This is a genomic window from Pseudomonas sp. MLB6B, from assembly GCF_054508135.1.
The window spans coordinates 3,924,018-3,981,688 of record NZ_CP199313.1; the positions used below are offsets into that span (position 1 = coordinate 3,924,018).

Annotated in this window: 39 protein-coding genes, 5 tRNA genes and 1 pseudogene (2 of these 45 cut by a window edge); 18 read left to right on the plus strand and 27 right to left on the minus strand. The window is 61.1% G+C overall.

Features of this window, described 5'->3' with window-relative positions; translation table 11 throughout:
* Window positions 1–2,059, plus strand: the 3' portion of a protein-coding gene (locus ACSMEV_RS17340; RefSeq protein ID WP_459206241.1) for a fimbria/pilus outer membrane usher protein. It extends 440 nt beyond the left edge of the window; the window shows 2,059 of its 2,499 coding nt (coding positions 441–2,499); its start codon lies off the left edge, out of view; it ends in the stop codon at window positions 2,057–2,059.
* A gap of 66 nt (window positions 2,060–2,125) precedes the next feature.
* A complete protein-coding gene (locus ACSMEV_RS17345) occupies window positions 2,126–3,226 on the plus strand; it encodes a fimbrial protein (RefSeq protein WP_459206242.1) in 1,101 nt (366 codons plus the stop codon).
* 72 nt (window positions 3,227–3,298) lie between these two features.
* Here the strand turns inward: ACSMEV_RS17345 and ACSMEV_RS17350 are convergent, their stop codons facing one another.
* The 8 genes from ACSMEV_RS17350 to ACSMEV_RS17385 form a co-directional block, all read right to left on the minus strand.
* Window positions 3,299–7,150: an RHS repeat domain-containing protein gene (locus ACSMEV_RS17350; protein WP_459206243.1), complete on the minus strand. Its 3,852-nt coding sequence runs from the start codon at window positions 7,148–7,150 to the stop codon at window positions 3,299–3,301.
* 34 nt (window positions 7,151–7,184) lie between these two features.
* Complete coding sequence (locus tag ACSMEV_RS17355) at window positions 7,185–7,661, minus strand: hypothetical protein (RefSeq protein ID WP_459206244.1); 477 nt, start codon at window positions 7,659–7,661, stop codon at window positions 7,185–7,187.
* Window positions 7,662–7,719: 58 nt separating this feature from the next.
* Entirely contained in the window at window positions 7,720–10,584 is a 2,865-nt protein-coding gene (locus ACSMEV_RS17360) for a hypothetical protein (RefSeq protein WP_459206245.1), read from the minus strand.
* A 2-nt stretch (window positions 10,585–10,586) separates the two neighbouring features.
* The gene (locus tag ACSMEV_RS17365) at window positions 10,587–12,857 is read right to left on the minus strand and encodes a hypothetical protein (protein ID WP_459206246.1); all 2,271 of its coding nucleotides are present in this window, start codon (window positions 12,855–12,857) and stop codon (window positions 10,587–10,589) included.
* Window positions 12,854–15,349 carry a hypothetical protein gene (locus tag ACSMEV_RS17370; protein ID WP_459206247.1) on the minus strand — a complete coding sequence of 832 codons (2,496 nt, stop codon included), beginning with the start codon at window positions 15,347–15,349 and terminating at the stop codon, window positions 12,854–12,856. The genes ACSMEV_RS17365 and ACSMEV_RS17370 overlap by 4 nt, the downstream gene beginning before the upstream one ends.
* Window positions 15,350–15,750: 401 nt before the next feature.
* Complete coding sequence (locus ACSMEV_RS17375) at window positions 15,751–15,876, minus strand: hypothetical protein (RefSeq protein ID WP_459206248.1); 126 nt, start codon at window positions 15,874–15,876, stop codon at window positions 15,751–15,753.
* Window positions 15,873–18,356 carry a hypothetical protein gene (locus tag ACSMEV_RS17380; RefSeq protein ID WP_459206249.1) on the minus strand — a complete coding sequence of 828 codons (2,484 nt, stop codon included), beginning with the start codon at window positions 18,354–18,356 and terminating at the stop codon, window positions 15,873–15,875. The genes ACSMEV_RS17375 and ACSMEV_RS17380 overlap by 4 nt, the downstream gene beginning before the upstream one ends.
* Window positions 18,357–18,433: 77 nt before the next feature.
* Window positions 18,434–20,296, minus strand: a complete 1,863-nt coding sequence (locus tag ACSMEV_RS17385; protein WP_459206250.1) for a hypothetical protein — start codon at window positions 20,294–20,296, stop codon at window positions 18,434–18,436.
* Between the two features lie 392 nt (window positions 20,297–20,688).
* Between ACSMEV_RS17385 and ACSMEV_RS17390 the strand changes: the two genes are divergently transcribed.
* The 4 genes from ACSMEV_RS17390 (at window position 20,689) to ACSMEV_RS17405 (ending at window position 31,734) form a co-directional block, all read left to right on the plus strand.
* The gene (locus ACSMEV_RS17390) at window positions 20,689–25,659 is read left to right on the plus strand and encodes an RHS repeat domain-containing protein (protein WP_459206251.1); all 4,971 of its coding nucleotides are present in this window, start codon (window positions 20,689–20,691) and stop codon (window positions 25,657–25,659) included.
* 188 nt (window positions 25,660–25,847) lie between these two features.
* Window positions 25,848–27,830, plus strand: coding sequence for a hypothetical protein (locus tag ACSMEV_RS17395; RefSeq protein WP_459206252.1), 1,983 nt, complete (start codon window positions 25,848–25,850; stop codon window positions 27,828–27,830).
* Between the two features lie 163 nt (window positions 27,831–27,993).
* Window positions 27,994–30,189 carry an autotransporter outer membrane beta-barrel domain-containing protein gene (locus tag ACSMEV_RS17400; RefSeq protein WP_459206253.1) on the plus strand — a complete coding sequence of 732 codons (2,196 nt, stop codon included), beginning with the start codon at window positions 27,994–27,996 and terminating at the stop codon, window positions 30,187–30,189.
* Between the two features lie 75 nt (window positions 30,190–30,264).
* Window positions 30,265–31,734 (plus strand): hypothetical protein, encoded by a 1,470-nt coding sequence (locus ACSMEV_RS17405; RefSeq protein ID WP_459206254.1) that lies wholly within the window; start codon window positions 30,265–30,267, stop codon window positions 31,732–31,734.
* A 177-nt stretch (window positions 31,735–31,911) separates the two neighbouring features.
* On the opposite strand, the gene ACSMEV_RS17410 is transcribed toward ACSMEV_RS17405, so the two are convergent.
* The 5 genes from ACSMEV_RS17410 to ACSMEV_RS17430 form a co-directional block, all read right to left on the minus strand.
* Window positions 31,912–31,987 (minus strand) — tRNA-Gly (locus ACSMEV_RS17410).
* Between the two features lie 83 nt (window positions 31,988–32,070).
* Window positions 32,071–32,146, minus strand: a tRNA-Gly gene (locus ACSMEV_RS17415).
* A gap of 2 nt (window positions 32,147–32,148) precedes the next feature.
* A tRNA-Glu gene (locus ACSMEV_RS17420) sits at window positions 32,149–32,224 on the minus strand.
* Between the two features lie 104 nt (window positions 32,225–32,328).
* Window positions 32,329–32,404: transfer RNA gene (locus ACSMEV_RS17425), tRNA-Gly, on the minus strand.
* A 2-nt stretch (window positions 32,405–32,406) separates the two neighbouring features.
* Window positions 32,407–32,482 (minus strand) — tRNA-Glu (locus ACSMEV_RS17430).
* 307 nt (window positions 32,483–32,789) lie between these two features.
* Between ACSMEV_RS17430 and ACSMEV_RS17435 the strand changes: the two genes are divergently transcribed.
* Window positions 32,790–33,557: a hypothetical protein gene (locus ACSMEV_RS17435; protein WP_296268790.1), complete on the plus strand. Its 768-nt coding sequence runs from the start codon at window positions 32,790–32,792 to the stop codon at window positions 33,555–33,557.
* 54 nt (window positions 33,558–33,611) lie between these two features.
* Here the strand turns inward: ACSMEV_RS17435 and ACSMEV_RS17440 are convergent, their stop codons facing one another.
* Window positions 33,612–34,094, minus strand: a complete 483-nt coding sequence (locus ACSMEV_RS17440) for a GAF domain-containing protein (RefSeq protein WP_459206255.1) — start codon at window positions 34,092–34,094, stop codon at window positions 33,612–33,614.
* Entirely contained in the window at window positions 34,095–34,982 is an 888-nt protein-coding gene (locus ACSMEV_RS17445) for an ATP-binding protein (RefSeq protein ID WP_459206256.1), read from the minus strand.
* A 136-nt stretch (window positions 34,983–35,118) separates the two neighbouring features.
* Between ACSMEV_RS17445 and ACSMEV_RS17450 the strand changes: the two genes are divergently transcribed.
* Window positions 35,119–37,419: a hybrid sensor histidine kinase/response regulator gene (locus ACSMEV_RS17450; protein ID WP_459206257.1), complete on the plus strand. Its 2,301-nt coding sequence runs from the start codon at window positions 35,119–35,121 to the stop codon at window positions 37,417–37,419.
* Here ACSMEV_RS17450 and ACSMEV_RS17455 read toward each other — a convergent pair.
* Together ACSMEV_RS17455 and msrB are read right to left on the minus strand one after the other, a co-directional pair.
* A complete protein-coding gene (locus ACSMEV_RS17455; RefSeq protein ID WP_459206258.1) occupies window positions 37,409–37,897 on the minus strand; it encodes a glutathione peroxidase in 489 nt (162 codons plus the stop codon). The two genes, ACSMEV_RS17450 and ACSMEV_RS17455, sit on opposite strands and share 11 nt — an antisense overlap.
* Before the next feature lie 12 nt (window positions 37,898–37,909).
* The gene (gene msrB / locus ACSMEV_RS17460; protein WP_459206259.1) at window positions 37,910–38,305 is read right to left on the minus strand and encodes a peptide-methionine (R)-S-oxide reductase MsrB; all 396 of its coding nucleotides are present in this window, start codon (window positions 38,303–38,305) and stop codon (window positions 37,910–37,912) included.
* A gap of 162 nt (window positions 38,306–38,467) precedes the next feature.
* Here msrB and ACSMEV_RS17465 point away from each other — a divergent pair, with 162 nt between their 5' ends.
* Entirely contained in the window at window positions 38,468–39,679 is a 1,212-nt protein-coding gene (locus tag ACSMEV_RS17465; protein ID WP_459206260.1) for a pyridoxal phosphate-dependent aminotransferase, read from the plus strand.
* 289 nt (window positions 39,680–39,968) lie between these two features.
* Window positions 39,969–40,856: a protease HtpX gene (gene htpX / locus ACSMEV_RS17470; RefSeq protein WP_296268797.1), complete on the plus strand. Its 888-nt coding sequence runs from the start codon at window positions 39,969–39,971 to the stop codon at window positions 40,854–40,856.
* Between the two features lie 61 nt (window positions 40,857–40,917).
* On the opposite strand, the gene ACSMEV_RS17475 is transcribed toward htpX, so the two are convergent.
* From ACSMEV_RS17475 to ACSMEV_RS17485, 3 genes and pseudogenes are all read right to left on the minus strand, one after another.
* Window positions 40,918–41,568, minus strand: a complete 651-nt coding sequence (locus tag ACSMEV_RS17475) for a thiopurine S-methyltransferase (protein ID WP_459206261.1) — start codon at window positions 41,566–41,568, stop codon at window positions 40,918–40,920.
* Window positions 41,569–41,707: 139 nt separating this feature from the next.
* Window positions 41,708–43,419, minus strand: a pseudogene (locus ACSMEV_RS17480) (DEAD/DEAH box helicase).
* 445 nt (window positions 43,420–43,864) lie between these two features.
* On the minus strand, window positions 43,865–44,620 hold the full coding sequence (locus ACSMEV_RS17485; RefSeq protein WP_459206262.1) for a spermidine synthase: 756 nt from the start codon (window positions 44,618–44,620) through the stop codon (window positions 43,865–43,867).
* Window positions 44,621–44,738: 118 nt separating this feature from the next.
* Here ACSMEV_RS17485 and ACSMEV_RS17490 point away from each other — a divergent pair, with 118 nt between their 5' ends.
* A complete protein-coding gene (locus ACSMEV_RS17490) occupies window positions 44,739–46,085 on the plus strand; it encodes a class II 3-deoxy-7-phosphoheptulonate synthase (RefSeq protein ID WP_459206263.1) in 1,347 nt (448 codons plus the stop codon).
* A 70-nt stretch (window positions 46,086–46,155) separates the two neighbouring features.
* Here the strand turns inward: ACSMEV_RS17490 and ACSMEV_RS17495 are convergent, their stop codons facing one another.
* Entirely contained in the window at window positions 46,156–46,905 is a 750-nt protein-coding gene (locus ACSMEV_RS17495) for a sulfite exporter TauE/SafE family protein (RefSeq protein ID WP_459206264.1), read from the minus strand.
* Between the two features lie 316 nt (window positions 46,906–47,221).
* Here ACSMEV_RS17495 and ACSMEV_RS17500 point away from each other — a divergent pair, with 316 nt between their 5' ends.
* A complete protein-coding gene (locus ACSMEV_RS17500) occupies window positions 47,222–47,677 on the plus strand; it encodes a MarR family winged helix-turn-helix transcriptional regulator (RefSeq protein WP_296268801.1) in 456 nt (151 codons plus the stop codon).
* A 56-nt stretch (window positions 47,678–47,733) separates the two neighbouring features.
* On the opposite strand, the gene efp is transcribed toward ACSMEV_RS17500, so the two are convergent.
* Window positions 47,734–48,303 carry an elongation factor P gene (gene efp, locus ACSMEV_RS17505; RefSeq protein WP_459206265.1) on the minus strand — a complete coding sequence of 190 codons (570 nt, stop codon included), beginning with the start codon at window positions 48,301–48,303 and terminating at the stop codon, window positions 47,734–47,736.
* Window positions 48,304–48,351: 48 nt separating this feature from the next.
* Window positions 48,352–49,485 carry an elongation factor P maturation arginine rhamnosyltransferase EarP gene (gene earP, locus ACSMEV_RS17510; RefSeq protein WP_459206266.1) on the minus strand — a complete coding sequence of 378 codons (1,134 nt, stop codon included), beginning with the start codon at window positions 49,483–49,485 and terminating at the stop codon, window positions 48,352–48,354.
* A 131-nt stretch (window positions 49,486–49,616) separates the two neighbouring features.
* Here earP and ACSMEV_RS17515 point away from each other — a divergent pair, with 131 nt between their 5' ends.
* The 3 genes from ACSMEV_RS17515 to ACSMEV_RS17525 all read left to right on the plus strand — a co-directional run bounded on the left by ACSMEV_RS17515 (window position 49,617) and on the right by ACSMEV_RS17525 (window position 51,720).
* Window positions 49,617–49,988, plus strand: a complete 372-nt coding sequence (locus ACSMEV_RS17515) for a hypothetical protein (RefSeq protein ID WP_459206267.1) — start codon at window positions 49,617–49,619, stop codon at window positions 49,986–49,988.
* A gap of 2 nt (window positions 49,989–49,990) precedes the next feature.
* Window positions 49,991–50,461: a GreA/GreB family elongation factor gene (locus ACSMEV_RS17520; RefSeq protein WP_459206268.1), complete on the plus strand. Its 471-nt coding sequence runs from the start codon at window positions 49,991–49,993 to the stop codon at window positions 50,459–50,461.
* Window positions 50,462–50,529: 68 nt separating this feature from the next.
* Window positions 50,530–51,720, plus strand: coding sequence for an MFS transporter (locus ACSMEV_RS17525; RefSeq protein ID WP_459206269.1), 1,191 nt, complete (start codon window positions 50,530–50,532; stop codon window positions 51,718–51,720).
* A gap of 59 nt (window positions 51,721–51,779) precedes the next feature.
* Here ACSMEV_RS17525 and ACSMEV_RS17530 read toward each other — a convergent pair whose 3' ends face one another.
* From ACSMEV_RS17530 to recQ, 3 genes are all read right to left on the minus strand, one after another.
* Window positions 51,780–52,061: an Rdx family protein gene (locus ACSMEV_RS17530; protein WP_459206270.1), complete on the minus strand. Its 282-nt coding sequence runs from the start codon at window positions 52,059–52,061 to the stop codon at window positions 51,780–51,782.
* Window positions 52,062–52,125: 64 nt separating this feature from the next.
* Window positions 52,126–52,563 carry a MarR family transcriptional regulator gene (locus ACSMEV_RS17535; RefSeq protein ID WP_296268808.1) on the minus strand — a complete coding sequence of 146 codons (438 nt, stop codon included), beginning with the start codon at window positions 52,561–52,563 and terminating at the stop codon, window positions 52,126–52,128.
* A gap of 95 nt (window positions 52,564–52,658) precedes the next feature.
* Window positions 52,659–54,794, minus strand: a complete 2,136-nt coding sequence (gene recQ, locus ACSMEV_RS17540) for a DNA helicase RecQ (protein WP_459206271.1) — start codon at window positions 54,792–54,794, stop codon at window positions 52,659–52,661.
* A 249-nt stretch (window positions 54,795–55,043) separates the two neighbouring features.
* Between recQ and ACSMEV_RS17545 the strand changes: the two genes are divergently transcribed.
* The 3 genes from ACSMEV_RS17545 (at window position 55,044) to ACSMEV_RS17555 (ending at window position 57,152) form a co-directional block, all read left to right on the plus strand.
* The gene (locus ACSMEV_RS17545) at window positions 55,044–55,631 is read left to right on the plus strand and encodes a UPF0149 family protein (RefSeq protein WP_313739439.1); all 588 of its coding nucleotides are present in this window, start codon (window positions 55,044–55,046) and stop codon (window positions 55,629–55,631) included.
* Between the two features lie 7 nt (window positions 55,632–55,638).
* On the plus strand, window positions 55,639–56,007 hold the full coding sequence (locus tag ACSMEV_RS17550) for a YbaN family protein (protein ID WP_459206272.1): 369 nt from the start codon (window positions 55,639–55,641) through the stop codon (window positions 56,005–56,007).
* Window positions 56,008–56,150: 143 nt separating this feature from the next.
* On the plus strand, window positions 56,151–57,152 hold the full coding sequence (locus tag ACSMEV_RS17555) for an NADP-dependent oxidoreductase (RefSeq protein ID WP_459206273.1): 1,002 nt from the start codon (window positions 56,151–56,153) through the stop codon (window positions 57,150–57,152).
* Between the two features lie 87 nt (window positions 57,153–57,239).
* Here ACSMEV_RS17555 and pyrF read toward each other — a convergent pair whose 3' ends face one another.
* On the minus strand, window positions 57,240–57,671 hold the 3' portion of the coding sequence (gene pyrF, locus ACSMEV_RS17560) for an orotidine-5'-phosphate decarboxylase (protein ID WP_459206274.1). It continues 270 nt past the right edge of the window; 432 of the gene's 702 nt are visible here — the last part of the coding sequence; its start codon lies off the right edge, out of view; the stop codon is at window positions 57,240–57,242.

Genomic DNA, 57,671 nt, shown 5'->3' on the forward strand with positions numbered 1-57,671 from the left:
GCAATTACGGCTGGCGATCTCCATCCCGCAGATTGCCCTACGCCGGGACAAGATTGGCCAGGTAGACCCTGCCACCTGGGATAATGGCATCAGTGCGGCATTCGTCAGTTATCAAGCTTCGATGCAAAGAAGCGACAGCCGCACGCGCGGACGCTACAGCAGTGAGGATCTGTACTTGAACAGTGGCGTCAACCTGGGCGGCTGGCGGCTGCGCAGCAACCAATCCTGGCGACGCGACCTGGATGGGCGACAAACCTGGACCCGTGCTTACACCTACGCCCAACACGATTTGCCAGGCACATGGGGCAATGTGACGCTGGGTGAAACCTTCACCAGCAGTGACGTGTTCTCCGGCATTCCCGTGGTCGGCGTCCGCTTGGCTTCCGACTTCGACATGCTCCCGGATGCGATGCGCAGTTATGCCCCCACCCTTCGCGGCGTAGCCCAGACGCGCGCCAAGCTCGAGGTCTGGCAGAACGGCTACCCCATCTACTCGACCTATGTCAGCCCAGGCCCCTACGCCATCGACGACCTGAATGTGGGCGCCTCCGGCGAACTGGAAGTGGTGCTCACCGAAGCCGACGGACAGGTGCGGCGCTTTACCCAGCCCTATACCAGTATCACTAACCTGCTACGTCCGGGCGTATGGCGCTACAGCACCACCCTGGGCCGCTACAACCCGGCCTTTGGCAGCCAGAACCCCCTGCTCTGGCAAACCACCATGGCCAAGGGCGTAGCCTGGAACGCCACTTTGTACGGTGGGCTGATGGCAAGCCAGGGCTATACCGCTGAGGCCGTCGGCATCGCCAAAGACCTGGGCGACCTCGGGGCGCTTTCATTCGATGTCACCCATGCCAGGAGCGATATTTCCCCAGTCGAGCAGGCCACCTTGCAAGGGTTGAGCTACAGCGCCCGCTACAGCAAGTCCTTCGGCAGTGGGATGCAACTGCGTTTCGCCGGATACCGTTACTCCACCCAGGGCTACCGCGATTTCGACGAGTGGATCAGCCAGCGCAGCAGCGATCGACGCTTTCTGGGCAGCCGCCGCAGTCGGCTCGAAGGCTCCATCAATCAACGTATCGGCGAGCGCAGCAACCTCAGCCTGACCTTCTCGCAACAGTATTACTGGCAGCGTAGCGATAGCCACCGCCAGTTCCAACTGAACTTCACCACCACGCACAAGGGCATCAGCTACAGCCTGCAAGGCTCGCAGTCGCTGACGGCAAACGCCGCCGGCAGTGATCGGCAGTTCGGCCTGAGCGTGTCAGTACCCTTGGAGTTCGGCCGCAACAGCACACTGAGTCTCGATCTCCAGCACTCCGCCCACGGCACCTCCCAGCGTGCCGCGTTGAGCAGCCAGGTCAAACAGGTGGGTTACAACGCGAGCGTCGCGGTCAACGAGCGGCAGCAGCAGAGTGCCGGCTTGTCCGTCGCCTACCAGGCGCCCCAGGCCTCGATAGGTGCCGGCATCACGGCTGCCGACGATCACCACAGCCTATCCCTCAACCTCAGTGGCGCAGCGCTGCTTCACGAAGATGGCGTGGAACTGGGTCCTTATCTGGGTGAAACCATCGGGCTGGTCCACGTGCCCGACGTTGCGGGCGTGGGCGTGCAAAACCACAGCGCGTCGCAGACCAATGCCAAGGGTTATGCCTTGATACCCCACTTGCGACCCTATCGAGCCAACCAAGTGGTACTCGATACCAACCAGCTGGGGCCCGAGATCGAAATCGACAACGGCAGCGCCACCGTGGTGCCGCGCCGCGGGGCGGTAGTCAAGCACCGGTTCAGCGCTCGTGAGACCAACCGGGTAGTTCTGACGCTGCTCGATGCACGGCACATGCCACTGCCGTTCGGCACTCCGCTGCACGACGCAGACAGCAATGTCATGGGGATCGTGGGCCAAGCAGGTCAGACGATGTTGTCACTGCACTCAGGCATGCAACGCCTCGAAGCCCGCTGGAGCGACGCACCCGCCGACCGTTGCCTGATCCAGGTGGATCCCGAATCTATCGCAAACGTCCAGGGCTACCGTCTACAGACACTGATCTGCGAGTAGCCCCACCTGCATTGCTCATTACCGTCAAGACCGGTCAGCATCTGCCGGTCCGATCAGGACATATCCATGAAATATCCGCAGTACTTGGCAATTTGCGTCGCGCTCGTCAGCGCCCAACAGGCCTATGCAAACGCCCCAAAGGGCTATGGCGAGATATGCGACTGGACCAAAGGCGTACCGCCATTGCATGTCGTGCGAACGCTCCCAGGCGTGCAACATGTGCCGGGTAGCGCCCGGCCAGGCGATGTGATCGGCACACCAGAACTACGCGAGTTCACTCAGTCGACTCCGTATTCCGAATTCCGCTGCTTCAACGACGGCACGGTGCTCTGGCGGTTCGACATGAACGCGACTGCCCCGATCTTTCCAGACCCCTTGCCCCCCGTCACGGGCGAGCCTTCCGACGGCCACATCCTGAAAACCAACATCGAAGGCGTCGGCGTACGCATCAGGCTGGAGGCCCCTTTCAATGGCTCGGCCAATGGTTACTTCATGCCGGACACTGGGCCGCACAACCCCTTCATTCCTTTTGGCTCGTCCATGCAGGCCAATAACGATATCGGAGGGTTCAGACTCGGAGGCTTCTGGAACCGTGTCACGCTGGTCAAGACCGGCGAGATCGCCCCAGGTCTGCATCACGTGGACAGCGAGCTGTTCACCGGACATTTCACAGCCAAAGCGCTAGGCCTGGTGGTGCGCTACCGCGTGCAGGCTACCGTCCTGCAAGCGCAGTGCAGCGTGGTAGGTGATCCGGTCAGCGCCGATCCTGTGGAGCTCGGCGATTGGGACAAAGCCGACTTCACGGCGGTAGGTACCACCACGTCCATCATCCCCTTCGCCATTACCTTGAGTAATTGCCAGACAGACCCGGGCGGGCTGACCCGAGCGACGATCGAGCTCGACGGCACCGACGGATCGACACCGGTGCCTGGACTCGATGGCGTGTTCGGCCTCACGAACGATTCGGAGGTCGAAGGTGTCGGCATCCAGGTCCTGAAGGAAGACAGCTCGCCATTACCGCTGCAACAGGAGGTAGACCTCAAGCCCTTGCAAGACGGTACGACCACCCTCAACTTTGGGGCCCGTTTCTATCAGACGGGTGCTCCCGAGACCGTCAAACCAGGGCTGGCGAAAGGCGCGCTCAACTTCACCATTCGCTATCGCTGAGCGTTGGCGAACGCCATAAAAAGCCCGGACACCTTGAGGTGTCCGGGCTTCTTTCTGTCACATGCAGCAGGATCAAGCGGTACTATCGGTCGAGCTCAGGATGTTCAGTGGGTCGTACCCATACACGCATTCGACCTGCGCGGCATCGGTCACTCGGGTCAAACGGTTCAACGCGTCGTACTCCAACGAACGCGCTGCGTCATCACGCGTGAGGTTGCCGTTAGCGTCGTATTCGAGCTTGATTTCCGCAGGATAGGGCGCGCCGCCTGTGTTGGTGATTCGGCTGAGTTGAACAGGGTCTTGGTTTTCGAAGTGGTAGACCGCATTGTTCGAACCACCGTCGAACTGAGTCAACACTTGCTTGATGTTGTCGAGCGCATCGAAACGAAACACCTGCCTACTGATTTGCTTGCCGTAGGGATCGACAGGGCATAGGTCTCCTGTGCACTCATAGGTGGTCAACCGACCACGGGTGTCATACTTGTACGTCTCGTCACGCAGGGTAGTCGTCTGATCCCTGAGCGTACGGTTGATGATCCGATCGAAATCGTCGTACGTCTGAGCCAATACCTGTTCGGAGCCATCAGAAAACGTAAAGGTTCGTGAAACTTCACGCTCCAGATCATCGTAGGCCAGGGTTGTGGTCAATGCGTTGATGACGTGGCCGCCCTCATCGCTTTCCGCAGTCGTATAACTGGCGGTATGGCCCAACGCGTCATAGGTGAACTCGGACTGCAGCGAGCCGAGCGAAGTCCTTATCAGCCGCCCGTGCACGTCATAGTCATAGTCTTGGGTTTGTCCCATGACGTCGACATAGCTTTCCTGGCGTCCACGCAAGCTGTAAGCGTATGCCATCTCGAACTCGCCGCGCGTTTCGACCTTGACCTCGCCGGTGCTGAAATAGGTCCGGGAAAAGGCCTGGCCATCCACTTCGCTGCAATGCTCGAGACGCGCATTCTGCTTGTCGAACCTGTAGCTCGCCTCCTTGCCACCCAACGTACGTCTAACCGGCTGGTCGCTCAAATGAGGAACGTATTCGTACTCGACGGCACCCATTGGCGTGACGACGGTGCTGGGCTGCATCTGCCCTGGCAGATAGTCGTACGTCTGTGAGCGCCCGCCAGTGATCGACTCCACCATCCGATCAATACCATCGAAAGCCTGCTCGCCGAGCAACACATCGTTGACCTTGATGCTGACCGGCAGGTCCGCATCGCTGTGCGGCGCGTAGCTGCGGACGACGACTTCGTTCTCTCTCAATTGATGCGTGAGCAGGCGGTCGAACGCATCATAGGTAAAGGCCTCCGACTGCTTGCTGGCTGCCACCAGGCCAGTGATCTCCTTGGCCTTGCGGCCGAACCCGTCATATTCGAACACCTTCTCGCTCATGGGCAGGGTCTCCTGCTCATCGCCCGGCGCCTGCTTGGCCAGTCGGCGTATCCGAGTAGGGCTCTCGAACAGGTTGAACTGCGTCTCGGTCACAGCAGTTTTCTGGCCGTTTTCAATCTCCGCGCCTTGTTCATCCAGCAATTGCTGACGCCACTCGCGCACGATCGGTCCAGTCTGCCCATCACCGATGGGATCCTGTTCACTGAACTCCGCCACCCCATCGGGCGTGATGACGCACAACTGCGCACCCCATGCGTCATAGCGCATCTGGTTGGTGAGCGACAGTTCAGCACCTTTGAACCAGTCGATTTCGGTTTCGCTGATGAGATTGCCCCAGGCGTCGTGATTGGCCCGATAAATGGGTTTCAAGCCCCCTGAAGACCATTCCTGCGCTGCGTCATCACGCGCCTCGCTCACCGTACGATGCATGCCGTCGAAATAGGCGACGGTCTGGACGCCCTTGACATCGAACTGCGTCTGGGTCGCCTGATCGTCCTCGTTGGCGCACAGCTGGTATTCATAGCGTCGCTCGGCCTCTTCCGGCTTGCCGGGGCTGACGACTTCGTGGGTGACCCGACCCAGGCTGTCGTAGAGGTTGAGAATTTCGACGTCGTTGTCGTCGTGGCTCAGCAGCGCCTGACCCGTCGCGCGTGACAGTTGGGTCCTCAACGTTTTCGTTGCACCATCGTAGCCGCGCAGCGCCTGATCCATCTGCAAGACCGACGCCCCCTTCAGCGCGAGCATATGGCTGCGATCGCGTTGGCCCTCGACCGATGCCGTCTCATGCCAATCGACCTGCCCGAACGAATAGGTGAATTCGGTACGGGTATCGAACGTCTGTGCCTGCGCGTTGGGCCCGGGGAAAGCCGTTACCTGGGTGTGGATGCGTCCATGTACCATCGGTGCCGAAGGTTGAACGGTTTCGTCTTGCGCTTCCCAATAGGACGTGGTGACCGATTTCAAATCCCCGCCACTGGCCAAAGTGTCGGTATGCGATGCCAACCAGTGATCTTGCGCCATCGATGCGCCGGAAGCGTCCAGCACCGGTAGACGTAAGTAGGTGTAACGATTGGTCCGCGCAGCGACGGTTCCTACATGCCCACTCGCAGGCATCTCGGTTTTTTCCTTGAGGTAACGCACGAACCCCTCGGCATCGCCTGGGAAGCCCGCTTCGCTCTGGCTATACCACGTATAAGTCTGTTCGATGCCATTGGCCGCCGTTTGGCGAGTCAGATTGCCGTAATCGTCGTAGGCGCTGCTGGTGACTTCTTTGCGCAGGTGCGTAGGGTTGCTCTTGAGCGACCACTGGGTCTCGACACTGTGGGGAAGCTGACAGTATTTAGGCTGCTCGGCGAACGTGCGGTCGGGAAGCAGGTTGTAGCCGGTGGACACCTCGTGCAGATGGTCGCCCACAACCGTTTTGCCATCGTCGCTGAGCAGGCTGCCGTGGTAGGTCGCTTCGCGAGTGACCAGGTGGAACTTGTTGAACGTGCGCTCGATGCTACGCACCGGTTTGCCGTCGACCCACAGGGTTTCGATAGTGCCGTAGTCATAGTCGATGACCTGGCGGAACAAGTTGTCCAGACCGTCGTCCTGCCACGGCAGCACTGCATTGCCGCCGAGGAAGTTGTGCTGGTCTTTCGAGTAGGTGTAGCGCGTGTCGATCGAAGGCTGGTCATGGCCGGGGTGGATGAGGTGCCGGGTCACCCGCGGCAACGGCTCGAGGCCGGAGCCAATGGGGAACAAGTGCCCACCATCTTCGTAGAATATTTCCTCGAAGCCGCCAGTCGGCGTACGCACCTGACTGATGCAGTCCAAATTGCGCTGTCGGCTGTACTTGAATCGCCAGCTGGCCTTGTTGTCAGTAGGCAACTCAATCGACCCGACCTTACGGTCGGCGTCTACCAGCCTCATGGCATATGAGGCACTGCCCGTGTCGGTCTGGAAGGTCAGTGTGACCAATGCGCTTTCCCGGGCAATCTGCAAAAGCGTCTCGCCCCGCATGTCGGTGACCTTGCTCAGGTAGGCGAAGCCATTGTCGAAGTTGGCGTATTCGAGCTTGATCCATTGGCCTTGCTCGTTGAACACCTGTATCGGCAGAGCCAGACGTTTTCCACTGCTGCCCTGGGACTCGAGAATCTCGACCCGGCCCGAGCGGTGCACCAGGCGCCAGCGGCTGTCGGACTCTTCATAGAGATGGAAACTGTCGATTTTCTTTTCCTGCATCGTCAGTTGCTGCGTCGTGCCGAGACGGCCAGTCACTTTATAGGTCTCGCCACTGTCCAGGGAAACGATGCGGCGATCCGGATCGAATTGCGACAATTGCAGGTTCCAGCCTTTACCGTATCCGGTGTCCTGGAGATTGAGCGGGCTGTAGCGCAGCGCCAGCTCGAAATCGGGACCGAGCAGGTCGTTGCCCCGCAGCGCGGGCAACGTCACGGACTGGGTGCAAAGCCCGGTGCGGGAGTCCGGGCCATTGTTGACGTAGCTGGCAAAATTGAAGGCATTGGAATGGACAGATGTTGACACAGTCATAATGTAACCCCTTTCGCTAATGACGCCCGATTAATCAAGGCTGAATTCGCACGCATGACAGTTTCCCGCCGACCCCACCTTGTCTGTAATACCCCTGCTCAAAGAGAACGCCTGCGGTAACGATATCGCCCGCGCTCGAAGACTGTAAGTCAGAAACTCTTTTCCAATCAGTCGTCGTGGGATTGATATAGGAACGCAGTACGAACTGCCAATCGCCTGGATTGTTAGCGCTTCGGCAAGTATTCTCCGCATCCAGCGTAATCAACGTGGCAGAAGGAACATTGTCGAACCGATAAAAATACACTTCGTCATTCTTACAGGCTGTATCGCCCATGAAAGTTTCGCCTTTAGTGATCGGCAGGGAGCAACTTTTCCCTCCCGGCTCATCCATGCTGTTTTTTCCAATGAAAAAGATTTTTCCTGTGTTCTGAGCTTCTGCTGGCGCACCGTAAGATGCTCCACACGCCAACAGCAAGGCACAGCCAACACTTGCAACGGATAATGTATTCATAACCGTAACTCCTCGACATGCGATGTTATACGTCGCCCTACTCGGTGACTGAGGGTCTTCAAACGGGCGTGAAAAGCACTTGTTCCAGATAGTTTCTATGCCCGACCTGCTCAGGTGGCCGGAAGTGCACTTGGCGATAGTGCGGATTGCCCTGCAGATCGCGCAGTACTACTGCGAGGCGGTGCGACAGCCTGTCGCGAGGGCCGCCGTTGTCCGGTGCTCGCCAACTGAAGTCGCGCAGCCGGTGGTTGGTGATGACCAGGGTGCCCGCTTCAAACCGGGCCAAATCAACTGGGGTGTCCCGTTCAGAGCGACTTGCCAGCAACGTCCGCAGGTCTTCGTCGAATTGGACGTTCGGCTCGAACGTTTCCAGCGGGTCCCTGAATATATAGCCCGTAAAGCTGAACATGATCTCCTGGGGATTTTCGCTCTCCCAACGAATCATCGATGTTTTCGCGAGGCCATTGGCGGCTTGCAGCGGCAAGAACTGGCACGTTTCGAAACGACCGCCGACAAGTTTCAATTGCCAATAGTCGATGGTCACCAGGTGAAAATTAAAGTCGTCATCAGGCGGATTCCCTGGGCTACCGGTGCCACCAGCGACCCGCACACGCTCCCAGCTGTACTGGAAGGCACTCGGATCCGGCACCTCTTTGGGAACGACTTCTACACGACTGTGCTCGCCTTCACTGGCATTGGAAGACCAGACCCCGCCCCTATCAGCATAGAAACTGCTGTACAACTTGGTAGCGACCCCCGCTCGATCCGCACAGTGCAAGTAGATATCCTGCCGCGTGATGGCCTCTTCATTATCATCGACTGTCGCGTCTGACACGGCGCGCTGGCCATAGGAAAGTTGGAAGCGGTTAGGCACTTGACGCGTCGCCCAGCGATTGAGGTCGTCCCTCTCGATACCCTCATTGGGGCTGCTACCGTTCAACGCGACGAGGCGTTGCTTGGAAATTTCGAAGTTCAGTCCGATGCTGGCACGCTCATCGTGACTCAGCCGATAGAACTTGCCATCTGCCGCTTTTTCAGTCTCGATGACCACTTGCAAGCGTAACGACTGAAACCCATTGTTGAGCAATTGCCCTTTTGTATCGTTGGCCTCCCCTGCCGGCACTCTGACGGTGTAGGAGGAAATGTTCGTCCAGGTGGGATCGGATGATGGCTCGCGCTCACCGACTTCGAGCAAGCTATAACCGGCCGCCAGCACGACACCGTTGTGTATCAGCTCGCACGTCACCACACTGGTGCCTTGTTGATCATCCGTAGCCGCCGTGTAGACGCCGTTTTCATCGAGCATGCCCGGGCCGATCAACTGCCAACGCCGCCTTGCACCGGGCAGCAGGTCCGGAACACGTTCCGAGATGACGACGCTTTGCCCGGGCTCGAGGTCCAGGGCGCGGATGGGCTCCAACGCAACCGACTGCAACCCATTGAGCATCACCAAAGCCGCATGACGTTGCTCGACGCCTTTGCCCAGTACCTGTTGGACGCTCAAAAGCCGCTTGCTTGCGAGGGTTTGCGGGTTGAACGTGACGCGCGCGCCCCGATCTTGATCGAGCTCACCGCGCGGGGTGCCCGGCAGTGTCCAGTCGATGGCTTCGCCCCCCTGTAAGGCCGCGGCAAGGTCTACCGAGGTCTGCGGCGAGAATACCGCCACCCGCGGCGCAATCTGTGCGCGCTCGAATTTTACCAGCAGCTGCGCGGTGGTTTTCTGATCGCCGTGTTCGGCTGTGACGATGATGGTCAAGCTTGGATAGCCGACGTCTTGCGCGGCGGGGCTGCGGTAGAGCCCGTTCGCGTCGATCAGCCCATCGCCCGCTTCGCTGTGGCTTTGCCGACTGACGGCGTGCCAGCTTGAAGCCTTTACCTCTTTACCGGTCTGGTCGCGCAACGTGAACTGCTGTCGCTCGCCGGCTTCGATCACCACGAAAGGCGGATCGATGCTGAGCAGACTGGGCAGCGGTTCGACGCTGCCGAAAATCGCCAGGTCGTGCGGCGTATGCCGTGCACGCTCGACGAAGATATGCGAGGCCGGGAACAACAGTGACGTGAGCACATCGATACGATCGTCCGTCACGTGTGCAAGCATGGCCTTGTCGACCACCAAAGCGGCCGTATAGCGTTCGCCGCCCTCGGCGTCGCGATCGTCCGGAACCAGATAAGGGAAGCTGGAAGTGGGCAGTTGTCCACGCGCAGTGTTGCCTTGCAACTGGATGAAGGTCAGCACTGCACCGTCTCCATAATTGTCCGCGCCCCTGATTCGTGCACCGGGCGCCGCCTGAGTACGGATGACGAAATCTGTCGGGGTCAGAGGCGAATACCCGGCAAAATCGAGCATGCCCAGTTCGAAGCGACCCTGGTGGTGTGGCAATCGGCTGAAATGCTCCTGCATGGCCTGCGCCAGCAAGGCGTTGACAGTGTCGTTATGGACCTCCAGATTGCAGCGAAACGCAGTGGCCTGGGCAAGATCCAGGGTCACCCTGCCCTGCCGATCGACCTCACCCACGACCAGACTCAGATCGATGTCCACGACCAATTGGTAGCCCATGGCCTCATCGATGGTGAAGCGCGTCAACAGGTTCTCCGCCACGGGTGATTCACGCAGGTAATTGCCGGCAACGATCGGAAATGTCAGCTCGGCTTTGGAATCGCTGAGCGATGCTGTCGTGAATGACAGAGAAGGCGCGCCGAACTCCAGCTTTCTGAGTACGCTGCGGGTACGGATGAAGTCCTTGTGGTCGACATCGGCATTGAGCAACGGCACAAAGCGCAAGGCGCTCAGGCGTTGCAGGTACTGGTCGCGCAGGAGACTGTTGAGACGTGAGCGGCCAAATGCGGCGACGGCCCCCCACCCAAGGGTGATGTTGCCGCCGGCCATGTGCGCCAGGACGTTCTCGAGTGAATTACCGGACATGTTCAAGCCCTCCCGGATACATTGGATGGACGCGCCGAGTTCGCCACCAATTGGCGGCTCAACGCGGGGAATCGATCGGTGTTCAACGGCATGATCTGGTGGCCTTCGAGAAGACCGAAATCTTCGCTCTCGACCGTCGCCATGACCAGAATCCCGGGTGCCTGCGGCCCGCTGGCTGGCTGGTACAGCCCTGTGCTTTCGTCCATGTGGCCAGTGCCAACGGCCAAACGCCATGTCGCTTTGCGGGGTCTGCCGTTGAATAGGGCAACGAACTGCAACGAACCGTCGCTTTGAGGCTCTTCCGAGAGCGCCACCACCAGCGCCGGAGGCCGCTGTATCACCAAAACATGGACGCTCTGCGGCTCGCCGCCCGCCGCGCTGCTGACCAGAATTTCATCGTGCACATAGGTCCTGTCTGCGGCAGGTGGTTGTGCCTGGTAACGACACTTCTGGCCTTGCGCTTGTGGATCGAGCAGGCCGCTCTCGCCCGGTATTTCATTGGCGTGTGTCCACCGAAGGGCCCCGCCCTCCATCGCGGCTGCGGTCAATACCCACTCTCCATTGGCTTGCACCGTGGTGATGAAGGGGTTTGCCGTCAGCGGGTACTGGCGTACGGTCACCAGGGCTGCACTCATGGCACCCAGGCCATCGCTGACCTGAACCAGCACTTGGCCCGAACGACCTTGCAGCGTGTGTTGTGGCGGCGCACGGTAACCCCCTTGCTGATCGATGGTGCCAGGGTTGGTCGGGCCACCCGGCAGGCTCTGCAACGACCAGCTCAACGGCCTTTCGGGTGGATTTTCGACGACGAAGGTGTGACGCGCGCCTGGCAGGAGCATCACCTCAGCGCTGGCCAACCCAAATGAGCCGCCGGCACGCAACGGACCGAAGGCGGCAAGCGCTGCCGGGATTTCGAACGCCGTAGGCCGCAGCGTTCCGCTACCCAGCAACTGCATGCTCTCCAACCACTGCTCTGGGGCGCGGGGATTGAGCTGTTTGGACATTGTCGAGAGAATCGCCTGCTTAACCGCATAGGCAGCGAAGTCTTCCGCCTGCGCCTTGAGTTCCCCATCAGCGTCATCAGGCAGGCCCTGCGTGGCGGTGGCTTCCTGCGCCTGCGGCCAGGGCGAGAAGAACTGCCCTTCGAGCATGCTGTAGTCCGTATCGGGAGCAGCCAGCAGGTGAAAACGATGGCGCAGGTCCAACGTGAAGCTGGCCGTGTACTCGAGCGGAACATGAGCCCCGTTGGGCAGACAACTGAACCTGAACGTACACGTGCCCTGCCAGCGCTGGCCGGATTGATCCTGGGCGAAGTTCGCCACCAGTCCGCCCACCGCATTCAGCTCGAACGCCTGCCCCTCGAAGAGGTAATCGCGGCTTTGGTAACGGGTGGAGGGAATCTGCAGCGTTCCACGGGTAGCACGCAAGCCAGTGAGCACGCCATCTGCGTCTCTCACTTCCTCGAACGCCATATCGTCCAGAAGTCCGGTAAAACCTTCGCTGAAACTGTTTCGGTGCAGCAAGCCCATGTTCAACAGGTGTGCAGCGTCTTCCGTTGCTTGCTGCTCCAGTAGATAGGGAAACTCATCGTCAGGGCTTGGCAACTTGCCAACTCGGCCCAAACGCGAGGATGCGAACAGCAGCAAGGCCGGGCCTTGCGAGCCGGTCTGCCCGCGCAAGCGCACAGGCCCAATGCGCAAGGCAGGAGAATCGGACGAGCTTTCTGCCAACACGACGTCACGTTTTTCCTGATCCTGCAGAGCGAGTTGCGTTTGCAGCCAATGACCTGCTGCTGCTTGGACGGACGAATCGTCATTCACGGCGAGACGAAAGCTCTGGCCTTTGGCTATGTCCATGGACAATCTGCCGTCAGCGTTTTCGGGCATCCATTGCTGAGTGGCGGCCAGGCCGTCGAGCTCGTCATGGACCGCAAGGCTCAGCACCTTGTAAGGTTGTTCGGCTCTCACCAACGTGCCACCGTACAACCGTACCTGAGCTTCGAACTCTTCGGTTTCATGTGTGGCGCGGCCGATATCCATGCTCAGCGCGGACAACCTGTAGCCAGCCAAGTGGTAGGCCAGGTCGGTTTGTTCGACTTCGATGACGCCTGAAATCCCATTGATATCTTGACCGACGCTCAGCCGGCGAATGAAGGCGTTGTGCAATAGCCGGTTGGCTTGCGCCATTGAAAAGGCCGTAATGCTGTCCCAACCCAAAAGGTCCGGGTTGCGTTGTATCCATTGGGTGAGCGCTGAATGCGTCATCTCTTTCATGGTCGATTTTCCTCGTTGACATTCGCAAGCTCGTAGACCCCGGTACCACGCACCGCCGCCTCCAGCTCGCTGATGGGTAACGGCTGCAATACGTAGCCTTCGAACACCCCGTCGTCTTCACTGCGGTAAGTGGCGGTCAAGAGTGCGAACGTCTGGTCGCCGCTCGGGCCCGAGGTGTAGACGCCGTTGGGCTTGCCATTGGTGTTGCCGAACGTTCCTGGGCCATGGCGCACCGTCCACTCGACTTTCGCCGGATCCCGTGGTCTGCCGTTGATGAACGCGACAAGTTGCACACTGCCGGTGGCCGGATCGACTTCACGCGTCACCAACATCGGCGACTTGGTCGCAGATTCGACGATCACCACCGCAGTGCTCAGCACGCCACTGGCGGTGTCTCGGACCTCGACCTCGTCAGCGATGAACGCCAGTCCAGCGTCATAAGGATCGTCGGGGTCCGAGGGGGGCATCGTCTGAGGAGCGGTGTATTGGGCAGTCAACTCCTGGCCTGCCACCGCTCCGCCCAAGGAGGCGTCCTTGATCGTCCATGTCAGTCGGTTGGCTTCGCCGAGGTAGCCTGCTTCCAAACTCAACGCGGCGCCCGCTTGCATCACGTAGGCCACCGGATTGACTTGCAGGGCATTGCGCAGGACGGTGACCAGTGCCGAGCTGCTGTAATCGTTGCTCTGGCTAGTGGCAGTCACCCGCAGCCTAACGAAAGGGCCTGCGAACGAGTCGGCGGTTGGCGCTGTGTACAGGCCCGTTTGCGGATCGATAGTGCCGATCTGCTCGCTCAATACGCTTGCCAGGATGGGTTCGACCGACCATTTCAGGTCGTCGGTGGCTGGGGTGACGGTAAATTGCCGGGTCGTGCCAGCGACCAGATTGTGTTCTAGAGGGCTGACCACGAAAGAAGTCGTTCGAGGATTCACTCGGCCGAAGACGCCGACGTCGTGCGGGGAGAGGAGCTTGTCTACAAGAATCGTGTTGCCGAAATTAAGGTTGAGCGTATCGGACACCAGCTCACGAATAGAGGGGCCGTATGACAACTCCATAACCAAAAACTGGCTTGCAAGGTAATCTGCACCCAACCCCCGCTGTTCGAAGTGACGTTCCGCAGCAGTGATACCAGCCATAGCCAGAAGGTTTGCGCGTGTCTGAAAGGCGGCGCAATTATTCCCACTGCCACGATTCTTAGCCGTTCTGTCGTCAGACACATAGCTTGGCTGCACAGCGTGATCGTAGCTAGCATCCACGAGTTTTACACTGGCGCTATCCACGTTTCCCAAGCGAAGCGCGGCATGTAGGGTGAAGTCAAGAGAAGCACTAGAGCGGACATGCGCAATCGAATAGTTACAACTAGACCACGTGGATTGATCTGTGACGTCAGCGGGTGTCAAAGAATTGAATTCCAGTCTGGACAGTATAGGCATAGGCCATTTAATCCTAAGCTGCCCCGCAGCATCCAACTTAAGTTCCTGACGACCGTCTGCCAACACTCCGTGTTGAGCTCTTTCAACATCGATAGTCTGTATGCCCGACCCCGGCTCGCCGGCTATCCCGTGCCGCGAACGTTGCGCCAACGTCCAACCTTCGAGTATCCGTATGCCAAGGAGCTGGCCCGTTGTGTCTCGGGTGTATTCGAAACTAAAATCGGCCATTCTCTTTTTGAATCCTTCCAACATCAGAGAAAGTACTACCCGACCATAGCTCACCAGCACGGTAGCTGAGCGACCACCGTCATTAGGTATCAAATATCTAAAATCAGAGTCTGATGTGGGTAAAGTGCCTTCACGATCACCCTCCCACCGCACGAAGCCGAGCACCGCGCCCTCGGGATCGTCCGCCGTACGTCGCCGTGCTTGGGTACGCATGACGAACGACTGGGGTTTGAGCAGTTCGTTGTCACCCCGCTCGATACGCCCGATGGGAAACACCCGTTTTTCGTCATTGAGGGCAGCGAACTTCTGCTGGAAATAAGCACCTACCAGACTCTGCTCGATCCGATCCTCCGACACAGTCATGCGGAAGTCGTCGCTGTATTTCAAGTCCAGACGCAGTTCACCGTTTTCGCCCACTACGCCCGGCACTTGGTCCAGCCGCAGATTCAGGCTGAGCTCCGGTCCCTGCAAGGGGCTGGTTTCGCGGATTTCGCGGGTATACCACTGCCCGCCCACACTTTTCAGCCCGAGCTGGGTGCCGCCCACGACACGCATACGCAAACGCGCCTTGGAATCGTTGAGGTCGACGTTTTCGAACGACAGCCGTGGTCGGTCGAGGGTGAAGTCTTTCAAGGCGAAGCGACGCTCGTCCCCGTTGGGGATGGTGCCGCTGATAGGCTCAAGATAAGAAGACGTCTTGAACCTGCGAATGTATTCTTGCGTGAGCAAAGTGTTTAGTTGGGTACGGTCGAACGCACAGATCATCCCCCAACCGAGCGTGCGCGGTTGTTCTTTCATCCATTCGATCAGTTGATTCAGCGAATAGTCCGCCATAACGGCACCTCAGAAATACAGTTTCAATGAAAAGGGCGCGCAGCCTGCAGCGCCAACATAAACAGGTGTGCATAGAGACTTTAATTTCAGCAAAAACACCTGCAGGCATGATCGACTTGAGGCCGTCACCCGCATAAAACTCGGCGAGGTATATGCTTCGTTCGATCAGGCGCATGTTTTAGAACGCTATGAGAACCGTCTGCGCCGTCGGACGCACTTCTTATCGACGCCCCCGACGATCATGCCCCCGAAAAGATAAGTGAGCACACCCACCGCTCGACAACAGTTGTACGCGCGATGGCGTCCTTTCGAAACTGGTAGTTTTATCAGGTCACAAGAGTTCAGTGACTTGGTAGCGTCGTCCAAGAACCGTAGCGCCTGCAGGCAATACGAGGAACACTTCACACGGTGTGGTGCCAGAGCCATCTGGCCTGCGGCTGTGGCAAAAACGTGATGCTGTCCCCATTCAGAAGGTCCGGGTTGCGTTGTATCCATTGGGTGAGCGCTGAATGCGTCAGCTCTTTCATGGTCGAGTCTCCTCATTGACATTCGCAAGCGCATAGACCCCGGTACCACGCACCGCCGCCTCCAGCTCGCTGATGGGTAACGGCTGCAATACGTAGCCTTCGAACACCCCGTCGTCTTCACTGCGGTAAGTGGCAGTCAAGAGGGCAAACGTCTGGTCGCCGCTCGGGCCCGAGGTGTAGACGCCGTTGGGCTGGCCACTGGTGGTGCCGAACGTTCCTGGGCCATGGCGCACCGCCCACTCGACTTTCGCCGGATCACGTGGTCTGCCGTTGATGAACGCGACAAGTTGCACACTGCCGGTGGCCGGATCGACTTCACGCGTTACCAACATCGGCGTCTTGGTCGCGGATTCGACGATCACCACCGCGGTGCTCAGCACTCCACTGGCGGCATCTCGGACCTCGACCTCGTCGGCAATGAACGCCAGCCCAACGTCATAAGGGTCGTCGGGGTCGGACGGGGGCATCGTCTGAGGTGCGGTGTACTGGGCAGTCAACCCCTGGCCTACCACCGCTCCACCCAAGGAGGTGTCCTTGATCGCCCACGTCAGTTGGCTGGTTTCGCCCAGGTACCCTGCTTCCAAGTTGAGCGTTGCTTTGGCTTGCATCACGTAGGCCACTGGATTGACTTGCAAGGCATTGCGCAGCACGGTGACCAGTGCCGAGCTACTGAAACCGTTGCCCTGGCTGATGGCAGTCACCCGCAGCCTGACGAAAGGGCCTGCGAACGAGTCGGCGGTTGGCGCTGTGTACAAGCCCGTTTGCGGATCGATGGTGCCGATCTGCTCGCTCAATACGCCCGCCAGGATGGGTTCGACCGACCATCTCAGGTCGCCGGTCGCCGGGGTGACGGCGAATTGCCGGGTCGTGCCAGCGGCCAAGTTGTGTTCCAGAGGGCTGACCACGAACGAAGTAGTTAGAGGATTCACTCGACCGAAGACGCCGACGTCGTACGGGGCGCGTAACTCGTCTGCGATAAGGGCATTACCAAAATTGAGTTTAAGTGTGTCGAGCATGAGATTGCGAATAGACGTGTCGAGTGACAAGTGGGAATCCAGCAGCATCTGCACAACGTTGACGATGCCTTCGGTCGGATGCCACAAGGCTTCTTCCATACGACGCACGGCATCAGCAACCATGAGTCTAAATTGATTATAATATGATGCACAGTCCCCCCCTGAGTTAGAGGGCCCGAGGGTAGCGTCGTCAAACCAAATGTGTGGCGCCTGCACGTCTTTCAGCTCGACATCTTTGTACGTGGATTGCAAACCGTTTGCATCCGTTAAGCGAAACTTGGCATTCATCGAATAGCTCAAACTCGACTGCGTTCTGATATGTGATATACCGTAGTTACAATTTTTCCATACCTCCCTCTCCTTAAGTCCCGAAAACGACAAGTCGTGCACACGCAGATCCATGCGCGTATGGACCGGGAAAACAATACTGAGCTCCCGCGAAGGGGATAATTTAAGTTCCATCTTATTTGTCATAAGCACTGGCTCCAGAGAAGCCAGGAATTCAACTATATCCGAGCCGAAGAACACTGGAAGTATGCTATCTGGCAGGACCACATCTCCTTCTTGTGCGCGCACGGCCTCGATCCTGCCGGCTTCGTCTCGAATGATCTTGAATGAACTGTTTGCCGCTTTGGCTGCGAATGCCTTCATTACATGGCTCAGTAGCACTCGACTGGATTCCATCATCACCGTGGCTGAGCGATCACCGTCATTGGGGATCAAATATCTAAAATCAGAGTCCGGTGTGGGTAAGGTGCCTTCACGATCACCCTCCCACCGCACGAAGCCGAGCACCGCGCCCACGGGATCGTCCGCCGTACGTCGCCGTGCTTGGGTACGCATGACGAACGACTGGGGTTTGAGCAGTTCGTTGTCACCCCGCTCGATACGCCCGATGGGAAACACCCGTGTTTCGTCATTGAGGGCAGCGAACTTCTGCTGGAAATAAGCACCGACCAGATTCTGCTCGATCCGATCCTCCGACACGGTCATGCGGAAGTCGTCGCTGTATTTCAAGTCCAGACGCAGTTCACCGTTTTCGCCCACTACGCCCGGCACTTGGTCCAGCCGCAGATTCAGGCTGAGCTCCGGTCCCTGCAAGGGGCTGGTTTCGCGGATTTCGCGGGTATACCACTGCCCGCCCACACTTTTCAGCCCGAGCTGGGTGCCGCCCACGACACGCATACGCAAACGCGCCTTGGAATCGTTGAGGTCGACGTTTTCGAACGACAGCCGTGGCCGGTCGAGGGTGAAGTCTTTCAAGGCGAAGCGGCGATCTTCCCCATTGGGAATGGTGCCGCTGATAGGATCGAGATAAGAGGACGTCTTGAACCTGCGAATATACTCTTGCGTGAGCAAGGTGTTGAGTTGGGTACGGTCGAATGCACAGATCATTCCCCAACCCAGCGTGCGCGGTTGTTCTTTCATCCAGTCAAGAAGTTGGCTCAGCGAATAGTCCGCCATCAGAGTACTCCAGTGATACGTATCAGTTAAAATGGTGCGCGGAATGCAAAGCGCCTAACTAGATGTACGTAGAAACTTCATTTCAGCAAAAAAATATCCGCAGGCACGATCGACTTGAAGCTGTCACCCGCATCGAAGCTCACCGACGCATACACTTCGAACGTCGTGTTTTCCTGCAGCTTTTCCAAATAGGCCTTTGACAATGCCATCACCAATCGACCTTCGTAATACTCGTCTTCGGAAATGGCGACATTGTCGCGAATGACTTCAGGCGGCAGCGATGCATGCTCGGGTTTGGATTTGCCGACTACCCAAACTCGGACGATCTGACCCTGATCGAAGAGTTGCCAGCTGTCGCTGCTCAACGTGAAGAGCACCTCGTCCTCGACGGCCTGCAACGACAGCCTTCCGTTCGGTGCGCCGGGGCACTGCACGGGCTGGAAGGCCGACGAATCCCAATCCCTTATCATCAGCCCGTAGATGGGCGATCGTTGCGCCGCAGCGTCCGCACGCTCCACCGTGTAGTACACCTTCACACGCCTACCGAGGTTCGCCGGCACAGCCGAAGCAGGAATGACGTAGCGCAGGTTGTCGCCTATGACGGGAGTGCTCGTGCTGTACTTGCCCAGCTCCCCGTAGCCGTCCCAATGCATGGTCACCTTGCCCCAATCGGTGCCTGGCACTTCTGGCAACCGCACGTTGGCGCCGTTGACAAGGCGGATCGGAAAGATGAATCCGTATTGCTCGATGTCGGGATCCGGTTGCTCTGGCGGCTCAGGGTCTTGCGGAGTGGCGTCCCCGATGATCGGCAGCTTGAGGATCAGGGGTTTGCGCAAGGTCAATTCCAAGGCGGCCGAGTCGGCAGCCTCCCCCGGTCTGGTCCACTGGTAAGCGAGGCTGATCGTCTGGCCTAGATTGGCATGCAACCACTGCGCAGGAATCGAGAAGCGCAGCCGGCGACTGTCCATCAAAGTGCGATCCACCCGCACGCTGGCGCGTAGAGTGGACTCGCCCATTGCGTGCAGTAGCACCTCGTCAGCGTATCGCATGCCGTAATCGGGAATCTCGACCACCAACCCATCCGGGTGATTGCTTGGATCGAGATACCCGTCAGCATCACCCTGCACCTGAGGTGGGGGCAGGCTTGGAAGTTGGGGTGGCGAGCCGGTCAGTATGGTCAGGCGCTGAACAGGGGACTGGCTCACCGGGTCGGAAGAACCGCTGCCCGCATAGACCACCTTATAGCTGATTTCGCACCAATCACCGGCCAACTCAAGTGTGGGACGGTCAATAGACCACACCACAGGGCGATCCAGATCCTCCTCCTTCAACACTTTGGAAACAGTGTCTTCGTAAAATTCGTCTCTCCAGGTCAGTTTAACGGTATCCCCTACCGCCATTGCCGGAAACGCACCGGCTGCCACCGAAAGGTCGCCAGTGATCCGTGCCAAGTCGATGACCAACCCGTCACTGCTCTGCACATGCGGCGCGGGTACTTGCTCGACGGGTGACACTGGTTTGTTGACATAAAACAGAAGGCGTGGCGACTGCACCTGGGCATATCGCTCAACCGCACCATCGCGAGTAATGATGGTTTTCGCGTAGGAGTAGAATACAGTCCCGCCGTCAAGCCTCATCATCACTTCATTGGTGAAATCGACCATGAAGCTGCCATCGGGCTCCAGTTCTTGAACTTGCAAAGGCGTACGTTCACGGTCCTCCACCTCGCCCTGGGCGCCGCAGCCGAAAAACTGAGGCCAAAGTTCGTCGCCAATTCCCAGGCCATCGAACTTGATATACGTATAGAGGGGCTGCCCTTGTAATTTTTCCAGATCGAGCGAGTCGCCGTCCAATGCTGGAACAATGGGCAGCGGCAACACCCTATTGGTGTGCTTTGTCCTCGTTTTGTCTTTACAAGACGCCCGCTGTGAATCCTTCATCGGACCGACTCCTATACACCGCGTCACTATTGGTTATTGCGGACCCGTTGCCTCGAAACTGTGTGATGCCGTTGCGCCAGTTCGCGCAGCGAGGCGTGGTTCAAGGCGAACTTCACTGCACACGGGACCCGTCATCATTCAGCGATGGCTTAAATATACGTTTTGGCAAGCTGTTAAAAACGCCTACGCCGTCATGCCCATTTCACACCGACGCTCTAATCGGGACCGGTTTTTGAAACGAAGACGGTATGAACACTCGCCGCTCGACAACAGTTGTACGCGCGATTGTTTCCCTTCGAAACTGGTAGTTTTATCAGGTGGCAATAGTTCAGTGACTTGATAGCGTTGCCTCAGAACCGCAGCTCGCCTGCAGGCAATACGAGGAATACTTCATGACGGTTACATCTGAGATAAGCTCGAACGCGCTGAATTTTCTGAGCCACCTGCAAAATGGCCCGGACTCCCGTACTGGGCTTTATACCCTGTCCGTTGCGTTGCCCGCGCTGAGGGGTAACGACCTGCTCGGTCCCGATTTCGAGCTGGCGCTGCGCTACAGCCCGCTCAATCTCCAGGACAGCGGCTACGGTAAAGGCTGGAACCTGCAACTGTCGCAATTCGACCCGGACCCCCAGCGCCGAATCGTTTCCCTGGCCAGCGGCGAGACCTACAAGGTGACTGGGCGCTTCGGCGCGACCCAGCAACTGACGATGCAAGAAAAGAAAATCGACAGCTTCCATCTTTATGAAGAATCCGACAGCCGCTGGCGCCTGGTGCACCGCTCGGGCCGGGTCGAGATTCTCGAGTCCCAGGGCAGTAGCAGTAATCGTCGGGCGCTGCCGGTACAAGTGTTCAACGAACAAGGCCAATGGATCAAGCTCGAATACGCCAACTTCAACAATGGATTGGCCTACCTGAGCAAGGTCACCGACATGCGGGGCGAGACGCTTTTGCAGATTGCCCGGGAAAGCGCATTGGTCACACTGACCTTCCAGACCGACACGGGCAGTGCTTCCTACACCATGGCGTTGGTGGATGCAGACCGTAAGGTCGGACGTATCGAACTGCCCACCGAAAACAAAGCCAGCTGGCGGTTCAAGTACAGCAGATTGCGCAACATGGACTGCATCAGCCAAGTGCACACTCCCACTGGCGGGTTCGAGGAAGTGTTCTATCAGGACGAGGGGCATCTGTTCCCCATCGGCTCCGGCCTCGATCCCCTGCCGCGGGTGACTCAGCACCTCATCCACCCCGGCCATGGCCAGCCTTCGATCGACACGCGCTACACCTACTCGAAAGACCAGCACAACTTCCTCGGCGGCAACGCAGCGTTGCAGTGGCAGGACGATGGTTTGGACAACCTGTTCCGCAAGGTCATGGACTACGACTACGGCACTACCGAAACCCTGTGGGTCGACGGCAAACCGGTACGTAGCATCGAGCGCACGTTCAACAAGTTCCACCTGGTCACTCGCGAAGCGACCTACCACGGCAGCTTGCTCAGCGACGATGGCAAAACGGTCATTGGTAACAACATCCTCGAGAAGATCACGACCTACAACTTACGCGCCGGGCTGTTCAGCGAACAGCCGAAGAACTGTCAGTTGCCCCATGCCGTCCAAACGCGCTGGCGCTTGAAGAACGACGCGACGCGGGTGCGCTCGGACCGGGTTGCCAGTACCTACGACGACCATGGCAACCTGCTGACTTACCAAGCGGCCAATGGCGTGGTGGAAACCTCCACTTGGTATACAGCTGCGCAGGATGGCTATCCCGGTGAACCGGAAGGTTTCGTCAAGCACCTGAAGCAGAAGATCGTCACCCCCGCAGCCGGTCATTCGGGCAACGCACCCACGTTGACCACCACCTATCGATACGAGCGCCTTGGCGTGCTTGCCGACAGCGTTGCCGGCAGCGGCCAACAACATTGGACGGCCTTGCAAAGTGAAACGCTCGCCGACGAGCACGAGCTGTATACGGTTCACTACAGCTATAACGCCCAAGAGCAGGAGACCCCGACGTCGGACGCACCGATGGTGCATGGCCGCTTGCGCGTTCGCACTTCGGCCTACCCATGTGGCAAGGCTCTGCAGAGAGATGCAAACGCTACCCTGGATACGCGTATCGAGTATGCGTATGCCTTCGAAACCATCGATTGGGACATGTTGCGGGGCTTGGTTGCGCAGGATGGTCGCAGCGGAAAAGCCGCTCCCCAATGGTTCGAGCAGGCGCGTGTGTTGCGCACTCAGCAGACCACCACGGGCTACGACGCTACACAGAAGACCACGGCCCAGGGCTTCTCCTTGTCGACCGGCGAGATGCTGTTGGATCTGGATGAAGACAACGTGGCTCGGTTCACTCGATACGACGACCTGAGGCGCGTCATTCGCCAAGTCGTGGCACCTGGCAGCGCTAGCGAAGCCATGCGCAGCGAGGACTATCACCTGTGCGCCACAGAGCAGGAGCAGGCGCAACAGCGTTCGACGGACAGCATGGGGGTGGTGACCGCGCGGCACTTCGACGGGCTGGGTAGGACGCTGCAGCAAACCCGGGACCACCTCGACCCGGCACAACCCAAACGGCACTTGCCCATCCTCACCAACCAGTACGACGCTTGGGGCCGGGAGCTTGCGATCAGTCAGCACGACTGGCTGGATGGACAGCCCTTCCCAGGTCCGGAACAACTTCAGACGACCGAATACCGCTACGACACCTGGGGGGAGCGCAGCGTCACCTTGCGTGCCGACGGCGTGCAAGAGCACGTGAGCTTCGACCCGACGCAAACGGATGAACACAACAACGTGTTCAAGACCCGCTGGCTTCAAGCCTCCAAGCAGACGCTCAAAAGCGAAAAGGTCAGAACCACCATCAATGTCTTCGAAAAGCCGCTGCGGATCGAGCGACTGGACCTTGCAGACGCACCGGTCGCCGAACAGAAACTGGCCTACGATGGCCTGGGCCGTTGCATCGGCAAGACCGACGAACGCGGCTTCACGACCGGGTTCGAATACGATGCCTTCGCACGGATGACGGCCAATCTGCTGCCCGATGAGACGCGTGTCGAGCGACGTTACGCCGCGCATTCGGATGCCGAGCTGCCAGTCAGTATCGTGGTGATCAGCAACATGGAGTCACAACCACTTTACGAGGTCGGGACACAGATGTTCGATGGCCTGGATCGGCTGGTCTCGCGCAGTGTCGGCAAACGGTTCGAACGGTTTCTGCATGAGCCTGGGCAATCCGCCCCCGTATCCATGACGACCGCCGCGCAGGAAACCATCGACTACACCTACAAACTTGAGCTGTCTCCTTTCCCGACCTCCAGCAGCGCCGTCGACGAGCAGGCCGTGTTCGACTATCACCCGATCACCTCGCTTCTGATGAAAGCCGGCAACGACCAGGGGCAGCGCGAATACGAGTATGACCTGAACAATCACTTGACCCATGAGCACTGGGTAACGCCTGGCCACGACAAGCTGACCACTTCGTACTCCAACTCGCTGCAAGGTCGGCTCGCGACCCGGACGGATGCGGGCGCAGTCGCAACGACACATAGTTACGACGAGCGCGGCCGTGCGAAGAGCATCGCACAAGGCAACGTGGACGCAGCGTTCGAATACGACTCTCTGGGTCGTTTGTACAAAACCGTCTGCCGTGACCAGGCCCATGACAACACGCTGACCACTGACCTCGAATACGACGAACACGGACGCGAGTGCCGCCGCACACAACGACTCGATGGGCAACTGCCCAGGGTGCTTCTGCAAACGTGGGGCAAGGATGGTCTGCTGGAGGCGCGCGAGCTGCAGGAGGGTCAAAGCGTTCTCCACCGAGAACAGTTCTTTTACGATGCCAAAGGCCGTCTGAACACCGTCGACTACAGCGGTCTGCTCTTGCCCCAAGACGATGAAGGACGTCCGGTGACCAAGCAAGTGTTTCGCTTCGATGCCCTCGATAATATCTCCACGGGCTTGACCACGTTCGCCGACGGCACCAGTGCAAGGATCCAATATACCTATGATCAGGACGATCGTTGCCAATTGGCGGGGCTGACGCTTTACCAAGCGGGTCAGACGTCCCTGGCGCTGACCTTTTCGTATGACGCCAACGGTAACCTGAAGATCGACGAGCAAGGCCGCGAACTGCGTTACGACAGCCAGAATCGCCTGATGGAAGTCGGGCAGAGTGGGCGTTACCGCTACGACGGGCTGGGCAGGCTAATGGCCAGCGTCACCGATGGTAATGAGGAGGCCCTGCTGTGGTTCGAAGGCGATCGACTCAGCTTGGCGATGCGCGGCGCCACCGCCACCCGATACTGCCGGCATGACGACCTACCGCTGGCCGTGCAAAGCGACGACCCTGCTGCCACTCTGTTGCTACAGACCAGCGCCAGTCACAGTGTCATGGCCGAGTGCAAGGCCGGCTCGGTGCGCACTGCCACCTACCTGGCCCATGGACAAAGCCATGCCGCTTCACAACTGGAAAGCGCGCTAGGCTTCAATGGCGAGGCGCTGGACTCAGGCAGTGGCTGGTATCTGCTGGGCAATGGCTACCGCGCCTACAACCCGGCATTGATGCGCTTCAACAGTCCGGACTCGGAAAGCCCATTCGATACCGGGGGCTTGAACCCTTACGCCTATTGCCTGGGCAATCCGGTCACCTTGCGCGACCCCACCGGCCATAGCGCCACAGGCGCGACGGGCAGACCGAGGCGCCCGGACGAAGACGATCCGAACTGGCTGGGGCGCAGCGGCGGCGGCGGCGATTCGACGAAATGGATCTGGCTGGCCGTAGCGGTCGTCGCCACGATCGCTGCGGTGTTTACCGCAGGCGCCTCGTTGGCGGCGGTGGGCGCGTTCGGCGCGGGCGCGGCAGCGGCGGTGGCCAGCGCCGGTAGCGCAGTGGCAGCCGGTGCCCAAGTCGGGACCTTTACCGGAATCCTCGCCAAATTCGCCGGCACCACCGTGGTTTCGGCCATCCTGAGTACAGCCACTGCCGCGCTGGCAGTGGCCGGCACAGGGGCGCAGGCAGTAGCGACCGTCAACAACGACGAGACGGCAGGAAATTGGGCCGGGTATCTGGGGCTTGCCAGTATCGGCCTGGGGGCGGCGACGGGCATCAGGTCTGTGGGCAAGGCTGTGATGACGAAGTTCTTCGAGCGTGGCGCTCGCAGTTCTGTGGCGGCAAGTGTCGGTCAGGCAGGGCTGCCTGAAACTGTGCAGTCGACCGTTGCTGCGCCAGGCGAGCAAGGCAAAACCTTGATTAAACTAGGCCGATTCTTCCGCAGAAAAAGATTTGACCAACAGGTTGTGACAAACGAAGGTTTGGTTGTGAATCGCTTCCATACTGCTCGTCCGAGCATTTGATAGAACGCCCCTAACAAAACCCGCTTTCGAAAGCGGGTTTTGTCCTGTCCCCTCATGCCCACCTAGCATTTTTACCAGTTTCAGCCACCGCCCCCTAACGCTAGCATCCTCTCAAGTTCTGGGAAGCATTGGCCTTCCCGCCTTGCTCTTGCATCGGACACATCCCTTACCCAGTCGGAGCGCGCCAGATGAGCAAAACCTTCTCCCGCGAACGTGCCGCAGCCGTTCGCGTCGACTATCAAAAAAAACGCGTTCAAACGCAGGCCACGCAGCTGACCGTCCTGCCTGACCCCGGCGTACCCGGTGTCATCGACCCCAGCGATGGCACCTTGAACAAAGACGTACTGGGCGCAGACTTGGAAGTCGTCATCGCCGGCTGGCCCAATCTGCCGGAGCCTGGCTACGATGAATACGACACCTTGCAGTTGGAGCTGGCGAACGTCGATGGCGCGGGGGCCGTAGGGCCGTTCAGGCCCGTTGGCACAACTCACCAGTACGATGCGACGAGCGACTTTCCAGCGACCATCACGGTACCCACGGACGAATTGGTGCGAGACGGTACGTTGCAGTTGCGTTACTCCATCCTGTTCCATAATTTCAATAGCGACATCTCCAACCCCATCCCTCTGATCTGCGACAGCACCCCACCCTGGGGCGAGGTCGAACCGCAACCGGTCTCTTTGCCCAGCGGCCCGGTCACCGATGCCTATTTCGTTGCCAATCCCAACGGCATTCCACTGACGCTTCCCGAGTATCCAGGGCGGGCCGCAAGCGACAGCTATGCACTCTATTACTCCGCGACCGTACCTGTGGCACCCTATCCGGATCCCGTAGCAACCGGCAAAGTGCCCAACGACCGCACCGTGCTGATCCCCAAAGCGGAAGTCGAAGCGCGCGGTGACGGCCACTTCTATATCGTTTACCTGTTGCTCGACAAAGCCACCAACCGCAGCCGCATTTCAGAGGTGGCCGAAGTCTTCGTCAATCTCGGTGCCCTGCCAAGCGGGCTCAAAGAACCCGTCGTGCCTTTGGCCGCCGACGGCCTGATCGATCTGGAGGATGCGCAAGCCAGCGTCAATGTCGAGATCCCGGCGTTCGCCAGTCATCGTCAGACCGATGATGTCGAAGTCACGTGGGGCACGGCACCGCCTTTCACCGAGCAAATCGGTTCGCGGCCGTTTCCGCTGGTCATCGGGGTACCCTCCGAGCATCTGCGCCAGGCTTACGGTGCGGCTGATGATGAAGTAGTGACAACTGTCAGCTACCGGGTGTTGCGCCATGGCGTTCCCTATGGGCCTGAAAGCATCGACGTCAACGTCGATTTTTCGGTCGTTGGCCCACCCCGCCCCGATCCTGATCCGACTTGGCCCGACCCGATCAACGCTGCCTTGGTGGCGCCCATCGTCAAAGGCAAGACCTCGGATATCGACAACGAACTCAAGCGGGTCGATGCCGGTCAAGCTGCAGACCTTCTGTTCACCCTCTATACGCCAGCCAAGGATGGTGAGGTTGTGAACTTCTACTGGGCCGGCACCTTGGTCAAGGAAGCCACCTATATAGTCGACACCACGGACACTTCACCCATCAAGGTGGAAATTCCTTGGTCGTACATCCTCGCGGCGGGCAACCAAGCCCAACTGCCGGTGCACTACACCATTCGCAAAGCCGAAGACGCAGGCAACGAACAGCGCTCCGTCACCGCGCTGGTGGCTGCGGATGCCGTTACCGAGGTGCCTGAGGCGGCCCAGTTCGAGCGTATGCAGGGCCGTTGGTTGAACTGCTCATCGTTGTGGGAAGACCCGAGCAATCCTACGGGCGATCCGGCGTTTCGGGTTGCCGTCAAACCGCTGACCAAGTACTTGCCTCAAGGTGGCAAAGTGACGATGGTCTGGACGGCGCTGGCCAAACGCGATGGCGACACCGAAATACCGGCTGCGAAAAAGACCGAAGAGATCACCATCACCCAGGCCCAGGCGGAAAACGGCTTCACTTGGGATATCAAGCCTTACCAAACTCACATTCTGCCCATCTACAACTACAACAATCTGGGGCCGGACGGTCGGGGCCGCGTGCATTACGCGCTTGAGTACAAAGGAGAAACGATCAGATCGGAAGACGTCGAGGCGTGGGTAGGCCTTGGTGTGGGGGGGTCCACCTGCCCGGTTCCTTGAAATGGGCCGCCGCGAACTCTGCCGAATCAGATGAAACGCGCCAGTCACCGGAATTTTCCTACACCGGATTACCTGTAATCTCACTAGGCTTCCGCGCTGACTGGCAAGGCCTTCACCCGTAAAAGAGGCCGAGCGATTTTTTCGGATCTTCAAAGGTAACGCTATGGACGCCTCAAATCCCTCACCGCTGCACCGCGCTCTGCGTGTGGTTTCCCTGGCACCCGTACTGATGCTCGGCCAAACAGCCGTGGCGCAAACTGTCATCAGCGACCAAACCATCGACGGCACGACGGCAACCGACAACTACTTCATCACCAACTCCGCCACCCTGACCGCCAACGGCGCCACTACCCGCGACATCACGGTGAATACGGGTTCGGCGTTGGTACTGCAGGGCAGCCAGACCAATGCTACAGGCAATGCAGCTGGCGTGCGCCTCAACAGCGGCGAGGCTACGATCACGGGCAGTGCAGTGACCGCTGTGCAGCGCGCCTTGATCATCGGCGTTGACCTGAGCAGCCCGAACCTCAGTCCTTCACGCGTTGCGGCCAGCAACAGCACCATCACCGGCGGCATCGCCGGCGCATCGATCAACAGCAGCCAACTCGACCTCGCATCCAGCCAGTTGATTGGCAGCAACGCCAACGGTGTGGGTGCGGACCTGTTAGATGGTGTGATCAACGCCACTGCCGGCAGTCGCATCGTCGGAGGGCTCAATGGCGTGCGCTTTCGTGGAGGCAGTGGCTTGTCGACCCAGACCGGCAGTCTGTCACTCGACGCCAGCCATGTCGAAAGCCTCACCGGTTCGGCCATCGCGGTGGGCACGTCGGGTACGGCGGCTACCTCTGCCGACATTGACGTACGCAACGGCTCGACCCTCAAAGGCGGAAACGGAACCTTGATCGAGGTGGGCGCGGTGGGCACCGCCACCATCACGGTGAGCGACAGTCACCTGCTGGGCGACATCATAGTGGCGGACGGCGGCAATGCGACGCTCACTTTGGAAAACCAAGCCACCCTCAAGGGCCGCCTGGAAAACCTCGACCGGCTTGCCTTGAACAGTGGCAGCCAGTGGACCCTCGTGGACAATGCCCAAGTCAACGACCTGGCGATGGCAGGCGGCTCAGTAGCGTTCGGAGAGCCTGGCGAGTTCCGCACCCTGCAGGTAGGCAACCTGTCGGGCAACGGCACCTTCGTGATGAACACCGACTTCGCCGACGGCCAGAGCGACTTGCTGGACGTGACCGGTAGCGCCACTGGCGACCACCAGATCCGGGTGGCCAGTACGGGCAAAGACACCGTGGACGATACCCAACTGCAACTGGTACGCACCACCGGAGGCGATGCCAGCTTCTCGCTGGAGGGCGGGCCGGTGGACCTCGGCGCTTTCGCCTATGGTCTCGTGCAACAAGGCAACGACTGGTATCTGGACGCCAAGATGCGCACGCTGAGCACCGGTTCGCAAACTGCCCTGGCGCTCTTCAATACCGCACCGACCGTATGGTATGGCGAACTCACCACGTTGCGCAGCCGCATGGGTGAGGTGCGTCGCAACGGCGGTGCCGCCGGTGGCTGGATGCGCAGCTATGGCAATCAGTTCAATGCCACCACCTCGAACTTCGGCTATCAGCAACAGCAACAAGGCGTGTCGTTCGGCGCCGATGGCCGTTTGCCCGTCGGTGACGGCAACTGGTTGGCGGGCGTTACCGCAGGCTACAGCAACTCCGATCTGAACCTGCAAGGCGGGAGTTCGGGCCAGGTGGACAGCTACCATGTCGGTGCATATGCCACCTGGCTCGACCCCGACGACGGCTACTACCTCGATGGCGTGGTCAAGCTCAACCGCTATCGCAACCGAGCCGACGTGCACCTCAGTGACGGCACCCGAACCAAAGGCGACTACAGCAACAATGGCGCGGGGGTTTCACTGGAACTTGGCCGCCATCTGAAGCTTGGCGACGGCTACTTCGTCGAACCTTACGCGCAACTGGCGGGCATGGCGATCGAAGGTCAGTCCTATCGTCTGGACAACGGACTCAGTGCCAGTGGCGATGTCACCCGCTCTCTGCAAGGCAAGCTGGGCACGACGGCCGGGCGAACATTCGATTGGGGTCAAGGCCGCATGGTGCAGCCCTACGTGCGGGTTGCTGCCGCGCATGAATTCGTCGACAACAACCGTGTGCGGATCAACGAGCATCGCTTCGACAATGACCTAGCAGGCTCGCGCGGCGAGCTGGGTGCAGGTGTCGCGGTGGCCTGGGCCCAGCAGTGGCAAGCGCATGCGGAATTCGATTACGCCAATGGCGAACGTTTGGAGCAACCCTGGGGTGCGAGTTTTGGGGTCCGCTACAACTGGTAGGTGAGCCAGACCTGCTGCCCCAAGCGGTGTCGCAGGACACCGACCCCTGTGTCCGCTCTACAGGAGATGGAAACAATGTCGCTAATGACGTTCTTACGCTCATTTTTGTCCCGCCACCGCAAGCACACAACGACCGTCCGCCTGCCCCCACCCCGGATCAAGGCGCTGCTGCCTGACATCGAGGGTGGGGCAACCAATTTGCTGCCTTACAGTGCCACCCTCGTGCCGCTACAAGTCGATTTCGAGCTATGGCCTGAGTCGCAACCGGCGCCGGAGGACCCTGAAACCTTGACGCTGTTCTGGGACGATGACCAGATCGACAGCAAAAGCTGGACTGCGCCAATCGCCGAGACGGACCTGTTCATGTTGGTACCCGAGTCTTGCTTGTCGGTCGAAGGAACCCATACCCTGCGCTACAGCGTGACGTTCTACAACGGCAACTCGGCCGACTCCAGCGTTCTGTCCCTGAGTATCGACCGAACCCCACCGCAACTGCCGGAAGACAGCGGGTTGAGGTTTGCGGGCGAGATCACGACAGGCGGCGTGACGGATGCGTACCTTCAAGCGCACGGTGACCAGTTGCAAGCCGAGGTTCCGGCCTACTCCGGTATCGAACCGGGCGACGTTCTAACGTGGTATTGGAGCACCACAGTCGGCGGCCCGGAGCGCGTCGACATTTGGACGCTGGAGCTTGCCGATATACAACATCCGCTCACGCTCACATTTCCAGGCAATTTCATTCGTGCATCGGGCGACGGAATACGCTACGCCCGTTACACCGTTCAAGACCGCACAGGTACGGCAGTGCAACGCGCACTGCCCACCCCATTGTTGGTCAATGCCACACCCATAGCACCGAGCTTCCCTGCCCCCTACCTCAAGGAAACGGGCAGCTCGGGCAGCAGCAGCACGCTTGATCCAAGTAGAGCCCTGAACGGTGGAACGCTGGTGATAAAGCCTGAGGCCACCCTCGAACCTGACGACACGGTAACCGTGTTCTGGGCCGAGCCAGGCGAATACGGTGCCTATAGCACGTCCGTGCCGGTCTCGTCGGGCGCCAGGGAGTACGCGATCCCCACATTCAACATCTCTGCCAGGCTGGCCAGCCAACTTAAGATGTTCTATGAGGTGACACGCCGCGGCACCACCTACGGATCAAGCCCCCACGCCCTTACGGTAGAGGTACCTAAAAACCTACCCAACCCCCAGTGCGATAAAATCGCGGGTAGCTATTTGAGTCTTGGCAACATAGGCACAGGCAGGGCCACCTTCACGCTGACTTCGTGGCAACACAGGAATACCCATCAGTTCGTCAGGCTTTACGTTGAGGGTAAACGCAAGGATGGGAGGAAAGATCCGGTGATGGTCGCCGAAGCAGCGCCTGTGCCCTCGTCCACCGGAACGATGACGGTAGGGACACTCACCCGCCAAGACCTGGAGGTATTCGTCGTGCCATCGGATGTGGAGATTCGAGCGTTCTTGAGCGTAGACAATCAAAACAGCTGGATCGAGTTTCCCCACTCGAATGCGACGTTGGTCAATTGATCGAGCAACCCTCTTTCCCAGCACCGCAACGACGGTGACACCGACGCCGCTCGACGATCACGCAGTCGAACCCATCGGATGCGTAGGGGTTCAGATTACCGTTATGTTGTGGTCTGTTTCGCGGCGCCGTTTTTGACACGCAAAAAAAAACCACTCCGTGAGGAGTGGTTTTCTATTTGGAGCGGGAAACGAGACTCGAACTCGCGACCCCGACCTTGGCAAGGTCGTGCTCTACCAACTGAGCTATTCCCGCATTTTAAGCTTTTACCACCGTTGGCGTGAAGCGCCTGCCGACCTTCACTACCACTGCACCGCATAGACGCCACAGTATTGAACTGGAGCGGGAAACGAGACTCGAACTCGCGACCCCGACCTTGGCAAGGTCGTGCTCTACCAACTGAGCTATTCCCGCAATGGCGTCCCCTAGGGGACTCGAACCCCTGTTACCGCCGTGAAAGGGCGGTGTCCTAGGCCACTAGACGAAGGGGACACAACACTTTGCAACCAACACTTCTCAGTGCACCAATGCATGAACCTTGCGATTCAGCCTGGATTTTCTTTTCCTGCCCCGCCGTTAAGCGCTGCCGGAGAAACTGGAGCGGGAAACGAGACTCGAACTCGCGACCCCGACCTTGGCAAGGTCGTGCTCTACCAACTGAGCTATTCCCGCATTGGCGTCCCCTAGGGGACTCGAACCCCTGTTACCGCCGTGAAAGGGCGGTGTCCTAGGCCACTAGACGAAGGGGACACGCTACATCTTCACTACCTACAGCGTCGAGCGGTGTGCTTTACGCTGCAAGTGGCGCGCATTCTATGGACGCGGCCGGGTGTCGTCAATACCTTTGTAGAAATTTATTTAAATCAATGACTTCGCGCCGTCCAAGCTCGACCTCACGCTGCCCGAACGCGACGGTCGTTGCTTTTCCGACGTCGGCTCGGCAAGCTCAGGGCCTGGTGCCATCATCCGACGGCGCTTCCCGTGGCATCGCACTGTTCGCCTGCCGGCAGAGCCACTAGACTCCGCGGGTAGACCTTCCTATATAGAGGCAACGACGGTGACACCACTTCTGATCACCCTGCTCATCGTAGCCGGGATCACGCTGTTGATCGTGATCGGCTACCTAAACAACGTGGTGGAGAACAACAAGGTCGAACGGGCGCGTAACAAAATGGAGCTCACCGAGCGGCTCAAACGCTGCGAGACGCTCAACGAGACCTTTCCCAGCCAACTGCTGAGCCCCGCCTTGAAGCTGCTCATGACCCGCCTGGAGCTGAACGTCAACCAGCGCCTGCTGGCGGTCGAGCGCAAAAGCCCGCGGCTGCAGGCGCGCATCGCCGAGCTCGAGGCGCTGATCGGCAAAGGCGAAGCGATCCCGGTGAACAACCCGCCCGCCCCGATTCTGACCGAAGCCAAGGCCAAGGACGTGCGTTTTTTGCTGGAGATCCTGCACAACCAAGTGGTGCGCGCCACCGCCGAAGGCTTTTTGCAGAACGCCGAAGGCAAGCAGTGGGTGAAAGAGGTGCACCATATTCTGGTGCTGCTGCACATCGAGTTCTTCAACAACCTGGGCCAGCGCGCGCTGCAAAAGCAGCAACCGGGCCAGGCGCGCTTGGCTTTCGAGCGCGGCGTGCAATATTTGAGCAAGCAAGCCGAACCCAAACTGTATGAAGAACAGCGCCTCTATCTGGAAAAACTTCTGGCCCGCGCCGATGCCCAGGTGCTCGACCAGATGGAGCCTACCGACGACAGCGAGAACCAGCTGACCGAAGGGCTCAAGACCGACGACGAAGAGACCTGGAAGAAAAAGGCGATGTACGACTGACACCCCCTCTGGCTTGGCCCGGCCTGCCTGCGCACCCGGGCCGCACGCTTGGCCTCAGCAGTCGCTCAAGGAAAGAAATACCGCAGCCAGCCGCTCCAGCCCGAGCTGATCCGCCTCGGTGAAACGCGCAAGCTTCGGGCTGTCCAGGTCCAGCACGCCGACCAACCTGCCGTCCTTGACCAACGGAATCACCAACTCACTGTTGGACGCGCTGTCGCACGCGATATGCCCAGGGAAGGCATGCACGTCCTCGACCCGCTGTGTCTGCCGGGTCGCTGCCGCCGCCCCGCATACGCCACGACCGAATGGAATCCGCACACAAGCTACTTGGCCTTGGAACGGACCGAGCACCAGCTCTTCATTGCGATTGAGATAGAAGCCTGCCCAATTAAGGTCTTCGATCTGGTGGTAGAGAAACGCGGAAAACTGCGCGGCGTTGGCGATAAAGTCGCGCTCGTCGGCAAACAACGCCTGCACTTGTGCGGCTAGCAGGTCGTAGCCGTCCAGGCCCTTGCCCGACGCATTGAGATCGATCATTCAGTGTTGCTCCAACAATTGCAGTCCGACCCAGTAGCGGGCGAACTGATAGGCACAGCGGCCATTGCGGTTGCCGCGGCCGGTGGCCCAACGCACGGCGAGGATGTCCAGGGCCTCGTCGCGCTGCCATTGAAGGCCGGCCGAAACAGCCAATTGGCCGATCCAGTGCTCGACCACGGCGAGGTAATGCTCCTGGGTGAAGGGGTAGAACGACAGCCACAGGCCGAAACGGTCGGACAAGGCGATCTTGTCTTCGACCGCCTCGCTGGGGTGCAGCTCGCCGTCCACACGCTGCCAGTTTTCGTTGTCGCTGGCTTTTTCCGGCACCAGGTGGCGGCGGTTCGAGGTGGCGTACAGCAGCACGTTGTCCGGCGCCTGTTCCAGCGAGCCATCGAGCACGCTCTTGAGCACCCGGTAGTCGCCCTCCCCGGCTTCGAACGACAAGTCGTCGCAGAACAGGATGAAACGCTGCGGCAACGCCTGCAGCTGCTCGACGATGCGCGGCAGGTCGCCCAAGTGGTCGCGCTCGACTTCGATCAGGCGCAGGCCAGCGTCGGCATGCTCGGCCAACAGGGCGCGCACCAACGAGGACTTGCCCGTGCCGCGCGAGCCCCAGAGCAAGGCATGGTTGGCGGGCAAGCCGCTGATGAACTGCTGGGTGTTGCGCCCCAGCTGCTCGCGCTGTTTATCCACACCGATCAGGTCGGACAGTCGCATGTCCAGGCTGACCTGCAATGGCAGTAGATAGCCGCTGCGGCCGTCGCGCTGCCAGCGCGCGGCAAGGGTGGCGTTCCAGTCGATGTGCGGGCGCAAGGCAGGCAACAGTGGGTCGAGGCGCGTCAGTACCGATTCGGCGCGGTCGAGAAAAGCGTTCATGCGGGCGTCCATGACGACTCCTGAAAGGCAATGGGGCGGCGTGGGCGCAGGTCGGGCCTGATGCGCCCTGACGCGCAGGGGATCACAGTCGCTACGACGCTTGGGCTATGCTAGCGCTGCGTCACACGCAGATACCGGCCCGGGGCATATGGATATCAAGTTCACCAATCGCCTGTCATACAAGCAGGCTCGCCTCACCGTGCTGGTGGGCTTCGCGCTGGGAGCCCTGCTCAGCGTCGTGCAGATCGGCATCGATTATGCCAGCGAAGACGCCGCCATCAACCGCGAACTGCACACCGTACTACAAATCAGCCACGACACGGCCTCGCGCATCGCCTACAACATCGACGCCGATCTCGGCGAAGAGCTCACCGGCGGGCTGCTGCGCTCGCCCGCGATCATCCGCGCTCGGCTGATCGACAACAACGACACGGTGCTGGCCGACAGCCAACGTCCGCGTGAGGAACGCCGCTGGCGCGGGCTGTCGGACTTTCTGTTCGGCGAACAACGCCAGTTCCAGGACCGCCTGTTTCTCGCCCACATGCCGGACGAATACCTGGGCACGCTTTATCTGGACATCGACACCTACGCGTTCAGTAGCCGCTTCCTCGAACGCGCGGGCCTGACCCTGCTCACCGGCTTCACTCGTAGCTTGCTGTTGACGGCGCTGCTGCTGGCCTTGTTCTACCTGATGCTGACCAAGCCCCTGGTGACGGTGATCGGCGCGCTGAGCAGCGGACGGCAGACGCGCCTGAACTGCCCCAGTGGGCACGAACGCGACGAGATCGGCGTGCTGGTCAAGGTCGCCAACCAGCAGTTCGTCAGCATGGCCACCGAAATCGAGCAGCGGCGCACAGCGGAAAACCGCCTGACGCAATACCTCAACGAGCTCGAAGACACCGTGTCGGCCCGCACCCAGGCGCTCAAAGCCAGCAACGACCGCCTCAGCCAGATCAATCTGGAGCTCGAAGACGCCCGTGGCCGCGCATTGGACATGGCCCAGGCGCGTGCGGCGTTCCTGGCCAACATGAGCCATGAGATCCGCACACCGCTCAATGGTCTGCTGGGCATGATCGGGTTGACACTCGACAGCCCGCTGGAGGCCGAGCAGCGTCAGCACCTGACGATCGCCCACGACTCGGGCAAGGTACTCGTGGGCTTGCTCAACGATATTCTCGACTTGTCCAAGTTCGACGCGGGCCAACTGCAGCTCGAACGTATCGGCTTCGACGTGGCGGCCATGGCTGAAGATACGGCTAGCCTGCTATCGCAAAACGCTGCGGCCAGTGTCGAGCTGACCTGCCTGATCGCGCCCGAGATGCCCTCGACGGTCTTGGGCGATCCGACCCGGGTGCGTCAGGTACTCAGCAACCTGCTGTCCAATGCCCTCAAATTCACGCGTTTCGGCCGCGTCGACGTACGCCTGACACCGATCGTGGGCGGGGTTCGGGTGCAGGTCCGCGATACCGGCATCGGCATTCCCGAAGAGGCCCAGGCACGCATCTTCCAGCCCTTCATCCAGGCGGGCGCCGGCATCACTCGCCAATACGGGGGTACCGGGCTGGGCCTGGCGCTGACGCGCAACCTGTGCAGCGCCATGCGCGGCCAATTGCGCGTGCAGTCGCACGTCGGTTTCGGCAGTACGTTCAGCGCCGACCTGCCACTGCTGGGCAACGGCCGCCCCGCGACTTGGCCAGTCATGTGCGGTCGGGTGCATGCGCTGAGCCAGGCAGGCAGCGGCCTGAGCGAACTGTTGCAGATGCAGCTACCGGCCTGGGGGCTGGACTATCGGCGGCACGACGATGCGCAGAGCCTCGATGCAACCGCCATGGACCTGCTGATCACCGACGATCCCGAGGCCTTGGAACCGCTGCGCCGACAGCTGCCGACGCCGATTCTGCTGATCAGCGCCTACGGGCGCTTCCTGTCTCTGGAGCAGATCCAGGCGTGGGCGCCGCTGCACCAACTGGGACGCCCACTGGCGCGCAGAACCCTGCACGAGACCTTGCGTCGCGCCCTGCTAGGCAGCCTGGCACAACCCACGGCCGCTGGCGTCACGCCGGCTTGCGAAGCGCAAGGCGCGCGCATCCTGTTGGTCGAGGACAATCCCGTGAACCAGTTGGTCGCCAAAGGCATGCTGGTCAAGCTGGGTTGCCAGGTGCAGGTGGCAGCCAACGGTGTCGAAGCGCTCGAATGTCTCGAGACCCTAGCGTTCGACTTGGTGCTCATGGATTGCAACATGCCCGTGATGGACGGCTACGAAGCGACCCGACGCATCCGCCAGCTCGCCTGTGGCAGCGAGCTGCCGGTGGTGGCATTGACCGCCAACGCCCTGCCCGAAGAGCGCGAACGTTGCCGCGCTGCGGGCATGGACGACTACCTGGCCAAACCCTTTCGCCGCGAGCAGTTGCACGCACTGATCGAGCGCTGGCTGCCGCTCAGCGGCTGACCAGGCGATCGATGTCGCGCTCCAGCGCGCGCGGTTTGGTGGTCGGCGCGTAGCGGGCGACCTGGCCGCTGGCCGGGTCGACCAGAAACTTGGTGAAATTCCACTTGATGCGCTCGCTGCCCAACAAGCCAGGCGCACGCTTCTTCAACTCGCTGAACAGGGGATGGGCCAGGTCGCCGTTGACGTCGACCTTGCGGAACAGCGGAAAGCTGACGCCGAAGTTGCGCTCGCAAAATTGCGAAATGGCGAAGTTGTCACCCGGCTCCTGGTGGCCGAACTGGTTGCAGGGAAAACCCAGCACCACCAAACCGCGGTTCTGGTATTGCCGCCACAGGTGTTCAAGGCCCGCGTACTGGGGGGTAAAGCCACACTGGCTGGCCGTGTTGACCACCAGCAGCGCTTTGCCTGCGTAGTCGCCCAAGCGCTTGTGTTGCCCGGTCAGGGTCAAGCAGGAAATGTCGAAAAGTGCGTCGGCCATGGTCGGCTCCATTCAGTCGCGCGGCTTGAGGTCGAGGCACACCGAGTTGATGCAATAGCGCAGGCCGGTCGGTGGCGGACCATCGGGGAAAACATGCCCTAGGTGGGCGTCGCACTGGGCGCAGGTGACCTCGGTGCGGATCATGCCGTGGCTGGTATCGCGGATTTCGATCATTGCGGCGTCGTCGATCGGCGCATAGAAGCTGGGCCAGCCACAGCCCGAATCGAACTTGGTGGTCGAATCGAACAGTGCCAGGTCGCAGCAGATGCAGTGGTACACGCCGGCGCGCTGCTCGTCGTTGTACTTGCCGCTGAACGGGCGCTCGGTGCCTTTCAAACGGCACACCTGGTACTGCGCCGGATCGAGCATCGCTCGCCATTCTTCCAGGGTTTTATCGATCTTCTGCATAGCTACCTCGGCGGGCTTAATTTCACCCTGCGCCAGCTTTATTTATGGCGCCGGTGACACGTATATTAGTGGGCTTATCTTGCCAGCCAATCTGGCATGCGCCCTGCTCTTCTCAACCTTCGCAACGGCGGCGCGCAGCGACTTCTCAACCGGGACCACACCATGCAGTTCAGCAAATCGAACAAGCTCGCCAATGTCTGCTACGACATTCGCGGCCCTGTGCTCAAGCACGCCAAGCGCCTGGAAGAGGAAGGCCACCGCATCCTCAAGCTGAACATCGGCAACCCAGCGCCCTTCGGTTTCGAGGCGCCGGACGAAATCCTGCAGGACGTCATTCGCAACCTGCCTACGGCCCAGGGCTACAGCGACTCCAAGGGCCTGTTCAGCGCACGCAAGGCAGTGATGCAGTACTGCCAGCAAAAGCAGATCGAAGGCGTCGGCATCGAGGACATCTACCTAGGTAACGGTGTGTCCGAGCTGATCGTCATGTCCATGCAGGCGCTGCTCAACAATGGCGACGAAGTGCTGATTCCGGCACCCGACTATCCACTGTGGACTGCGGCAGTCAGCCTGGCAGGCGGCAATCCCGTGCACTATTTGTGCGACGAGCAGGCCGATTGGTTCCCTGATCTGGACGACATCAAGTCCAAGATCACTTCGAACACCAAGGCCTTGGTGATCATCAACCCGAACAACCCTACGGGTGCGGTGTATTCGCGCGAGTTGCTGCTGGGCATGTTGGAGCTGGCGCGCCAGCACAATCTTGTGGTGTTCTCCGATGAAATCTACGACAAGATCCTCTATGACGAAGCCGTGCACATCAGCACCGCCGCCCTGGCGCCCGACCTCCTGTGCCTGACCTTCAACGGCTTGTCCAAGTCCTACCGGGTCGCAGGCTTCCGTTCCGGCTGGCTGATCATTTCCGGGCCCAAGCACCACGCACAGAGCTACATAGAAGGCATCGACATGCTGGCCAACATGCGCCTGTGTGCCAACGTGCCGGCTCAACATGCGATTCAGACGGCGCTGGGCGGCTATCAGAGCATCAACGATCTGATTCTGCCGCCCGGCCGCCTGCTGGAGCAGCGCAACCGCACGTACGAACTGCTCAACGACATTCCGGGGGTCAGTTGCGTCAAGCCCATGGGTGCGCTGTACGCTTTCCCGCGCATCGACCCCAAGGTGTGCCCGATCTATAACGACGAACGCTTTGCCCTTGACCTGCTGCTGTCGGAAAAACTACTGATCGTTCAGGGCACGGCGTTCAACTGGCCGTGGCCGGACCATTTCCGCGTGGTGACGCTGCCGCGGGTAGACGATCTGGAGCAGGCCATTGGCCGGATCGGCAATTTCCTGCGTGGCTATTCCCAGTAACCGTGTTCGGGGCGTGTGGCAGGAGCTCTGGCTGCAAGCCACTACCAGCCTCTCGACAGGCAGGGCGCGACACCTTCCAAGTCGCGCTTGGTGGGCCGTCCGGCTGGCAAACACTTGTGTGGATATAGCCTTACAAGGCTTTGAGTCATGTCTGGCGAGCCATTCGGATAACGCCGTCAGTCCTTTCCTACACAGTTTGAAATAGTCCCCCGGTTGAATCCGGCCGCCTCCCGCCTTATATACCCCCGCAGTACGCAACTCTTTCCTCTGTCAGGAGAACGTGACAACCATGATGCGCATTTTGCTGTTTGTAGCCACCAACCTCGCGGTGGTGCTGGTTGCAAGCATTACCCTGAGCCTGTTCGGCTTCGATGGGTTCATGGCCGCCAACGGGGTCGACCTCGACCTGGGCAGCCTGCTGGTCTTCTGCGCGGTGTTCGGTTTCGCAGGCTCGCTCGTGTCGCTTTTCATCTCCAAATGGATGGCGAAGATGAGCACGGGCACACAGATCATCACGCAGCCGCGCACGCGCCACGAACAATGGCTGCTGCAAACCGTCGAGGAGCTGTCGCGCGAGGCCGGCATCAAGATGCCGGAAGTCGGTATCTTCCCCGCCTACGAAGCCAACGCCTTCGCTACCGGCTGGAACCGTAACGACGCACTGGTCGCGGTTTCCCAGGGCCTGCTGGAGCGTTTCTCGCCCGATGAAGTGCGCGCCGTGCTGGCCCACGAGATCGGCCACGTGGCCAACGGCGACATGGTCACCCTGGCCCTGGTGCAAGGCGTAGTGAACACCTTCGTGATGTTCTTCGCGCGGATCATCGGCAACTTCGTCGATAAAGTGATCTTCAAGAACGAAGAAGGCCGCGGCATCGCCTATTACGTAGCGACCATCGTCGCCGAACTGGTGCTAGGCATTCTGGCCAGCATGATCGTCATGTGGTTCTCGCGCCGTCGCGAGTACCGTGCCGACGAAGCCGGCGCGCGCCTGGCCGGTACCGGCGCGATGATCAATGCCCTGCAACGCCTGCGTTCGGAACAAGGCATGCCCGTGCACATGCCCGATACGCTCAAGGCGTTCGGCATCAATGGTGGTCTCAAGCAGGGCCTGGCCGGCTTGCTGATGAGCCACCCGCCACTCGAAGACCGTATCGACGCCTTGCGTCAGCGCGGCTGAGCCATAGGGCAACGGATGAACAAGGGCGACTTCGGTCGCCCTTGTCGCGTCTGCGCTCCTCTCACCGCGCCAACCGATACGCCCGCTCCCGCAGCGTGTCCACCCCTGCCGCCACGAACCGCGGACTCTCCTGGGCGATCTCGCACTGTTCCAGCATATTGACTTGCCAACCGGCCAGACCCTCGCGCACCTCGTGCTCGGGCACGCAAAACGGCGGTCCACTGATCAGCGCCTGGTCGTATTCCAAGGTGATCAGCAAGCCTTGCACTGCCTGGGGCAGGCTTTGCTGCAGATGCGCGAGGTAACGCTGGCGCATGGCCGGCGGCAAGGCGATCAACGCTGCGCGATCATAGAACGCTGAACAGTCGGCCAGATCGGCGGCCGTCAGTGCGAAGGCGTCGCCACACCAGACTTGCAACTGCTCGACGTGCCACACCTCGAACGCGCCACGCTTCTCAACCCTAGGCGTCAGCTTGCCGGCCTCGAAGAACGCCGCCACGGCCTCACGCGACAGCTCGACCCCTAGCACCCGATGCCCTTGCTCGGCCAGCCAGAGCAGGTCGAGGCTCTTGCCGCACAACGGCACCAGCACCTGGCTGCCGCTTGCCACACCCAGGCTGGTCCAGTGGCGACACAGATAGGCATTGACCTCGGACTGATGAAAACCGATCTGCTGCGCCGCCCACCGTTGATGCCAGAACGCCGGTTCCATGCTGCCTCCCGCTGTATGAGTGAACTTACGAGCTTACCCCAAGCCGCCCCAGCCTACCCGACGCCTCGCAGCCCCAGGCATCGGGCAAAAAAAATCCCCGGCACAGGCCGGGGATTTTCACGTTACGACGACGCCAGGATCAATCCTCGCGGTAGCGACGCAGTTTCAGCTGCTTGCCGGCCACGCGGGTGTCCTTGAGCTTGGACAACAGACGCTCCAGGCCTTCCTCCGGCAGTTCGACCAGGCTGAAGCTGTCGCGCACCTGGATGCGGCCGATGGCGTCACGGGCCAGGCCACCTTCGTTGAGGATCGCACCCAAGAGGTTCTTGGCGGCGATACCGTCACGGGCACCCAGGGCGGTACGGCAACGCACGCGGCCTTCGCCCAAAGGCATCGGCGCACGGCGCTCGCGGTCGCCACCGCTGCGCTCGCCGCGTTCACCGCTACGCTCGGTACGCTCGCGTGGCGCACCGGTCGGCACCAGCGGTTGCTCGCGCTCGACCGACGCCAGGCTCAATGCCTGGCCATTGGTGGCCTTGCGCAGCAGCGCCGAGGCCAGGGCACGTGGGCTGCAGCCCAGGTCGGCGGTCAGACGGTCGAGCAGTTCGCCATGGCTGGCTTCGGACTCGGCCACCAGCGGTGCCAGACTAGCGGTCAGCTTCTTGATGCGTGCATCGAGTACCGCTTGTGGGCCTGGCAAACGGGCTTCGGTCACCTTCTGCCCGGTTACGCGCTCGATCAGTTGCAGCATGCGGCGCTCGCGCGGCGTCACCAGCAGCAGCGCACGGCCTTCGCGACCGGCACGGCCGGTACGGCCGATACGGTGCACGTAGGATTCCGGGTCGTACGGCATGTCGACGTTGAACACGTGGGTGATGCGCGGTACGTCCAGACCCCGGGCAGCGACGTCGGTGGCGACGACGATGTCCAGGCGGCCGTCCTTGAGCGAGTCGATCACGCGCTCACGCTGGTTCTGGGCGATGTCGCCGTTCAACGCAGCAGCCTTGTAACCTTTGGCTTCCAGAGCGGAGGCAAGGTCCAGGGTCGCTTGCTTGGTACGCACGAAGGCGATCAGCGCGTCGAACTCTTCGACTTCCAGCAGACGCAGCACGGCCGGAATCTTCTGGTCGGCGTGGACCATCAGGTGCGACTGCTCGATGGCGGTGACGGTCTGGGTCTTGCTCTGGATCTTGACGTGTTTCGGGTCACGCAGGTGACGTTCGGCGATCGAGCGGATCGACGACGGCAGGGTGGCCGAGAACAGAACGGTCTGACGGGTTTCGGGAATGGCGTCGAAGATGACTTCCAGGTCATCCATGAAGCCGAGCTTGAGCATCTCGTCGGCTTCGTCCAGCACCAGGAACTTGACGGTGGACAGGACTTTCTCGTCGCGACGCAGGTGGTCGCACAGACGACCTGGGGTAGCGACGACGATTTGTGCGCCATTGCGGATGGCTTTGAGTTGTGGGCCCATGGGGGCACCGCCGTAAACGGCGACCACGTTCACGCCGGGCATCTGCTTGGCGTAGGTCTCGAAAGCCGTGGCGACTTGCAGCGCCAACTCACGGGTTGGCGCAAGGATCAGGGCTTGCGGTTCGCGCTTGCTCACATCGATGCGGTTGAGGACCGGCAGTGCGAAGGCTGCGGTCTTGCCGGTACCCGTCTGCGCCTGGCCGATCATGTCGTGACCGGCGAGGATGATCGGGATCGACTGCTGCTGAATGGCGGACGGCTCTTCATAGCCGGTAGCCACTACTGCGGCAACGATGTTCGGATTGAGATCGAGAGCGGCGAATCCGCCGGTTTCCTGGGTCATGGGTCTGCCTCTAGAGTGCATCCGCAAAGACCCATGCTCCAAAGCTGCACATGCCTTGAAAGACCGTGAGGTCACCCAGGCAGCTTTGGCGGCGGGGATTTGCGAAGACGATTGAAAAAGGAACGTGTGAGAGGGTCCGCCTAGCGGACGTACAGCCGAAGCTGGACTCGGAGGATTTGCACCACCTGATTCGCGGTCCGCTAAAAGACCGGCGCGTACTATACCCGAATCGTGCTGGAACCGTGAGGAAAATTTTCGCTCCCACTGCAGCGTCCAAGCGCCGGACGCCGAAGGCTGAATCGTTTGGGCCAAAGCCGGGAAAGTCGCCGCTCAGGCTTGTCCGCGTCAACCGAACAGCCGCTCGATTCGGACGATGCGCGACCTTGGCACGCCCGTGAATACCGGGCCGGTATCGCTGAGCATGGCGGCTGCCCGCCCACGCCGAGCATTACTGGGCGTGCTACCTGCCGACGACCGCACTCAAGTAGCGGGACGGATCTCGCGGATCAGGCCTTCCAGGCGATAACCCAGGCGCGGCACCAGCGCTTCGGCGCGGGCGCGCAGTCCGTCGAAGTCCAGTTGCTGGTCGAGGTCGGCCGGCACCAGCAGGATGACGTTGCCTTCGTTGACCGGCAGCTCCCAGTAGTGCCGGTGGTACAACCCGCGGAGCAAAGCCGCGCCCAACGGTTTGCCATCGTCGGCGGCCCACTGGTTGATCACCAGCCATCCGCCTGGGTTGAGCTTGCGCTGGCAGTCCTCCAGAAAACGCCAGGCCAAGTGCCCCACGCCCGGGCCGTGATCGGTATAGAGATCGACGAATAACAGGTCGGCCTTTTCGGCAGTGGGCAGCAGCGCCAGGGCGTCACCGATGCGCACATAGAGTCGCGGGTCGTCGTCCAGGCCAAGGTACTCCATGGCCAGCCGCGGCACGTCGGGCCGCAGCTCGATGGCCTCGACGTCTTCGAGGGGCAGGAATTTCAGGCAGGCCTGGGTCAAGGTGCCAGCACCCAGCCCCAGGAACAGCGCGGAGTCCGGCTGCGGATGGCACAGCGCGCCGATCAGCATGGCGCGAGTGTAGTCGTACTCCAGCCAGCTCGGATCAGGGGTGAATGTGCAACTCTGCTCGATGGCGTCGCCGAACTCGAGAAAACGGTAGTCGTCGACTTCATACACGCTGATGACACCGTAGGCGTCTTCGACCCTGGCCAGCAGCCGTTCATTACGCTCGGTGGTCATGCAAGCTCCTGCTCGTGCGCGCAAAACCGCCATTCTCCGTCAACGCCGCCACTGCAACAAGCGCGTGCCCAGCTGCTAGGATGGCGCCTTGCCCCTCCATCATTCTGTCGAGTCCGTGATGAGCCAACCCTGGAGCCCCGAAAGCTGGCGCGCCTTGCCGATCCAGCAGCAACCTGTCTACCCCGACGCCGCGCACCTGGCCAAGGTCGAGCAGCGCCTGGCCAGCTACCCGCCATTGGTGTTCGCCGGCGAGGCGCGCGAACTGCGCCGTCAGTTCGCCGAAGTCACCGAGGGTCGCGCATTCCTGCTGCAAGGGGGCGACTGTGCGGAAAGCTTCGCCGAGTTCAGCGCCGCGAAGATCCGCGATACGTTCAAGGTACTGCTGCAGATGGCCATCGTCATGACCTTCGCCGCAGGCTGCCCGGTGGTGAAAGTGGGGCGCATGGCCGGCCAGTTCGCCAAGCCGCGCTCGACCAACGACGAAACCATCGGCCAGATCACACTGCCCGCCTACCGTGGCGACATCGTCAACGGCATCGCTTTCGACCCAGTCAGCCGCGTGCCAGACCCCGAGCGCCTGCTGCAGGCCTACCACCAATCCACGGCCAGTCTCAACCTGCTGCGTGCCTTTGCCCAAGGCGGCTTCGCCGACCTGCACCAAGTGCACAAGTGGAACCTGGACTTCATCGCCAACTCGGCCCTGGCCACCAAGTACCATCAGCTCGCCGACCGCATCGACGAAACCCTGGCCTTCATGCGCGCCTGTGGTCTGGACAGTGCCCCGCAGCTGCGCGAGACCAGCTTCTTCACCGCTCACGAGGCGCTGCTGCTGAACTACGAGCAAGCCTTCGTACGTCAGGACAGCCTGACCGGCGACCATTACGACTGCTCGGCGCACATGCTGTGGATCGGCGACCGCACCCGCCAGCTGGACGGCGCCCATGTGGAATTCCTGCGCGGGGTACACAACCCGATCGGGGTGAAGGTCGGCCCGAGCATGAACCCGGACGACCTGATCCGCCTGATCGACATCCTCAACCCGAGCAATGACCCAGGCCGCCTCAACCTGATCGCGCGCATGGGTGCGGGCAAGGTCGCCGACCACCTGCCAGGGCTGATCCGCCGTGTCGAGGGCGAAGGCCGCAAGGTGCTGTGGAGCTGCGATCCGATGCACGGCAACACGATCAAGGCCAGCAGCGGTTACAAGACGCGCGACTTCGCGCAGATCCTCGATGAGGTCAAGCAGTTCTTCCAGGCCCATCAGGCCGAAGGCAGCCATGCCGGCGGTATCCATATCGAGATGACCGGGCAGAACGTCACCGAATGCATCGGCGGCGCACGGCCGGTGACCGAAGATGCGTTGTCGGACCGCTATCACACCCACTGCGACCCGCGGCTGAACGCCGATCAGTCGCTGGAGCTGGCATTTCTCATTGCCCAGACGTTGAAGGACGTGCGCCGCTGAGACAAATCGGCGCTGGTCGCTGACGCTGGACGGCCGTTATCGGGCGGTGCGCCGCCCCACACCCAGCCGCTCAAACTTCCAGCGCCAGCAAGACCGCACAAATCAACAGAAAACCGCAGAACAACCCACGCAAGACTTTTTCCGGCAAGGCATGAGCCAGCTTTACACCCCAGCTGATGCTCAACAAGCCGCCGACCGCTAGCGGCACCGCTACGGCCCAGGCCACGCTGTCGTGCAGCGCATAGGTCACCAGCGTCACAAAGGTGCTGGGCGCGGCCAGCGACAGCGACAGCCCTTGGGCCACCACTTGGGTGGTGCCGAACACACTGGTAAGGATCGGCGTGGCCACCACCGCGCCACCTACCCCGAACAGCCCACCCATGGCACCGGCGAAACTGCCCAACACGCCCAGCCATGGCCAACCGTGACGCAGCGTGGCGCTGGCCGGTGCTACAGGCATGAACAGGCGCAAGAGGTTCCACAGCATCAGGGCCAGCAGAAAACCGACGAAGCCCAGGCGCATGGTCTGGGCGTCCACCCCGACCGCCCACATCGAGCCGAGCCAGGCGAACAGAAAGCTGAACACCGCCAATGGCAGCGCATGGCGTAGCTCGATGCGGTTGCGTTGGTGGTAGCGCCACAAGGCCAGCAGCACGTTGGGCACCACCATCACCAGCGCGGTACCCTGCGCCATCTGCTGATCCAGACCGAACAGCACGCCCAGGGCCGGAATGGCGATAAGCCCACCGCCGATGCCGAACAACCCACCCACGGTCCCGAGGGCCGCGCCCAACAGCAGATACATCAACCCTTCGACCATCGATCTCGTCCACGTCATCAACCAGGCGGCCATGCTACCAGCCGAGACCTGCTGAGAAACGTTTCGTAATACGATGCCGCTTCATCCAGCTGTCAGGATTCGGCGGAAAACGGCGCAAGTCCTGCTCCCGTTACGGGTTTTATCGCGCCGATCATGCATTTGAAACGAACCTTCGCAACATGCCACTGCTCGAAATTGCAATAGCCGCTTAAGTCTGGTGCCGCGCTAACAATTGGCCCTGCGTAATGAGCTGCGATGGTTACCAGCGGATAAGCGTTCGCTGGATATTTCGTACATCTCGACTTAAAGGACTTGCATGAACGCCGATACCAAAGCGCGCCGAGATGAGTTGCTATTGGACAATCAGGTCTGCTTCGCCCTGCACTCGACCTCGCTGATGATGACCAAGGTGTACAAGCCGCTGCTGCACAAGCTCGGCCTGACCTATCCGCAGTACCTGGCCATGCTCGTGCTCTGGGAACAGGACGGGCTGACGGTAGGCGAGATCAGCCACCGCTTACTGACCGACCCAGGCTCATTGACGCCGCTGCTCAAGCGCCTGGAAAGCGAGGGCCTGCTCAAGCGCACCCGCAGCCGCGACGACGAGCGCGTGGTGATCGTGCAGCTGACCGACAAAGGTCGCACCCTGCGCCGCGACGCTCAATCCATGCCGCAGTCGATCACCGAAGCGAGCGGCCGCACTGCGGAACGCTTGCAGGCGCTCCAGGCCGAGCTGGTGGAAATCCGCGCGAGCCTGCAGCAGAAACTCTAAAGGGTGCCCACAAAAAAACCCGGCCGAGGCCGGGTTTTCGCGTTGTGCAAACCGCCTTACTTCTTGGCGCGGCCTTTGTAGGAACCGTCGCGGGTATCGATTTCGATCAGTTCGTCGATTTCGATGAAGTCGGCGACCGACAGCTCGGTGCCGTTCGCCAGTTTGGCAGGCTTCATGACCTTGCCCGAAGTGTCGCCGCGGGCGGAACCTTCGGTGTAAGCCACTTTACGCACGATGGTGGTCGGCAGTTCGACCGACACCAGACGGTCTTCGAAGAACACGGCTTCGCAGATGTCTTCCATACCTTCTTCGATGAACGGCAGAACGGCTTCGATGTCCTCGGCGTTCAGCTCGTACATGGTGTAGTCGGTGGTGTCCATGAAGGTATAGGAGTCGCCGCTGATGAACGACAGGGTCGCTTCTTTGCGATCCAGGATCACGTCGTCCAGCTTGTCGTCGGCACCGTAGACGGTTTCGGTCTTGTAGCCGGTCAGCAGGTTCTTCAGTTTGGTCTTCATGATCGCGCTGTTGCGACCCGACTTGGTGAACTCGGCTTTCTGTACCAGCCACGGGTCGTTGTCGATCCGCAGAACGGTGCCGGGTTTCAGTTCTTTACCAGTTTTCATTACGTCGTATCCGAATCTGGGGGGATTTATAAAAATCGAGGCGGCGTATCATAGCCAATTTCGATAAAACTGTACTAGCGCTGTGGCAAGGTCTGGCCGAACGGCGTGCTCGGCACGCCAGCGTTCGGCGTGTTCGCTCAGCGTTCGCCAGTGAGGTTGTACGGCCTGCCAGGCCTGCGCCATGTCCAAATCCATGTTCCAGGCGCGCCACAACTGACCCAATGCTGCGCCCGCTTCGGCCGCTAGCCCCTGGCAGTAAAGTTGCAGGAAAGCCTCGAGCTTTTCCCAATGGGCGTTCTCCTCCTGCACATAGATGTGCCACAGCAGCAGGCCTCCTGCCCATTGCGCCCGCACGAAGGAGTCTTCACCGCGCACCGCGTTGAACTCGCAGCACCATAGCAGGCGGTCGTAATCGTCCTGACTGACGAACGGCAGCACCTGAACGGTCAGGGCGCCACGCTGGCGCACATCGCCGACGGTCAGTTCCGGTTCGCCCAACCAGGTCCGTACGTCAGTCAGGATTCGGCCTTCCGGCACCAGCACGTGGCAGGGCTGTGTGCCAGCGGCCATGGCGTCGAACCAGGCGCCGAGCTGCGGGTTTTCATAGGCGAACAGCGAGATCAGCCGTGCGTCGGCGCCAGGGCGCACGCCCAGGCCTTCGAGAAAGTGCTGCCGCGCCAGCGGATCGGCCACGAAAGCCGCGCGGCGCGCCAGTAGCGCGCTTTCGCGCAGCAGCCCGCCGGTGCGCTCGGTGAAGCCCGGAAAAAAGAACCAGCGGCGCAGACCGCCCGCCTGTGGCGACATCAAGCCATGGCAGCCGTCGACCCAGGCTTCGGCGCTCAGGTACTCAAGGTTCAGCCACAAGGCAGGCTCGGTGCGCATGCGCAAGGCTTCGACGTAGGCCTCTGGCAGACTGCACCCGAACGCACCGATCACCACGGCGCCCGGCTCCACCTCGTTCCAGGGCAAGCCCCAGCGCAGAACCTGCACGCCTTGCTGCCACTGCTGCGCGGCCTGGGCGTTGGCCTCGGGGCACAGGCGCGCGAACGCCGACAGGTCGTCGACCCACAGGCGCACGTGCAGACCGTGCTCGTGGGCCAACTGCCGGGCCAGGCGCCAGGTCACGCCGATGTCACCGTAGTTGTCGACGACCGTACAGAAAATGTCCCAGGTGGGCTTCACGTCCACTCCATCGCGCGTGGGAAAACCACGGATTTTGCGGGCAAACCGGCAAGTGCGGAAGCGCAGCACTGAAAATTTCCCAACCCGCATGCGACAATACCCACTCCTTGCGCCCCGATCCGGAGCTCAGCATGTCCCGCAACGCGCAGAGCGTCACCCTCTCTCCCATGCAGTTGATCCTGTGTCTGGCGTTCGGCCTGTGGCTCGGCGCGCTGGCCATTGCCGCGACGGCCTGGCTGGCCTTGCAGCTCTGGCCACAACCGCTGGCGCCGCTGGTGCAGGCCGTGCAGCCGCACGCCATTGCGCCTGCGCCCGTCGATGCGCAGCAGGCGATGTTCGAGCGTTACCAACTGAATCTGCAACGCCAGCAGACCCCGAACGCTCAGGAACGCGCCGTTGAACTGCGCAATCCGAACGACCCCAAGTGCCAGTTCTGGCTGCAACAGCACCGCACCGCCCCCACCCCCAACAGCCAGGCCCACGTCACGGAATTCTGCAACTAGCCATGCACAAGCCCACCCTGCTCGCCCAGATCATCGCCGCGCTCGAAGCCGACGCCGAAGTGCTGCGCCTGGCCGCACAAACCGCCTACGAGACGGCCACGGCGGAAGAAAACGTCGCCGAGAACAAATACGACACCCTGGGCCTGGAAGCCTCGTACCTGGCCACCGGCCAAGCCCGGCGCACCGCAGAAATCCGCCAGGCGCTGCTGACCTACCGGCAATTGCAATTACGCGATTTCGACCCGCAAAAGGGCATACAGGTCAGCAACCTGGTGACATTGGAAATGCCGGAGGGCGGTCGTCGCCACCTGTTCCTCGGCCCAGATGCAGCCGGCCTCAAGCTGGATCAAGGGCACGTCCAGGTGACGGTGATCACGCCTCGTTCGCCGCTGGGGCAACAACTGCTGGGCAAGGGCCTCGACGACGAAGTGACGCTGGGAACACACACCCTGGTCGTGGTCGAAGTGATCTAGATGCTGTCGGATGGTGGTGTCCGCCCCACTCGACAGCCCGCCCACCCCCAACCTGCACGAGAACCTCGATGACGACGCCGACGCTCAGCCGCGCCTTGATCCTGCTGATGGCCACTGCCGTCGGCCTGGCCGTGGCCAGCAACTATTACGCCCAGCCGTTGCTGCACAGCATCGCCGAACAGTTCGGGTTGAGCATGGTGAGCGCCGGCAGCATCGTGGTGACGGCCCAGCTCAGCTACGGTGCGGGCCTGTTGCTGTTGGCCCCTCTGGGCGACCTGTTCGAACAACGCCGGTTGATCGTCGGCATGATGCTGATCGCCACGGCGGGCCTGATCGTCAGCGCCTGCGCCCCGAGCCTGCCGTGGCTGATCGTCGGTACCGCTCTGACCGGGCTGTTTTCCGTGGTGGCGCAGGTGCTGGTGCCGATGGGCGCTGCCTTGAGCGATCCGGCGCAGCGCGGGCGTACCGTAGGCACGTTGATGGGCGGCCTGCTGCTGGGCATCCTGCTGGCCCGCACGGCAGCCGGCTTGAGCGCTGAGTTGGGCGGCTGGCGCAGCATCTACGTGCTCGCCGCGGTGCTGATGGCAATCACCGCGCTGGCGCTGTACCGTGGCCTGCCGCGCCATCATCAGCCTGCGGGACTCAGCTACCCCGCACTGATCGGCTCGGTGTTCCGCTTGTTCGTCGAAGAGCCGGTGCTGCGAGTGCGCTCGCTGCTGGGGATGCTGGCGTTCTGCACCTTTGCGCTGTTCTGGACGCCACTGGCCTTCCTCCTTGCCCGCGAGCCCTATCACTTCTCCGACGCGGTCATCGGCCTTTTCGGCCTGGCCGGCGCGGCCGGTGCGCTGGCGGCGAATTGGGCGGGCCGTCTGGCCGATCGCGGTCAAAGCGCGCGCGGCATGGCCGTCGGCTTAGTGACCCTGTTGCTGTCGTGGATTCCCCTGGGCTTGGCCGAAACCTCGCTGATCGCCCTGATCCTGGGCGTGCTGGCGTTGGACCTGGCGGTGCAACTGGTGCACGTGTGCAACCAGAATGCGGTGATCGCCTTGCGCCCGGAGGCCCGTACCCGCCTGAATGCCGGTTACATCACCTGCTATTTCCTCGGCGGCGCGCTGGGCTCGCTGCTGGGCACGCAGTTGTTCCAATGGCGTGGCTGGGACGCGATCGTCGTAGCCGGCCTGGTGGTCGGCGTGTTGGCTCTGCTGGTGTGGTGGTGGGGCGAGCGCCGCGGCGCGCACCGGGCGGTTGGAGAGAATTGACGGCGCGCGCGCAGGACCTGCGTGAAGCGCAAGGGGGCGCCGAAAGGCCTGGCCCAGCGTCAGCGGTCGTTATGGCCTAGATCGCGCTCGGGATCGATCACGTCGCGCAGCCGTTGCTTGAGCACCTTGGCCTCCGGAAAGCCGCCGTCTGCCTTGCGCTCCCACAACTGCGCGCCGTCGCAGGTGATGACGAAAACGCCACCCGTGCCCGGACACAGCGTCACGCCGCCCAGCTCGTCAGCAAACGTGCTGAGCAGCTCTTGCGCCAACCACGCCGCGCGCAGCAGCCACTGGCACTGGGTGCAATAGGTGATGACGATGTCCGGTTTATTCGACGACATGGGCAAGGCCTCGCAGGTAAGACGACGGCGGCCCGTTCAGGCCGCCAACGACGGATGACGCCATTCAGGAGCGCTCGAGATTGTCCAGAATCTTGGCATGCACACGCATGCACAGCTCCAGTTCGGCCTCGTCGACACCGCTGAAAAGCTCGACGCGCAACGCGTTGGCGATGGTCTCGATCTGCTCGATCAAAGGCTTGGCAGGTGGGCACAGCGCGATCTTCTTGGCTCGCCGGTCCTCGACCACAGCCTGCCGACGCACCAGGCCCTGGGCCTCCAAGCTGTCGAGCAAACGCGCCAGGGTCGGGCCCTCGACGCCTACGCTCTGGGCCAGTTCGCGCTGGGTGGGGGCCTCGTCGAAGCGCGCCAGGTGCAACAGTACCAGCCAACGCGCCTGCGACAGGTTCAACCCCGCCAAGCGCCGATCCAGCTCCGCACGCCAGCCCCGCGACATCTGTGCCAGCTGCATGCCGAAGCGGTGTTGGTTATCGTTCAGAGGCATAAAAGAGGTAATTCCATAGAACATTTCGTTAGGGGTGCATCATGCCTCGCCAACAGGCGCGATGCCAATGCGTCAAAGTCGACCATGGCCTGGCGCTACAGCTCGAACTCGGCCGCCAGGGCCGCACGTACGCAATACAACACGCCTTCGGCCACCCGCCCTTCGAACTGCGCCGCTATCGCCGCCACCGGAGGCAGCTCGCCTTCGCCGTCGAGGAAGGCATCCTGAATGTCCGACATGAGCTCCTCGGGCAAGTCGAGCGCCTGGTCGAGACTCAGCGCTTGGCTGCTCAGGGCCTCGGCCAGCAGGCTGTAGACGTTCCTCTCGCTGCACTGTAATTGGCCGGCGATCTGCGCAGGCGTCATGCCGGCGCGGGCCAGGCTGACCAACTCATGACGCAAGTCGGCTACCACTGGCGCCGCCGAGGGCGCTTCGCCCGCGTTGAGTACTTCGAGGAAAGCCTGGCCATAGCGCTCGAGCTTACGCGCGCCGACGCCACTGACCTGGCCCATCTCATGGAGGCTGGTGGGCTGGCTGCGCAGCATCTCCAGCAACGTGGAGTCGGGGAAGATGACATAGGGCGGCACGCTGTGCTCCTCGGCCAGCTTGCGGCGCAAGGTGCGCAAGGCTTCCCACAACTCGCGCTCCTCGCCCCGCACCAACTGGCTGGCAGGGCTGCCACCCGAAGTCTTGGCGACCGTCTGCGGTTTCAGGTCGCGGCGCAGTTCGAGGTTCACCTCGCCTTTGAGCAGCGGTCGGCACGTGTCGGACAGACGCAAACCGCCGTAGCCTTCCAAGTCGATGTCGACCAGCCCGCGCGCCACCAACTGGCGGAACAGGGAACGCCACTGGGCTTCGTCGCGCCCTTTGCCCACGCCGAAGACCGACAGCCGCTCATGGCCGAAATTACGTACCTTTTCAGTGTCCTTGCCCAACAACACGTCGATCAAGTGCCCCACGCCGTAGCGCTGACCGGTGCGATACACCGCCGACAGCGCCTGGCGCGCCGCCTCGGTGGCGTCCCAGGTCTGCACGTTGTCGACGCAGTTGTCGCAATGCCCGCAAGGCTGCTCCAGGGTTTCGTCGAAGTAGGCCAGCAGCGCCTGGCGACGGCAGCGGGTTTCCTCGCACAAGGCCAGCATGGCGTCGAGCTTGTGCTGCTCGACACGCTTGTGGCGCTCGTCGCCTTCGGAGTTCTGCAACATCTGCTTGAGCATGACCATGTCTTGCAGCCCGTAGGCCATCCAGGCGTCGGCCGGCAGACCGTCACGGCCGGCACGGCCGGTTTCCTGGTAGTAGGCCTCGAGGGACTTGGGCAGGTCGAGGTGGGCGACGAAGCGCACGTTGGGCTTGTCGATGCCCATGCCGAAGGCGATGGTGGCGACCATGATCAGCCCTTCCTCGTTGAGAAAGCGCTTCTGGTTGGCCGCACGGGTCTCGGCGGGCAGGCCGGCATGGTAGGCCAGCGCAGGGAAACCCTGGTCGCATAGATAGGCGGCGGTTTCATCGACCTTCTTGCGCGACAGGCAATAGACGATGCCGGCGTTGCCACGGCGCTCGTTGAGGAACGCCATGAGCTGCTTGCGCGGCGATTCCTTGGGCACGATGCGGTAGAAAATGTTCGGCCGGTCGAAGCTCGACAGGAAACGCTCGGCGCCATACAGGTGCAGGCGCTGGACGATCTCCTCGCGGGTACGCATGTCGGCGGTGGCGGTCAGGGCGATGCGCGGCACGTGTGGGAACAGCTCGGCGAGCTGGCCCAGTTGCAGGTACTCGGGGCGGAAGTCGTGCCCCCATTGCGACACACAGTGCGCTTCGTCGATGGCGAACAGCGACACGTCGAGGCCTCGCAGGAAATCCAGCATGCGTTGCTGCACCAGACGCTCCGGCGCCAGGTACAGCATCTTCAGCTCGCCGCGGCGCAGCTGGCCGGCCAGGTCGCGCTGCTGGTCGGTGCTCAGGGTGGAGTTGAGCGCCGCCGCTGCCACGCCCAGCTCGTTGAGGGTGGCGACCTGGTCGTCCATCAGCGCGATCAGCGGCGACACCACGACCGTCAGGCCGGGGCGCAGCAGCCCCGGCACCTGGAAGCACAGCGACTTGCCGCCGCCCGTGGGCATCAGCACCAGCGCATCGCCGCCATTGGCCACGCAGTCGATGATCGCCGCCTGGGGACCGCGGAAGCTGTCGTAGCCGAAGATGTCCTTGAGGACGCGCTGAGCCTGTTCGAGCATTTGCCACTCCATAAATCGTCGTACCGTTCGGCCGATAGGCTGGACGATAATCCCGCCTCGCACACCCGCGAATGCGTAAGCGGCTTTTGCCTGGCAGCCTGAAACGCTGCCCCTGGCATGAAAAACGGCAGATTATACCTCAGCCGACCTGACGCCAGGGGCGCCGGTGACGGACGTCTTCCTTTACCTCGCAGGTGTTGCAAGGTGCTAGAATCGCCCAACGTTTATTTCTTTCAGGTAATTTCTCCAATGTCCCTCGCCGAGCAACTCACCCGCCTGCAGGCCTTTCTCGATGCCGATGAGCTGCACGAGGAAGCCCTGGACTACGTCGCCGCCCACGGCTTCCTGACCGCGCTGTCGATCAGCACCGAAGACGTGCCTGAGCGCGAATGGATCGATGCCCTGTTCGCCGAGCCGCCGCAGTACGCCAGCGAAGCCCAGCATGTCGAAGTGGAAACCACGCTCGTCGCGCTCAAGAACCACATCGCCCGCGTGCTCGCCAGCGAAGAGGATTTCGAGCTGCCTTGCGACCTCGACCTGGGCGACGACCCGGATGATTCGGAGCTGCGTGGCTGGTGCATCGGCTTCATGGAGGGCGTGTTCCTGCGCGAGGAGGCCTGGTTCGAGAACGCTGAAGAGGAAGTCAGCGAAATGCTGCTGCCGATCATGGTCGGTTCGGGCCTGTTCGACGAACAACCCGAGTTCGCCGACATCGCCAGCAACGCCAACCTGCAGGACGACATGATCGTACAGATCCCGGAGGCGCTCACCGCGCTGTTCCTGCTGTTGCACGCGCCTGACGAAAAGCCGGCGCTGCTCAAACCTCGTCACCACTGATCGCACCATGCGTTACCTGTTGCTGGCCATCGGCTGGCTTAGCGTCGCGCTTGGCGTGGTGGGCATCTTCCTCCCGGTACTGCCCACCACGCCTTTCCTGTTGCTGGCCGCTGCATGCTTCGCACGCAGCTCGCCACGCTTTCACCACTGGTTGGTTCACCACCGCCACCTCGGCCCCTGGATCCGCGATTACCTCGGCGGCCAGGGTATTCCGCTGCGCGGCAAGGTCTGGGCCATCGGCCTGATGTGGACCAGCATTCTGTTCTCCTGCTACCTCGTGCCGCTGTTCTGGGCACGTGCCTTCATGCTCACCAGCGCGGTGGGCGTCAGCCTCTACATCCTCAAGCAGAAGACCCTGCGCACACCCGACCGGTAAGCGCTATCAGTCGGAGCGATCGCTGGGTATTTGCAAGTCCGGAACAAGCTTGCTCGACACTCGATCGCACGCTATCAAAGGAAATCTGTCCATCACAGACACTGGCCTGCGCCAGCCCCTTCTTCAGCGAACGAGGACCTTCCATGACCCAAAACAACCGCCGCTTCCTGCTGAGCAAGCGTCCCTCCGGCGCCGTACAGCGTGACGACTTCACGTTCGAGCAGGCACCTGTCGAAGCACCTGCCGACGGCCAGATCCAGGTCAAGAACCTCTACCTCTCGCTCGACCCGGCAATGCGCGGCTGGATGAACGAAGGCAAGTCGTACATCCCGCCCGTAGGCCTGGGCGAGGTGATGCGTGCTTTGGGCGTCGGTGAAGTGGTCGCCTCGAACCATCCCGACTACAAACCCGGCGACCATGTCGGCGGCACGCTCGGCGTACAGGACTACTTCACCGGCAAACCCGATGGGCTGCAGAAGATCGACCCGAACTTGGCCCCCCTGCCCCGCTACCTGTCCGCCCTGGGCATGACCGGCATGACCGCCTACTTCGCCTTGCTGGAAGTCGGCCAACCCAAGGCCGGTGACACTGTGGTCGTTTCCGGCGCCGCCGGCGCGGTAGGCAGCATTGCCGGCCAGATCGCCAAAACCAAAGGTTGCCGCGTCGTCGGTATCGCAGGGGGTGCGCAGAAGTGCCAGTACCTCAAGGACGAACTGGGCTTCGACGGCACCATCGACTACAAGAGCGAGGATGTGCTCGAAGGTCTCAAGCGCGAGTGCCCGAAAGGTGTGGACGTGTACTTCGACAACGTCGGTGGCGACATCCTCGACGCGGTGCTGTCGCGCATCAACTTCAAGGCCCGCATCGTCATCTGCGGCGCCATCAGCCAGTACAACAACAAAGAGGCGGTCAAAGGCCCATCCAACTATTTGGCGCTGCTGGTCAACCGTGCGCGCATGGAAGGCTTCATCGTGTTCGACCACATGAAGGACTACGGCAAGGCTGCCAAGGAAATGGCCGGCTGGCTGGACAGCGGTGAGGTGAAGAGCAAGGAGGACGTGGTCGAGGGCCTGGAGACCTTCCCCGAGACCCTGCTGAAGCTGTTCAGCGGCGAGAACTTCGGCAAGTTGGTGCTGAAGGTCTGAGGCGCCTGCGCGATCGGTAACGCTCGGCAAAAGGGCCGAACCCTATGCAGGGGTTCGGCCCTTTTCGTTCATGGCGAGCGGCAAGGTTCAGCCGTGAATCTCGGCCACCACTTGCGCCAGTGCCTGGGCCGGATCGGCCGCCTGGCTGATCGGTCGACCGATCACCAGATAGTCCGACCCTGCTTGCAACGCCTGGCGCGGGGTGAGGATACGGCGCTGATCGTCCTGGGCACTGCCGGCCGGACGAATCCCCGGTGTGACCAATTGCAGCGACGGGTGCGCCGCCTTCAGCGCCGTCGCCTCCAGGGCCGAACACACCAGGCCGTCCATACCGGCCTTTTCCGCCAACGCCGCCAAACGCAGCACCTGCGCCTGCGGCTCGACGTCCAGGCCGATGCCGGCGAGGTCTTCCTGCTCCATGCTGGTCAGCACCGTCACACCGATCAGCAAGGGCTGCGGACCGCTACGTGCAGCCAGCACCTCACGGCACGCCGACATCATGCGCAGGCCACCCGAGCA

Bases quoted from the DNA above. Each gene is read 5' to 3' on its own strand.
- ACSMEV_RS17405 (WP_459206254.1), top strand. From the start codon at position 30,265: ATGTCGCTAATGACGTTCTTACGCTCATTTTTGTCCCGCCACCGCAAG.
- recQ (WP_459206271.1), bottom strand. From the start codon at position 54,794: ATGCTCGAACAGGCTCAGCGCGTCCTCAAGGACATCTTCGGCTACGAC.
- efp (WP_459206265.1), bottom strand. From the start codon at position 48,303: ATGAAAACTGGTAAAGAACTGAAACCCGGCACCGTTCTGCGGATCGAC.
- ACSMEV_RS17530 (WP_459206270.1), bottom strand. From the start codon at position 52,061: ATGTCGTCGAATAAACCGGACATCGTCATCACCTATTGCACCCAGTGC.
- ACSMEV_RS17395 (WP_459206252.1), top strand. From the start codon at position 25,848: ATGAGCAAAACCTTCTCCCGCGAACGTGCCGCAGCCGTTCGCGTCGAC.
- ACSMEV_RS17390 (WP_459206251.1), top strand. From the start codon at position 20,689: ATGACGGTTACATCTGAGATAAGCTCGAACGCGCTGAATTTTCTGAGC.
- ACSMEV_RS17440 (WP_459206255.1), bottom strand. From the start codon at position 34,094: ATGATCGATCTCAATGCGTCGGGCAAGGGCCTGGACGGCTACGACCTG.
- ACSMEV_RS17550 (WP_459206272.1), top strand. From the start codon at position 55,639: ATGCGTTACCTGTTGCTGGCCATCGGCTGGCTTAGCGTCGCGCTTGGC.
- ACSMEV_RS17495 (WP_459206264.1), bottom strand. From the start codon at position 46,905: ATGGTCGAAGGGTTGATGTATCTGCTGTTGGGCGCGGCCCTCGGGACC.
- ACSMEV_RS17350 (WP_459206243.1), bottom strand. From the start codon at position 7,150: ATGACTGTGTCAACATCTGTCCATTCCAATGCCTTCAATTTTGCCAGC.
- ACSMEV_RS17400 (WP_459206253.1), top strand. From the start codon at position 27,994: ATGGACGCCTCAAATCCCTCACCGCTGCACCGCGCTCTGCGTGTGGTT.
- ACSMEV_RS17380 (WP_459206249.1), bottom strand. From the start codon at position 18,356: ATGGCGGACTATTCGCTGAGCCAACTTCTTGACTGGATGAAAGAACAA.
- ACSMEV_RS17555 (WP_459206273.1), top strand. From the start codon at position 56,151: ATGACCCAAAACAACCGCCGCTTCCTGCTGAGCAAGCGTCCCTCCGGC.
- ACSMEV_RS17375 (WP_459206248.1), bottom strand. From the start codon at position 15,876: ATGAAAGAGCTGACGCATTCAGCGCTCACCCAATGGATACAACGCAAC.
- msrB (WP_459206259.1), bottom strand. From the start codon at position 38,305: ATGCAGAAGATCGATAAAACCCTGGAAGAATGGCGAGCGATGCTCGAT.
- ACSMEV_RS17345 (WP_459206242.1), top strand. From the start codon at position 2,126: ATGAAATATCCGCAGTACTTGGCAATTTGCGTCGCGCTCGTCAGCGCC.
- ACSMEV_RS17455 (WP_459206258.1), bottom strand. From the start codon at position 37,897: ATGGCCGACGCACTTTTCGACATTTCCTGCTTGACCCTGACCGGGCAA.
- ACSMEV_RS17520 (WP_459206268.1), top strand. From the start codon at position 49,991: ATGCACAAGCCCACCCTGCTCGCCCAGATCATCGCCGCGCTCGAAGCC.
- ACSMEV_RS17360 (WP_459206245.1), bottom strand. From the start codon at position 10,584: ATGTCCGGTAATTCACTCGAGAACGTCCTGGCGCACATGGCCGGCGGC.
- ACSMEV_RS17535 (WP_296268808.1), bottom strand. From the start codon at position 52,563: ATGCCTCTGAACGATAACCAACACCGCTTCGGCATGCAGCTGGCACAG.
- ACSMEV_RS17445 (WP_459206256.1), bottom strand. From the start codon at position 34,982: ATGGACGCCCGCATGAACGCTTTTCTCGACCGCGCCGAATCGGTACTG.
- ACSMEV_RS17515 (WP_459206267.1), top strand. From the start codon at position 49,617: ATGTCCCGCAACGCGCAGAGCGTCACCCTCTCTCCCATGCAGTTGATC.
- htpX (WP_296268797.1), top strand. From the start codon at position 39,969: ATGATGCGCATTTTGCTGTTTGTAGCCACCAACCTCGCGGTGGTGCTG.
- ACSMEV_RS17465 (WP_459206260.1), top strand. From the start codon at position 38,468: ATGCAGTTCAGCAAATCGAACAAGCTCGCCAATGTCTGCTACGACATT.
- ACSMEV_RS17355 (WP_459206244.1), bottom strand. From the start codon at position 7,661: ATGAATACATTATCCGTTGCAAGTGTTGGCTGTGCCTTGCTGTTGGCG.
- ACSMEV_RS17450 (WP_459206257.1), top strand. From the start codon at position 35,119: ATGGATATCAAGTTCACCAATCGCCTGTCATACAAGCAGGCTCGCCTC.
- ACSMEV_RS17485 (WP_459206262.1), bottom strand. From the start codon at position 44,620: ATGACCACCGAGCGTAATGAACGGCTGCTGGCCAGGGTCGAAGACGCC.
- ACSMEV_RS17545 (WP_313739439.1), top strand. From the start codon at position 55,044: ATGTCCCTCGCCGAGCAACTCACCCGCCTGCAGGCCTTTCTCGATGCC.
- ACSMEV_RS17500 (WP_296268801.1), top strand. From the start codon at position 47,222: ATGAACGCCGATACCAAAGCGCGCCGAGATGAGTTGCTATTGGACAAT.
- ACSMEV_RS17525 (WP_459206269.1), top strand. From the start codon at position 50,530: ATGACGACGCCGACGCTCAGCCGCGCCTTGATCCTGCTGATGGCCACT.
- ACSMEV_RS17475 (WP_459206261.1), bottom strand. From the start codon at position 41,568: ATGGAACCGGCGTTCTGGCATCAACGGTGGGCGGCGCAGCAGATCGGT.
- ACSMEV_RS17490 (WP_459206263.1), top strand. From the start codon at position 44,739: ATGAGCCAACCCTGGAGCCCCGAAAGCTGGCGCGCCTTGCCGATCCAG.
- ACSMEV_RS17385 (WP_459206250.1), bottom strand. From the start codon at position 20,296: ATGAAGGATTCACAGCGGGCGTCTTGTAAAGACAAAACGAGGACAAAG.
- ACSMEV_RS17370 (WP_459206247.1), bottom strand. From the start codon at position 15,349: ATGGCGGACTATTCGCTGAATCAACTGATCGAATGGATGAAAGAACAA.
- ACSMEV_RS17365 (WP_459206246.1), bottom strand. From the start codon at position 12,857: ATGAAAGAGATGACGCATTCAGCGCTCACCCAATGGATACAACGCAAC.